The organism is Flavobacterium sp. (assembly GCF_050696275.1).
GTDB lineage: Bacteria > Bacteroidota > Bacteroidia > Flavobacteriales > Flavobacteriaceae > Flavobacterium.
Genome location: NZ_JBOGUT010000026.1, coordinates 1 through 57,671, shown reverse-complemented (window position 1 = coordinate 57,671; position 57,671 = coordinate 1). Strand labels below are relative to the sequence as shown.

The following is a 57,671-nucleotide window of genomic DNA, read 5'->3' as shown; positions in this document are numbered from 1 at the left end:
AATAAGATTTATTTCAGCAGAGCCTTTAATTGGAGAGTTGAATCTTGAAGATTATGCTGAAATTCTAAGCGAATATTTCCATTGGATTATCCTTGGTGGCGAAAGTGGTAATAAAACTGGGAAATACCTTTTCAGAGAATGCAAATTGGAATGGTTTACCAAACTGATTGATATTTCAAGGAAAACCAATTTGAAAGTATTTGTGAAACAATTAGGAACTCATTTGGCAAATACGCTTGATTTGAAAGACCGTCACGGTGGTAATATTGAGGAATGGGAAGAATCCTTACAGATTAGGGAGTTTCCTGAAAGCATTGAAAGGTATAAGGTTGCATAGTGCTTTTAAAATCAGTACAATAGAGAAAGTATTTCAAAATTAACTTGCAACCAATTGAAATTAATAGTAAGATTGCGTAGTTCAACAAAAAGGTAAAAACTGATGCTAGGTCAGCACTTTTTTTTGACTTACTCAAAATCCGCATGAGGACGACATGGCTGTTTAGGTGTATCATAATTTTCCACTTTGTTCTTAAAAAGTGGTTTCAGCAAATCAAATAGTATTATTTAAAAAGTGCTTTTCAGTTCTTACGGGCATTCTTATTTCGTTTTTGAACTGAAAAGTTGCTTTAATGCACTAATCATAGAAATTTTATGATTGGTTTTGGGTATGATGCACCCAACAAAATAATCTCCCGACTTAAAAAAATGAGAAAGTGCGGAAAATCTAATTATGTATGGTAATGGATTTGATGAGGAAAAAATAAGATTAACAAATAATGAGTTAAGAAAATTTAAAGAATTTGAAACGATTTCAGATTCAGAATGTGAAGAAATAATTGATAGCTTGGTAAAACTGGCAATAATAACATATAATTTAATAGATGATGAGATATGAGTTTAGATAGATTTAAAGTTTTTCAAAAAGAGAAAACTATTGAGGTTGCAAAGACAAAGAAAATTTGGGGATATACTAGAGTAAGTTCAAAGGAGCAGTATACAAACTTTAGTTTAGATGAGCAAAGAAATGAAATTACCGAATTTGCGCTAAAGAATAATTACGTACTGGAACAAATAGTTGGTGGTACGTATGAAAGTGCTAGCGGAGATTTAACTCGAAAAGAGTTTAACAGGCTTATGGATGAGGTAAAAAAGTCAAAAAACAGACCGTTTGCAATTGCCATTAAATTTATAAATCGATTTTCGAGAACTGGTGGCAATGCAATTGGGATTGTTCAAGAATTAATTGAGAAAATGGGAGTTCATTTAATCGAAACATCATCGGGACTATCAACTGAAAATGAGTTAGACAAGTTAGAGGTGTATCGAAAATTACTTGAAGCAAAAAAAGAAAATTTAGAAAGGTTACAGAAGACATTGCCAGGTATGAGGGCTTTGCTTGCTTCAGGCGGTTGGTTAGGAAAGCCACCAAGAGGTTATGAATTACGTGGTCGAAAAGTAAGTGATTTTTCCCGTATGCAAGCCAAACAAGAAATCTTAATAACCGAGGATGGAAAGCATTTAATTAATGCTTGGAAATGGAAGCTTGCAGGTGAAAGAGATTATTTGATAAGACAAAGGCTAATGAATTTGGGAGTTAATATTACTAAACAGGTTTTGTCGGATATGTGGAGAAGACCATTTTATTGTGGTGTTTCGGTTAATGCGTTACTAGATGAGCCAAGGAAAGGAAACTGGGAAGCTATGGTTTCTGAAGATGATTTTTGGAAGGTTCAAATTATGCTAAATGAAAATCTTCCTCAAAATAAAAAGGAGTTTTCAAAGTCGAAAATAAATCCAAATAGACCGCTTACGGGATTTGTCAAATGTGATTGCGGGTGCATGCTGACGGGTTATGAAGTAAAGAAAAAATCTTTACATTATTACAAATGCCAACAATGTAAAAACGCTAGTTTTAACGCGTTTACAACCAAAAAATCAGGCGAGGCGGGACTTAATGATTTGTTTGCTGATTTGTTGGTTAAATACTCGCTAAAGAGCGAACTTGTTGAGGTCTTCAAGTTGCAGTTAATGAAGATTTTTAATAGTTTGAATAGAAATGGTGTCGCTGAAGTTACTTCATTGCACAGCCGAAAAAAGGAAATTGAGCAAAAAATGACGAATTTGGAGTCAAGATATATCAATAATCCATCATTTCTAGATGAAACTTACAACAAATTCAAGGCTGAATTTAAAGTTGAATTGATGGAAAATAACGAAAAATTAGCGATAGCAGAACTTAAAATATCTAACCACGAAATATTCATAAATAAATCATTGAATGTGCTTGAAAACATGAGTAAATGCTGGAGAAACGGTGATGTGGAGAATAAGATTAGAATACAAAATTTGGTGTTTCCTGACGGGTTGTCCATTAAGCCTAAAAGTAGGGAATATCTAACCAAAAAAGTGAATGTTGTTTTTGCATTAATCCCAACAATAAAAGGGAGTTTGGAAGGTAGTAAAAATGAAAAAACCCATCAAAATGTTGATGGGTTTCTCTTAGTAGCGGGAAGCATTCAAATATCTAACCAGATTATCTTGGATTATTACAATATTTTAGCATGGGCATCTTAATTTTTCTCTGCTTTTTGTTTGTATAGCCACTCATATAAGTACCAAAAAGCATTAATCAAATTTAAAATCCTTTTGATGGTTTGTAGTGAAAAAATTATATATTTGAAAATAAATAATGTGTGAAATTTATCATACATATCTACCCAAATTTGGTTGACTTTGTGTGGTTCTGTCACACATATAAATAAGTTGGCAGTAATTTTACCGCAGAGAAAAAAATCGAATGAAAAACTACATACTTTTTGCAATTTTAATAACAACATTTATTTCGTGTGGAAAGACGAAAAAAAACAATTCTGAAAAAGTGGACAAGTCCGAAATAAAAGAATTTGTAAAAAATGATAAAATGGATAAAACTGAATTTTGGAAAATAATAGAATATTCAATAGCAAAATCCAATGAAAACAAATCAGAAAAGGAAAAAGTTATTATTGAAAAATTAGCAACATACAAACCTGAACAAATTATTGAATTTGAATTGATTTTTAGGCAATTAATTATTGAAGCGGATGATTATAAAATAATGGGAGCGCAAAAAATTATTGAAGGATATGTTTCAGATGATAGTTATTTATATTTCCGTTGTTGGCTAATTGGAAAAGGAGAAAAAATATATACTGAAACTCTAAAAAATCCCGAGTTTTTATCAGAAAACATAAATCAAGGCGAAGAAGCTTATTTTGAAGAGTTAATGTATGTTGCAACAAATGCATTTAAAATAAAAACGGGAAAGAAAGATGAAGATGAAAATTTTCCTAGAGATATTGCAATTGGCAAAGGTTTAGATTATGATTTTGGAGCACCTCCAACAAAAGGAGTTGATTGGAAAGAAGAAGAATTACCGAAAACTTATCCTAAACTATGGGCGAAATTCAACTAAATAAAAAAACTACTGCCAACAGCCGTTCCTATGTAAAGCATCGTTAAGTTATTCACAACTTTTAAGAGGGTTATATGTTGGTTATTTTTCGAGTATAAAATTCTTTTCCAATAGCTTGTTGAAAAAGTTGAACAATTTTTTGTCCGCCAAAGGCTTTGGACTGAAAAAGTTGTTCTGACTTTTTCAATAATGCTAAGAATCTAGATCCCTTTTATTTCATAGTATATCTTTTAAAAATCTTAAGGCTCACGCTCCTATATGTGGTCTGCTTTTGGCAGCCACCAGCATCGATATGATTGTAAGAATAAATAAATAAAATAGCTACCTGCTTGGCGATGTGGCTTCTTCTTTCAGAACCACCAACGGCTGTTTTGTAGTCTATTTTCCTTGTATGGTTGAGCTTTTTAAGATGGTTGTTTTTTGTTTTATTTTGCTTTCTAGACAGTCGTCGGAACTAAATTTCGATTAGTTTGATACACTGTTTCGGTTTTAATGACTGATAATATTCTTCTTGCCATTTTATGGGCTACTTTTATAATGATACTTTTTACGTTTTTCCCTTGATGTTTTCGATAATAATTCTGCATTTCTGCATCTTTTCTAATCGCTATCCAAGCAGCTTCTACTAAATAGCTTCGTAATTGTGAACGACTTCTTGGGGTTATTCCCAAACATTTTTCCGTTCCTCCACTATTGTAAATCCCAGGAACTAATCCAACGAAAGAACTGAATTGACTTTCATTATTAAATCGGCGTAAATCACCACATTCTGCCAAGATTACACTCGCCAAATAACCACCTATTCCTGGAATACTTTTCAAGAGATAATAATCTTTTTTATTACTTTTTCTGCAATACGCCCGCATTTGATTAGCAATTGTTAAATACTCTGATTTAATGAATTTGAACATTCGTATTTTGCCCTGTAAGGCAAAATCGCCACAAACTGTGCTGAATTTTAGTTCTTCTAACCATTCTATAAAACCCTTAGTCCAATTCGAATTATCGAACTCAGCGGGTACTTTTATACCGTGAAAGAGCAACATACTCTTGATATGCGTTTTGGTTTGTCGTAGTTTCTTGGTGACTTGAGTTCTATGACGTGCCAAAGTCATAAATTGTTCCTGCTCTTCAGTAGGAATATGAATTCCTTTGAGAACTCCTACTTTTAATTGGTTAGACAAGTTCTTCGAATCTAAAGCATCCGTTTTTTGATATCGCTCTTTGTCTCCTGTCTTTACATCGGCGGGATTCACAACCAAAACAGTCCAACCTAAATTTAAAAAATAACGAGCTACGGAAAACCCACAACAACCTGCCTCGTAAACTAAATCTACATCATAATCAGGAAATGTTCGTTCCACATACTGATACAAATCCTCTGCAATAGATGGCATAGAATAGGTTTTGTGAAAAAACAAATCTGTTTGAATAGAAACTGTCCAGCTTTTTTTGTGAATATCTAAACCAATGAATATCTTTGGTTTAATTAAGGCATCTTGTAATTGCATAATCTTCGTTTTTGGTAACTCTAAGTTATGCTTTTACATAGATGCTTGGCAAGATTGGGGTTTTAGGCTGAATTTAAAGTTGGTTTTGTATTTTGAAAATTTGTGTTTAACAGAAAAATCTCGCCTCTTTAATCCCCAACCAAGCGCCAGAACGTTATGGGCAAACTTGAAACAAAATGAGTGCAGAAAGAAATCAAATGATAAATTCATTAAATAAGCTTTTCGTCCCTGAGTTAAGAAAATTAAATTTCAAGGGAAGTTTTCCTCATTTTAGAAGAACCGAAAATGATATTACTAACTTGATAACCTTCCAATTTGATAGAGATGGAGGTGGATTTGTCATTGAACTTGCAAATCATAAAGGCAAAGAATATGTGGCCTCTTGGGGGGGAATTACAGAACTTAAAAAGTTAACTGCTCATCACCTAAATCAAAGAAAGAGAATATATCCAAATTCAGAAAATGAAGATAACGGCAAAGGAAGTTGGTTCAGATATGATAAAAAATCTTTTTTTAATTTCGGAAATATATACGATCGGAATGCAAAAAAAGCAACGGAAAGAATTCCGTTGATGGAAAAATATTGGAGCGAAGTAAAATGAAAAAGCCACTTCATACCAGTTACTACAACAGATTTGGGCAATAGGCTTAATGGAAAATGGTTTTGCATTTGGATGATTTTACAAATCCGAATAATGCGCTTAATTTAGTACCAAACCTGCTTTAGTACCAGAACGTTTTAGACTGGCTATGAGAAAAATGCGGTTAAAAGAAAATGCAAAAAATGAAGGTAATGTATCAGATGTGTTGGTGGTTAATTATTGCATCTAAAATTTATAGAAAATCAGATATTAATATCGCATAAAAATTAAAACAGCCCAAAGGCTGTTTTTTTTATTTTTTAATGCCTTAAATCGAAAAGGATGTGCAAACAAAAAGATGGCTAAGTTAGAACAAACTAATTTGTTTTTTACTCTACTTTTTGTTTATATATTCAGAATTATGTTGGACTAAACTAATAAAGTTTGACAATTAATATGCAGGTATTCTAAACTTCTGCAAGAAGCCTCTCTAAAAAGCATTTGTAAAGTGAGTACAATTGTTTGCCTCATACACTTATAAAAACATGAATTCTAATAATTATTTAAATGTTATTTTAGTAAGAATATGATTATATAGAAAACAGGTATAAATACCTGTTTTCTATATAAAAGAAGGGAAAATGTGGAAACACGTAAAGATAAAGGGGCTCAGTCCTATAGTTTTGCGCGCGCAAAAAAAATGCAACTATAGTGTTTATGAAAAAACGTTACCTGTTATTCTTATTTACGTTGCCCCTTTTTACCTATTCCCAAGACATTCTCTGGGAAAAATCATATGGCGGACAACATGCCGATTACCTGTTTGACGCCCAGCCCACGGCCGATTATGGCTTTATTCTGGCGGGCAGTTCCTTGTCTAACAAAACCGGAAATAAAGACGACGACAATCATGGGGATCTGGATTACTGGATCTGGAAAATGAGTGAAAAAGGAGATTTGGTCTGGCAGAAAAGCATTGGAGGAAGGGGGTTTGATTTGCTTCAGAGTATTAAAAACACCAGAGATGGCGGATTTATTCTTGCCGGGACTTCAAGTTCAGGAAGAGGCTTTCAAAAAAAGGAATACTGCAAAGGGATCACTGATTTTTGGGTGATAAAATTAGATGCTTCAGGTACTGAACAATGGCAAAGAACTATTGGAGGTGCAGGGAAAGATGAACTCTTATGTGCTTTTCAAACCAAAGATGGAGGTTATATGTTAGGAGGCTCATCGAGCTCAGATCCTTCGGGTAATGCACTTGCTGCACCAAACGGAATTTCCAAACCAACCACAAAAGTAGATCAGTTTAACAAATCAGAAAAAAGCCGTGGTAATATGGACTATTGGATTGTCAAACTGGACAAACAAGGTGATGTGGAATGGCAAAAGACCTATGGAGGAGTTTATGCTGACGTACTGAGAAGCATGGAACAAACCTCAGACAATGGCTATATTTTGGCGGGTTATTCTAACTCTCCGGTTTCAGGTGATAAAACAGAAAACAATAAAGGAGTAGGAGATTTTTGGATCATCAAAATAACAGATACCGGCGAAATCCAGTGGCAAAGTACTTATGGCGGTGAGGGTGACGATCAGCCTTATGTCATCCACCAAACTATCGATGGCGGTTATATCGCAGGAGGAAATTCCAATAGTAAAAATGCTTTAACTACTATGGGAGGAATTGTAAGCAATGGAACTGACTACTGGATTTTGAAACTCGATAAAGACGGAGGTGTTTTATGGAGTAAAACCTATGATTTTGGAAAAACGGACATCCTAACCTCATTGGTAGAAAACAAAGACCAAAGTTATTTGATCGGCGGTTATGCACAAAGCGAAAGCAGACGCCCAGGTGAAGGGATAGTAGCAAAAGCCGCGAACTTAGTCAGCAAAGAAAAAGAAGGTATCAACGACTATATCGCCATGAAAATAGACGACAAAGGAGAAGAAATCTGGAACAAAACTGTAGGTAGTGCCGGAGAAGATATCCTCAGAAAGTTAATCGAGACCAGAGACGGTGGTTATCTGATGGCCGGAACTTCTAACTCGGCTGCATCAAGAGACCGAAACGGCAGCATTGGAGGCAATGATTTCTGGGTAGTGAAACTAAAAGACAAAACAAAGGTTGAAAAAGTAAAAGCCAGTATTGAGGCTATTCCCAATCCTGCATCCACCTATACCAACATCATCATTGGTTATGATTTTAAGGAGGGTACCGCCTCTTTGATAGATATCAGCGGACGTACTTTGCTGGAGTTTGACATCAACAGCAGAACCGTACCGGTTAATCTGAGCAACTATTCTGAAGGAATCTATATCATTAAAGTCAGAACAGATGTCAAAACCGAGTCTGTAAAAGTGATTAAATCTGTTAAATAAACTATGAAGATGAAAAGTAAATTTTTGATACTATGCTTGTTGAATTGTATATGGTTATTGTCTCAAAATGCTAAGAACAATTTTTTCCCGCCAGCACCAGAGGCAAATTCACTAATCAAATATGTAGATGTTCCGGTTAATTATTCAACGGGAGTTACCAACTATTCGGTTCCGGTACATACTATAAAATTAAAGGACCTGACTATTCCGATCACATTAACCTATCAGTCTTCAGGGCTAAAACCTTCAGAAGTAGCGGGAAATACCGGTTTGGGCTGGGAATTAAACGCAGGAGGAAAGATCACACAAAATGTGGTGGGTCAAAATGACATCGATGTTCCGGGACCGGCAAATCCTGCGTGGAATTTACCCAATAACAGAGATTTCAAGCTCCCGTTGGGATCTAATAGTTTTGTCCCGGGTTCAAATCCATATAATCCAAGTCAATTAGACAGTATACATGGAGTGGGAACAGATTATACGCTATTCCGTAATATAGATGAAAACAATTTAGAAACACAACCCGATATATTTTATTATGCAACACCCAATAAGTCGGGTAAGTTTTTCTTCAGCAACAATTTCGAAACGAAGCAGATTCCTTTTGGAAAAGAAAAAATAGCCTTTAATAGCAGTACCAATAATTTTGAAATTACAGATACAGATGGTGTCAGGTATATTTATAATGTAAGAACAGAAAATTTAAACTTTGTAAATAGTATATGTTACGCATTTCAGGCTCTAGCGGGCAATTCCAGAAGCAATTCGTATACCTATTATTTAGTTCAGATTATTACTCCCAATAACGAAACAGTCGACTTTATTTATGATACAGTCCAATACAATCTGGAGAACGATAAAGACTACACCAGATATTATCATTGGATTTTTGGAGCGGGAGAAAAAATCACCTCCTATTATTCAGAAATCACTACTAAAGTTTTAACCAAAATCAAAGTCAATCAGGATTACGAGATCAATTTTTTATACAGTAAATATCGAAAAGATATAAAAGGCAAAGCTCAGACTACTGCTCCTAAGACACTCGATAAAATTACAGTTAATTATAAAAATGAAGTAGAAACTTACCAGTTTGATTATGGCTATTTTGGTATTGCTGATAATCAGTACAATCCGGATCTTTTTGAATCTATCATTTCAAATGAAAATACAACATACCGACTTAAACTAAAAAGTTTTCAGAAGACGGGGGAGAATCCATATGTTTTTTCTTATAACAATGAAATGGCTTTAGATCGAAATTCACCATGTATGGACCATTGGGGATATTATAGTGGTAACTGCTCAAGATATACCATGAATACCCTTTTTAATGACTTGGGAGGCTCAAAGGCTCCAAGTTTAGCATATACTCAGACCAATATCTTAAAAAATATAGTTCTTCCAACAAAAGGGGAAGTAGATTTCAATTATGAACTTAATACCTGTTCTGACAGCGGTATTTCTTATACAACCTATAATTGGGAACCTGTTTTAAAAACATATGCTAACTCTGAGAAGGCACCCACGGGCGAATGGATCACAGTGAGTGATACAATTACAATTTCTGAGAGAATGACGGGTATACCCTATGTTCAGTTTGATTTAATTAGTCCGGGGGAAGCTACAACTTCAAATTATGCAATAGCAGAGTTGCACGAATTGAGTAATGGTCAAGAGCGTCTTATGAATTTTGAGGCCATAGGTACAGTAGGAATAAATTTTAAACCCTATGTTGGTGAACCTTTGCAAAGAGGTAAAAAGTATAGACTTAGTTTAAAATGCTATGATACCATGGAAAATTCGAACAAGTTTATAACAATTAGTTATTTAATGGGGTCTACAGTTCAGGAACCAATAGCTTCAGTGGGAGGGCTGCGCATTAAAAGCATAGAAACAAAAGAGTCGGGGAATTTAGCTACTCGTCGTTTTTTTGATTACAGTATCGACGGCAAGTCTTCAGGAGTATTGTACGAAGTACCATCTTATTATGGAACCTATTCTTATTTTGCAGAAGTTACAAACCCGGAAGATAATAATATTAATAGAGGTTTGCAGGAATTTGCTGTTCAGTATTCCAGAATTCCCTCAGACATATTTGGATTCAATGGCTATCATATTTTCTATCAGAAAGTAACCGAAAAGAATACAGACAGTAAAGACATTTCCAAAGCGATTAAAGTTGAAAAATACTTTACTTTTTATGATGATTTGAGGTATGGTGAAGATTCCTATTTTGCTAAAATTTCGTACAACTGGAAACGTGGCTTGCCTTTGCTTATTAATGAGTTTAATAAAAACGATATCGCCAGAAAAACGACTTTTTCGTATCATTTTAACGAAACACCTCCCGGAAATAAAAGCTCGGTTAATGATCCTGGTTTTCCTTTAGTAAATGCTACAGCTCCAAATGAATTTTATAAAAGGAGTATCGCTCTGAGTACCTACAGACGCAATCCAATTTTTTATAACCTATATCAGTACACGAATTCTAGACTTATATCGGCTTGGTATTATATGGACAAAAAAACGACGGAAGAATATTTGAACGGAAAGGTTTTAAAAACAGAAGAAGAGTTTAAATATGATAATCCGGTAAGTGCACAATTGACCTCGCAGATTACCAAAAGTTCTGATGAAGAAACTATAGAAGTAAAATATTTTTATCCTGATGATTTGTTGAGTGAGCCTTTTATGGCTGAATTAAAAGCAGCTAACAGAATTAGCAGCCCGATAATTACGGAGAAATACAAATCAGGAACGCTTTTTTCAAAAGATAAGACAGTATTTGCCAAGGATGCCTTAACGACTAATTTGCTGTTGCCTAGAGAAATTTATGGGGCAAAATTTCCCAATTCTTTACCTTCACTGAGCAATATAGGAAATCTCGAAAAGAAAATTACCTATAACCAATACGATGAAAAAGCTAACGTTTTACAGTATACGGTCGAAAACGGAATTCCCGTTTCTATCATCTGGGGGTACAATAAAACACTGCCTATTGCCAAAATTGAAAATGTTGCTTACAACGTAATTCCGGCAGGAACTATTGCAAACCTGCAGAGTCTTTCAAATGACGACAATGATAACTGCATGTCAGGAAATTGTACGGAACAATTACTAAGAAATGATTTAAATGCATTTCGAGCTGCATTTCCAAATGCCTTTATTACCACTTATACCTATAATCCACTGGTTGGAGTTACAAGTATAACAGATCCAAAAGGAATACCTTCTTATTATGAATATGATTCCTCTGGCAGGTTAAAATTTGTAAAAGACTATGAATTAAATGTACTTCAAAAGTATTGTTACAACTATAAAGGGCAGCAGACTGATTGCAGCGATAATACTTCAACCAGTGAGTATATCTATAAGAGTGTAGCCAGAAGCGGATCGTTTACAAAGAATAATTGTCCAGCGGGAGGAACAGGTCAAAGTTTTAATTATAGTCAGGCGGCTGGGGCATATACTTCTACCATTTCTCAGGCTGATGCCGATTCAAAAGGATTGGCTTTATTTAATGCAAATGGTAGGGCCAATGCCAATGCAAATGGGTATTGCACATTTAAGAGTATAGCGCTAAGTGGTTCATTTACCAAAAATAATTGCGCCGCTGGAGGAGTAGGATCAAGTGTCCCTTTTAGTCAGGTTGCAGGTGCCGAGACTTCAAATGATTCACAGGCTGATGCCGATTCAAAAGGATTGACTTTATTCAATACAAATGGTCACGCCAATGCCAATAGCCAAGGAGAATGTACCTATAGCAGTATTGCTCTAAGTGGTTCATTTACTAAAAATAATTGTCCTGTTGGTGGTGTTGGTTCAAGTGTCCCTTTTAGTCAGCTGGCAGGAGCTAAGACTTCAACAGATTCGCAAGCTGATGCCGATGCAAAAGGATTGGCTTTATTTAATGCAAATGGTAGGGCCAATGCTAATACTAATGGGTATTGTACTTTTACCAATACTGAAAAAAGTGGTTCGTTTACTAAAAATAATTGTGCACCGGGTGGAGTAGGTTCAACGGAAGTCTATACCGTTCCCGCTGGAAGTCATTTCTCAAGAGAGTCGCAAGCAGCTGCAGATGATTTGGCGCAAAGAGATGTTAATAACAACGGTCTGGAAAATGCTAATTCAAAGGGGTATTGTACATTTTGGAATTTAGCAATTACTAGATCCTATACTAAAAATAATTGTCCTTCAGGCAGTGAAGGGTCTTCTTTAGATTATACAATACCGGCGAGAGAAGTTACATCGAGGGAGTCGCAATTTGATGCAGATGATCGGGCAGCCAAAAAGTGTGATGTATTTGGTCGGATCAATGTCAATACTAATGGGATTTGTCGCTTTTACAATACAGCCAAAAGCGGCATTTTTACAAAAAATAATTGTCCTGCGGGTCAATGGGGCGCACCTGTAACGTATACTGTTGCTGCCGGTATTCATTGGTCAGAATCATCACAGGCTGAAGCCGATATAAAAGCCCAGGAGGATGTTGCTCAAAACGGGCAGAATTACGCCAATGTAAGAGGGGAATGCGGATTCTACAATGCACAAACAAGTGAAGATTTTACCAGAGACAATTGTGGAATAGGATTTATTGGATCAACTGAGACGTATACGGTTCCCGCTCATATATATTTTTCTACACTTAGTCAAAAGGACGCTAATCTTAAGGCATTTAATGATTTAAGACAAAATGGGAAAAATTATGCTAATACTCATGGAACCTGTACGCATGATAATCACTAAGTATAAACTGAATTTAGATTTATTTTTAATCAGATAGGATAACGTAATGAAAAAATATATAACATTATTAATTTTATTGTTCTTTACAGTATCGGGCGCTAGAGCTCAGACTTTTAGCGATGATAACTTTGTATACACAGTTGCACCCAAAAAAAAGGTTAAGGCAGCAAATTTTAATACCCTGACTAAAGACGAAATGAGCCAGAATGTGACTTATTTTGACGGATTGGGTCGTCCGATACAAACCATTGCCATTGGTCAGGGAGGAACGGGACAGGATATTATAACTCCTATGGAGTATGACGGTTTTGGCCGACAAGCCATAGAATATTTACCTTATCCAGCTGCCAATGTAAGCAACAGTTATCCTAGAATTGACCCAAATACGGCCATAACTACTGCAAAAGGAATTTATAGTGCTGCAAAATATGACAATACTACAAATCCTTTCTCCGAGAAAGCATTTGAACAATCGCCTTTGAACCGTGTTTTAAAACAAGCAGCTCCGGGAGTTTCCTGGAAGATGAATAGTGGTCATGAAATCAAAATCGAGTATCAGACCAATATGGATGCCGATGCGGTAAAACTGTATAAAGCCAACGCTAATTGGGAAGTGGGTTTAGGACTGTATAAAATTAGTCTTCCGGAGCCGGGAAGTTATGCTGAAGGAAAGCTATACAAAACAGTAACCTACGATGAGAATTCGGGTGCAAACCCAAGTGAAAGTAACGGTTCTACAGTAGAATTTAAAAACAAAGAAGGACAAATTATCCTTAAAAGAACCTACGATTCGGGAGAGCGACATGATACCTATTACGTTTACGATCTGTACGGTAATCTCACCTATGTACTGCCGCCAAAGGTTGCAGGTGCGATTAATGATGAGGTTCTAAACGGTTTATGTTACCAGTACAAATACGATCTCCGCAATCGTTTGGTCGAGAAAAAACTGCCCGGAAAACAATGGGAATTTATTGTCTACGATAAACTCGATCGGGTGGTAGCTACCGGACCGGCTTTTTCGCCTTTTAAAAACGAGACAATCGAAGGCTGGCTCATTACCAAATATGATGCTTTTGGCAGACCTGTTTATACCGGCTGGAGCGGTCAAGCCTCAAATTCGGTCGCTAGAAAAACATTGCAGGATGCTCAGAATGTCTCTTCTGCTTTATTTGAAACAAAAGTAAACTCAGGAATCATAGATGATATCCCGGTATATTATAGCAATAGTACTATTACTCCTGCAAATTTTAAACTTTTAACCGTTACCTATTTCGATGATTATGCTTTTCCCAATGCAGAAGGTCTACCAACCACAATTGAAGGCCAGGCAGTTTCAGTCAATGTTAAAGGACTGGTAACCGGAAGCTGGACAAGAGCGATTACCACTGCATCGGCAACATTAGGAGAAAACGCTACTACTTTTTACGATACCAGATCTCGCGTTGTGGGCATCCGAACTCAAAACCATTTGGGCGGGTATACCAATACGGACAGTATTTTAGACTTCACTGGAAAGTCGATCTCTACCGTTACTAAACATAAACGTACCTCGGGAGATACAGAGCTAACGATAAAAGAAGATTATCTCTATTCGGCACAAGACCGTTTGTTGACCCATATCCACCGAGTTAATGGTGGTGCAGCAGAGGTTTTGGCTGATAATACTTATGATGATTTGGGGCAATTGAGTACAAAAAGTGTAGGGAATAGTGCAGGAGCTCCCCTTCAAAAAGTACAATATAAGTACAACGTTAGAGGCTGGTTAACTGGGATCAACAATGTTAAAAACTTGCAACAAGACACAGATCCGATTGATTTGTTTGCCTTTAAAATCAATTATGACAAAGTAGAAGCAAATGCAAATTATGCAAAAGCACTTTACAATGGAAATATTGCTGAAACTTCATGGATTACAAATTCAGATGTTACAGGTGCAATTCGAACATATGGGTATCAGTACGATCAATTGAATCGTTTGCAGGAGGCAACCTATCAGACTCCAAATCTTACTGATAATAAAAATTACTTCGGCGAGAACATGGATTATGATAAAAATGGAAATATTACAAGGTTACAACGACAGTATATTGCTGGTTTGTCGGCCAACCCTTATGTTGGAGATATGGATAATCTCGGGTATTTTTACACTGCCAATTCCAACCAATTAACGAAGGTAACAGATACCTCTAACCAACCGCAAGGATTTAAAGACGATAGTAACGGTTATAATGATTCGGCAGATGATTATACCTATGATTTAAATGGAAATTTAATCAAAGACGAAAATAAAAACATTACTGAAATACTGTACAATCAACTTAATTTACCCAAGAAAATTACATTTGGAACAAATGGCACGATTGAGTATATTTACAATGCAACAGGACAGAAACTGGAGAAAATTGTAAAAGAGGCAAGTGGTGCTACTTATACGGAGTATTTGGGAGGTTTTCAGTACAGTTATGTTATTACTGATGGCCCTGCGCCGGATGATCCGGGAGATACTGACCCTCCTATCGATGGTGAGGATCCTGCTCCAACCGATCCTCCAGTGGAAGCTAATCGTTTTGGTACGTTGGCAAGTCAGCAGGTTCCATCTAGACCAACGTTACAATTTTTCCCTACAGCAGAAGGGTATTATGATAACATAGGTAAAAAGTATGTCTATCAGTATAAGGATCATCTGGGTAACATTAGATTGAGTTATGCTAAAAATCCGGTTACACAGGTTCTTGAAATTATTGAAGAGAATAATTATTATCCTTTTGGATTGAAACATGAAGGATATAATGATTATGGGGTTTCTAACAATAAGCATAAATACAACGGCAAGGAACTGCAAGACGAGCTGGGGCTTAACTTCTACGACTATGGTGCAAGGAATTATGACCCAGCACTTGGTCGCTGGATGAACATAGACCCGTTAGCAGAACAATCTAGAAGGTTTACCCCTTATGCCTACGCGTTAAACAATCCCGTGTTCTTTATTGATCCAGACGGGATGAAAGCACAAGCTGGGCAATCTGGAAGTTATTTTGACTGGGATGAAGGCGGATATAGAACTGCGGACGGGAAAGAAACAACTTTTGAGTCTACCCTAGCCAGTCACGCCAACGATGATGATTCAGGAATCTCTCCATTTTCAACGGGAGATTTATTTGCACTAGCATCTAGTCATGGTGTTACAGATAAAATGAAAGCAGGTCTGGCTTTTGAAAGAGCCACTTTAGATTATCTAAACCTTCCAAGTAACGAAAAAAAATTTGGGAGTTCACATAGGAAACGACTAACAAGTGGGCAATACAGTAATGTAATACCGGATGCTGTATCTGATATTAGCGTCTTTTCTCTATTTGGTGAGGCAATAAATAAAGATAGCCATTTTCATGAAGTAAAAGCAGTTACAGGTTGGTTAAACTTGGAATCAGGATCCTCTCCGTATCAAATGTTAGGATTAATAGATGCAGCTGCAAACTCAACTGAAGGAGGAGTACATGGACGATCAATTGTAACTTTGTATACTACTAGTAATACATTAATTTCGCCAGATTTAATTAAGTACGCAAATGATAAAAAAGTTACTCTTAAATGGTCGGTATCGTATGTTAATAATGGCTTGTTGTATTTCACACCTCCAACAACATTATCATATTCCGCACAACGAGCAACTGTGAAATTTCCAATTGGCCTTCCTCAGCTTCAAGGCGTAGAAATAAAATTTTAACTATGGACAAATTTCTTAAAAATATAGTACTTACATTTATTTTAAGTTCTAATTTAATATACTCCCAAAACGAAAAAACAACAGATAATATGGAAACTAAAAATTTATCTTATAAAGAAGGAAGAGCACTAATCATTAAAAATAATTTTAAAGAAATAAATTTCGATCCAAATGATAATGAGCTTACATTTTACATAAGTGATAACAAGCAGTTTCTTGTTTATAATAAATTCATTAAAATTTTTACATTATGGCCATCATTAGATTATTATATAGAAGTAATGAATAAAACCTCTGACGACATTTATCCGGTAGTCGATTTTGATAATTTTCAAGATAAGATTGAGGAAAGAATATCTTTTTTAAACAATCTTCTAGGCACAAATATATCTAGCCTTGATAAGCAACGTGATGTAGAGGCTTTTGACAAAGCTATTAAAGGTTTTGGTATTAAAAAGATTGATTTTAATTCTTTATTCATGAACTTCTTTTCCTATTATTATGTAGTTCTACGCAATGAATTAAATTACCAGAATATAGAAATCCAATCTAAAGATGGTCGTTATGATTTTTTTATATTTTCAAATAAAAAAAATAAGACGGAAATATTAAGTAGTTTTTACAGAATGATTATCGATCCAGATGATGTGATAAATTTTAATTTACGGGTTGATATTGTTACCAATCCCTTTATTATCCCAATTGGTAAATCAAATTTGAAGACTAATTAAATAAAAATATTTTAAGGATGAGCATTTGGTGTTCGTCCTTTATTTTTAGAGTAGATACTTGGACTGTAATCCAAAATAAGAAAAAGATATGTCTGTTGAAGGTAAAAATAAAATCGATGCAATTAGTACTAATAAAGTGTACGTCTTCAAACTAATTTGGACTTTTCCTAAGAGAGTGTTCTGTTAATTATTTCAAAGATAAATGTTTTTCTTTGTTAGTTGAATTTTTAAATTTTTGATACTCTTTTCTTCGGTTTACAATCGATATTTTCTTTAATCGTTCTCTTTCTTTTAAAATTTGGTCACCTCTTCCGTAATACACATCAGCAGGGGTTAAGTTGTTTAATGATTCATGGTATCTTTCATTATTGTATCTATAAACAAACTTTTTCAGAGCGTTTTCCAATTCTTCGGGAGCAAAGTAATTATCGAGTTTCACCACGTTTTTCATGGTTCTGTGATAACGTTCAATCTTTCCCTGTGTTTGTGGATGATTTGGTCTGCCGTGCACTTGCTGCATCTGATAATTGTCTTTCAGATAGGATTCCAATTCCGAAGCAATATAGCACGAACCATTGTCAGACAACAATCTAGGTTTTGGCTTTGTAATTAGTCTTGCTTTTACAATCGCCCTGTCCACGGTTCTTTTGACATCCTCGGCTTTCATGGTAGAACAAAGCTCCCAGTGCACTATATAACGGCTGTAATCATCTAAAATGGTACTCAAGTAATACCAGCCCCAACCCAGGATTTTAAAGTAGGTAAAATCAGTCTGCCACATCTGATGCACAAAGCCTGTTTTGCTGGTAAATTCATCAGCTGCGCTCAGGAAAATATGGGCTGGAGCCGTAATGAGGCCTCTTGCCTTTAAAATTCGGTATACACTGGATTCGGAAATGAATACTTGCTGCTCATCGGTTATTTTATAAGCCAGTTCTCTTGAAGATAGCTCTGGGTTGTCCAATGCAATATCTATCACCAGATTCTTCTGTTCTTCGGGGATGCTGTTCCATTGCCTGTTTGATACTCGTTTGTTTGGCATTAGTCCTTCAACACCGTGTTTACTATAAGCATGGTACCAGTTGTAAAAGGTGCTTTTATTGAGCCCAATTTCCTGAAGCGTCCTGTTTACGCCAATCTCGGAACGTACAACCATGTGGATGATTTCCTGTTTCTCGGATACGGTAAGTCGCATATACTTTTTGAATTTACCCGTTACTCCAAAATGTCCAATGTTTTTTTTACGATGTCGTATCGCAAAACCAAATCGGCAACAATCTCTTTTAAACGTTGGTTTTCTTTACGAAGTGCTGCTACTTCATCACTGGTGGCTTCTCTTGTGGTATCGCCTGATAAACGTTTCTTACCCGCTTCCAAGAACTCTTTGTTCCATTTGTAAAACTGGGATTCCTGAATGGAGTACTTCCTGCATAACTCAGCTACGGACATTTCTGCACGCAAGGCTTCCATAACAATCTGTATTTTTTGTTCGGAAGTAAAGATTCTTCGGGTTTTCTACGAATCTCTTTGATGTAGTTTTCAGCTGTTTGTTTCTTTGGTGTTTTCATACTTATTTCAAATTTAAAGATTTTGAAAACACTCTCTTAGTTTTTCTCTAAATCAGTCCACTTTTTGCTGACGATTTACAAAGACGTTTCATAACTTTCTTTTGGAGTTAATAACCAAACTGCCACATTCATTAAAAAGATTTCATTTTTAAATCCTTCCCAATAGAGGCAGTTGTTCTGATCTTACATTCATTTCTTGTCTCTCATTACTTCCCCTTCATTTTTAAATTCAATAACCAGTATACTTTTGTCTCATTTCAGCAGCAAAGGTATTTCCGTGTCCTTAACGCAATAGCAAGGCCAGGCCCTTCAGGTTTGACAAAAAATCTCCACCCATCCGGGTTGTATTTTTTGTCAAAGCCTTGCTATTGCTAAACACTAACCTTTTTATGCTCCCGAAACGAAACATAGCATACTCCGGCTCTTTAGACGAATAAAAAAAATGTCAGCAATGAAAAGTAAAATATTAAAAATGGATTTGATGAAACAAAACAGCACCTCCTCTCATTGCCGAATAAAATTTCAAAAAAAAATTAATCACTAAAAAATCTTAGAAATTATGAACATCATCGGAAGAGTGACAAAAGATGCGGAAGTACGCACATTGTCAAATGAAAAACAAGTAGTAAAATTTTCAGTAGCAACCAACGACAGCTACCGAAATAAAGCGGGCGAACGCATAGAGCAGACAACGTATTTCGATTGTGCCTATTGGATTAGCCCAAAGGTAGCGGAGATACTCACTAAAGGTTCACTTGTGGAACTCACAGGCAGGGTAAGTGCAAGAGCATGGACAGGTAATGACGGGGAAACACACACAGGGCTGAATTTCAATACCTCAAATATCAAACTGCACTTAGGGGGCAAAAAATCCCAAACGGCACAAGCTACTACAGGAAACAGCAACGACAAGGAAAAGGACGACCTCCCATTTTAACAACGAGCATCTAAACAATTTTTAAACTTTTTAAATCATTTTATCATGGCACATAATATCAATTTTAACAGTGAAACAGGACGTTACTCATTCTTTAGCGTAAAGGAAAAAGCGTGGCACGGACTAGGGCAAATTGTAGAGCAATATCCAACTAGCGAGGAAGCTATAAAGCATGCAGGCTTGGACTATGAGGTAGCCAAAAAACCTGCCCTTATCAAGGGCGCAGGATTATTAATTGGAAACAATGGAGAAATTATCGAGGGACAGGATATAATAATACCTAACCGCTTTGGCACATACCGCACTGACACAAACCAACCATTCGATGTTGTGGGAAAAGATTATCATATCGTGCAGAATCGTGAAGCGTTTAATTTCTTCGATGCCATTGTAGGCAGTGGCGAGGGAATACTATATGAAACCGCAGGAGCTTTGGGACAGGGAGAACGCATCTTTATCACAGCAAAACTGCCTGGCTATATCAGAGTAGGCAATGGGGATGACGTTACCGAAAAGTATATTTTCCTGACCACCTCGCACGATGGAAGCGGAAGTATCACAGCCGCATTTACTCCTATCCGTATCGTGTGCCAAAATACCCTTAATGCTTCGCTTCGTTCGATGAGCAACGTGGTGCGCATCAAACATACTTCAGGGGCAAAACAGCGTTTGGAGGATGCCCACAAGGTTATGGGTTTGGCAAATACCTTAAGCAGTCAGTTGGAGGGAATATTCAACAATTGGGCAAAAGTAAAAGTAACAGACCGAGAAGTGAGAAAGCTAATCCAATTGGCGCTATGCCCCAACAAGGAAACTTTTGATTTACTCAAAAAAGGTGCAGAGGATGAAGTTTCCACCTTGTACAGGAACACGGTAGACGATGCCTTTGCGTATGCTATGACAAGCGATACACAGCAGATGGACACCACTAAAGGCACATTGTTCGGGGCATACAATGCCGTGACAGGCTACTATCAGAATGTACGCAGTTACAAAGATAATGAAGCCAAGTTACAGAGTATTGTAATGGGTGGAACGGCACAAATGAAAGGACAAAAGGCTTTTGAACTGTGTACTGCCTTTGCAACAGATGGAGCAGAAATCTTAAACCTTAACTAATTAACCACAGGCTACCGTCTTAATCGGTGGTAGCCTTTAAAAATAACAGCTATGAATATCGGAATTATAACCTACAAAAATTACGAAGAACGACTACTGTTGAATTGGAATTTCAACTTATTGGAACTGTTCAGCATTATATTGAATGACAAAGATTTTGTCCGCTTTGAAATCTTGGACAGAAATAATAACCTTTTACTCTCAACACATTATCCCGATGTAGAACAAAAGGGAGTATATATCGAAGTTGTCAAAATTAAAAAAGAGACTGAAATTACTGGAATTACTTATGATGCATTCAGAACGTCATCGACTATCCGCAGAATGAAGGTGCGTTGGAACGTAAACGGCAGAAGATTCCGAACAAAGAAAAGAGCTATTGAGTATGTCTATTGGCAAAACAGAAGGGCAAGCTTGCAAATTGAGGGGTTCGTTGACCGCAGGTAGTCTGAAAAAGAACGATTAATAAACATTTTAAAATTTTAAGACGATGAACACAAATTTTTTCAATCAGATAGCACAGATGGACATACAAGGAGATTTGCACCTTACCATCGCTAAGGGAGCAGAAAACAACCTTATCGTATCGGTTATGCTCCAAAACGAACAATGCGGAGATAACGCAAAGAACATCATACCGCCCCTTACTCTTCGGGGAACAGCCGAAGAACTTGACAACGGTTTTTTTGAGAAGATAACCACGCCTATACAGACCGCTTCGGGCTTAATGGTGGATATGGAAGGATTTATGAAGCAGGTAGAAGAAGCCAAAAAGAATTCGGCAATGGAGAAAGAGAAAGGCGAAAAACAGAAAAAAGAACTGGAAGCCAAAGACAAAAAGTATAAAGATGCAATGGCAAAGGCTGATGAATTGGCAAAGGAAGGCAAATTCCGTGATGCGTGGATGAAAGTACCTGAGACAACAGAGTTCCCCGAAAAGGCTGACGAGATACGCAGACGCAAAACGGAACTATCCGACAAGTTTTCTACCCCAAGCCTTTTTGGGGCAATGGAAGAAGAAAAACCCGAACCATCCAAAGAAGTACTTTTCCCCAACTATGCTACCGATGAAGTGGAAGAAGAAATGTCGTTTGAGGATGAGGAAGAAAACGAATAATAACCTTTAAAATGTAACGACATGTTATTAGCAACACAATTAGAACGAGTATTTATACTCAAGGATAAAGGACAGGATATCAGACTGACTGACCCCGAACCACGTTGGAGCGTGGAAGCGGTATTGAATTTTTACGCCAACAGTTATCCAATTTTGACCACCGCCAAAATATCTGCCCCCGCCATCAGGGACGATGCGGTCGAATACCGATTTGAGAGTGTAATGGGGACTAAAGGTTAAACCTAAATTTTAAAGCGATGAATTATGTACAAGCACATTATATCGGGAACAATCAGCCCGCCCGAACAAAAAAGACAAAAGCAGTTGTACCAACAGCTCAGCGAGTTCACCCATTGGATGCAAAAACCCAAAGATGCAAACGAGGTTCAGAAAGACAAACGCAAGTCAGTACCAACACAAATGTTGCCAATGGTTTTCTAAAGATTTCTTTCCTGCCTAAATTCAAAGAAACGAAAACGGTACAGGCTTGTGAGGAAAAAGCAAAAATGCAGAGGGATTTTTATAGCTCCCTTTCTAAACTTTCGGAACATTATAAGATTGATCCAATGCAGACGAGCCAATTTGACTATCCTTACAATATGGCATTGGCGATATGGGATATGGAGGAAAAACTAAAACAGCGTGTTTTGAACTGGCAGGAAATACGTTTGCTACAGGACAGTAAGAAAACTTATTTTATCAGTGAGGAAAAATACAACACAGGTACAACCTTGTATTATATACCAATTGAACCGTTGTATCAGATGCTACACGACCCCAAGCGAAAAAAAAATGCACAACTGCTTATTTCCGTTTGTTCTTACCTGTACCACATTGCGGACATCCCTTATTTCAGACAGGAAGACAGCTATCTGTACTGGATGTACGAAATGCACAAAGACTGGGTGGAACAGGATGATGAAACAGACGAAGCAGAAATGTATCAACTTGAATTTAGTAAAGCGGAATTGATTGGGGACTGCATAGAGCAAAAGATTTTTAATCCTATCAATTTACGGGTTTTTGAACAGCGTTTAAATGCTTTTAAAAACCGTGATACCTTCGACCACGAATGTTGGCAGGCGGCTTGTACTGCCTTGGCTTTATACACGGAGTATCCACGGGAAAGCATTTTCCGAAACTCACCCATAAAGGATGACCCTGAAAACGAAGCTGACGAAAACGAAACCATCGGCATGGAAAAGTACATTTCCTTTATATCGCATACAAAAGGATGGCTATACGAGAACCTTGCCGAGAGCATCAACAACGAGTTTAACGAGTATGGAGAAATGCAGGAACCGACCATTTGCAAATGCTTTGACGGCAAAGACGCAACGAATACCAGTCTTGATTTTGAGAACAGATTATTTGCCCTATTGGACGATATATGCAGTCTATTGTATAACTATGAAACGACACGAAAATGAAAAACACAAACGATATAACCGCAAGTTTCGGGACTTTATACCACCCTAAATCTGCCTTGGTTTTCTATGAAGCCAATGGAACGGATAACGATGTATATGTGGAGCATTTTGATATGGACAAAAACGGCAGTCCTATTAATGCCCATCCACTTACAGAAAGAGAAGCCAATGCATTGGCAAAGTCATTGCAGACGGAAAAGAACAAGGATAAAGCTTTTTTAAAATCCAATGGGATATTGCCGACCAATATCCTGCACATCAATCCCAATACCGATAAAGGGGCAGTCTTATGGTACACCAAAGCGAAAAGGCGACAACTGCATTTCGTAAACAGTTTGCACATTCCGAGCGGTATGGCGTATGTACCACCAATGGTTTGGTATGCCAGTAAAAACAGTCTTTGGGTATTTGCACTTACAAGCGACAGAAGACCTACAGAGAAAACGCTTTTGTATGATGCCCCTTTTTTCAACATCTATGAAGACGGCAGGGTATGCATGGGTTCAGTCAATATCAACATCAAAAACTCCGCTTCGGTAGAGGAATTTACAGGGGCTTGGGAAGACTATTTTTTCAATAGCTATTTCAGCCATTTATTGGGGCAAAACAGTCCGATAATTGATAATTGCGTACATTTTTGGAAAGACCTTATCAAAACAGGGAAACCCTTTCCTAAAGAAGTATTGAAAAAGAAAAACAAAACACTTAAAAATCTATTGTGATGAATACAGAGAAAACAAAAATACATTTTACGGATAACTATCTGATAAATCCCACTAACCCCATTACCGTAAACCTAATCGGTGCGGGTGGTACAGGCTCAAAAGTATTGACCGCCTTGATGGAAATGAACCATAGCCTAATTGAACTCGGACACGCAGGGTTATCCGTTCGCCTTTGGGATGATGATGTTATAATGACTGCCAATTTGGGCAGACAGCGTTTTGGACAGTGTGAAATAGGATTGCCCAAATCCGTTGCCCTTGTAAATCGTGCAAACCGTTTTATGGGAACGAATTGGAAAGCGGAAACCGTGAAATTTGAAAAAGATACTTTGGGAAGATTGCCCAAAAGTGCCGAAGCAACGCTTTATATTTCCTGTGTAGACAGCGTACAGTCCCGCTTTGCTATTGCAGATATTTTAAACCAAAACAACGGCAGATACCATAGGGATACACCAAAATATTGGCTGGACTTTGGGAACAGCCAGTATACAGGACAGGTTATACTATCTACTATTGGAGCTATAAAACAGCCTAATTCCGAAAAGTACGAAACGGTGGCAAGCCTCCCATTTGTTACCGAAGAATTTGGAGAATTATTAAAGCAGTCCGAAGAGCAGGACGATACGCCCAGTTGCTCATTAGCGGAAGCATTGGAAAAACAAGATTTGTTTATTAATTCGGCATTGGCACAAATGGGATGTTCTTTGTTATGGACTTTGTTCCGTAACGGAATGACGGAGAACAGGGGGTTTTTTCTCAATCTGAAAGATTTCCGTTCACAGCCCATTCCAGTCGCCTGACCCGAAAAGTCGGGCGGCAAAAAGACAGCCCCTTCCGAAGGTCGGGACAGTCTTTTTGCAAAGCGGAACAACCACATTGGCAAAAATATATGCCGATTCCTAAACTCTTCGCTCATATTTTACCAAAGAGGTTGTACAGTTTTCGTTAGGGATACACATCCCTAATAAATAAATACTACGGACTTCTTTTCTTTCTTCTGTCAGGCGACCAAAGAAAAGAAGCAAAAGAAGGTCGCCTTGGAGATACCATTCTTTTATTTTTTTAACTCAATCTTTGCTTTACTTCATTAATATCATTGCTGATTCTTTGGAACATTTGTCCCACGCTTAAAGCCGAAGGGGCTTCCTGTTTACTATCATCCCTGCCAATATGGGCTACATATTCCCAAATCTCCAAAATGTCAGAGAGTTTGATATCATAAGGACTGTAAATAACATTGTCCGGTTCTACAGTAATAGAGTCCGGATTTTTTTTGCTCAATCGTTTATAGGTAATCCCCTCGCTAACCGTAATTAGAATATAGGTTTTATCAATTCTTATTTCGCCCAAGTTCTCTATATATTTCCCTACCACAAAAGTGGTATTGTTATGCGGTGGCATAGAATCACCGTCAATGGGAAAAGCCCTAAATTTACCGATACCCAAAAAAGGCAATGTCAGCTGTTGCAGGCTTTCCATAAACTCAGCATCGGCATAACCGGTCAGATAACCCGCCTGAGCTTTATGAGGCACAATTTCTATTAAGTTATTTCCCTCATGGTCCACAACAATAGGCAACACAATCCTGTTATCTTCCAGCTGCAATAAATTTTCGATTGATATTTTTCTTAAATCAACGGTCAGCAGTAAATCAATACTGATATAATAATACCGTGAAATCACCAATAGCGTTTCCGCTGGGGGCGTGTTCTTTCCATATTCATATTTCTTGTAACGGTCAACAGGTAAATGCATTCCGTCCGCTACTTCCTGCTGGGATAGATTCCGCTTGTTTCTCAGCCATTTAAGATTGTCAGAAATATACAACATACGTTAAAGTGATTTTAAATCACTACAAATATAATCATTCAAGGGATTTAACGTCCTAATTTTGTAAAAAGATATTTCAACATAAAATATTCAGGATAACATGACACGCGCCATCGTACATATGGATTTGGATACATTTTTTGTCTCCTGCGCACGACTTCAAAACCCCCAATTAAATGGTATCCCTTTGATTGTTGGCGGTGGCGAAAGAGGTGTTGTAGCGTCATGTTCCTATGAGGCAAGGTATTTTGGTGTCCGTTCAGCAATGCCCATCCGAATGGCAATGCAGCTTTGCCCGCAGGCAAAAATCATCAAGGGCGACATGGAATTGTTCTCCAACAAATCCCATGAGGTCACACAGATTATTGAAGAGAATGCACCACTGGTTGAAAAAGCAAGTATTGATGAATTCTATCTGGACATTTCAGGCATGGATAAATTCTATGGCTGTTATAAATGGACAAACGAGCTTTCCCAAAGCATTACCAAAGAAACCGGTCTGCCCATAAGTTTTGCTTTATCGGTAAACAAAACGGTTTCCAAAATTGCTACAGGTGAAGGAAAACCAAAAGGGAATCTGGAAATTTCCCAAAATATGGTACAGCCCTTTCTGAACCCTTTATCCATCCGTAAAATTCCCATGGTAGGAGAAGTTACTTTTAACCTGCTTTCAAGATTAGGCATACGGAATATTGAGAAACTATCCGAAATGCCACCCGAGGTACTGCAAAGTATGATAGGAAAAAATGGGCTGGAATTATGGAAAAGAGCTAATGGCATAGACCATTCGCCAGTTGAACCGTATAGGGAAAGGAAATCCCTTTCAACGGAACATACCTATCTTCAGGACACTATTGACATATATCAGGTGAAAGCATTGATTTTGGGAATGGTGGAGAAATTAGCGTATCAGGCACGGTGTGAAGGGTGGCTAGTTTCCACAGTGTCTGTAAAAATACGATATGCCAATTTTGATACCGAAAACCAGCAAAGAAAAATAGCCTACACCTCCTGCGATCATGTTTTGGCAAACAGCGTACTTGAGCTGTTCCATAAACTGTACAACCGACGTATGAGAATCAGGCTGGTCGGGATAACATTTACCGGTTTGGTACGGGGTACCTATCAGATTAATATGTTTGAGGATACCGAAGAAATGATGGCATTATACCAGACGATGGATAAAATCAAAAACCGGTTTGGCTTTGATGCTGTTACCAGATGCGGGGGAAGAATCCTTAAATCAAAAACAGGAAATATCATTTCAAACCCACAAGGATTTATTAACCCTAACAACACCCAATAATGTATTTGAACTGTCATTCTTTCCATTCACTCCGTTACGGAACTATTCCATTAAATGAACTGGTGGAGCAGGCTGCGCAGTTTGGTGTAACGGCAATGGCATTGACGGACATTAATACGGTAACAGGAATTTATGAATTTATAAAAGCCTGCGAAGTTTTGAATATAAAACCTTTGGTTGGGATTGATTTCCGTAACGGCTCCAAACAGCTTTATGTGGGTCTGGCAAAAAACAGTGAAGGAATATCCGAGATGAACCGACTGCTGACCAAACACAATTTTGAAGAAAGGATGCTCCCTATTCAGGCACCTGATTTTGAAAATACCTTTATCATCTATCCCTTCGAGAATGTTCCTGACAAGCTGCAGGAAAATGAATTTATCGGTATTACGGCAGAACAGCTGTCCAGACTATACAATCCTGCATGGAAAAACAGAATCGATAAAATGGTGGTACTGCAAAGCGTTACCTATAGAACCAAAGAGGAATTAAATTTGCATAAGATACTCAGGGCAATCGATTTGAATATTATTGGCACCAAGTTAACTGAGGGAGATCATTGCAAAATTTCTGAAGTCATGCTGCCGCAAGAAAATCTTATTGCCAAATTTAACGATTATCCGGTTATTATTGAAAACACTGAAAAATTAATAGCCCAATGTGATTTCCAATACGACTTCGGTACTCCAAAAAATAAAAAACATTACACCGCAAACAAACAGGGTGATATCGAATTGCTTACCAAACTGGCTTATGAAGGAATGGTCCGCCGGTATGGCGCTGACAATAAGGAGGCATTGGAACGGGTTGAAAAAGAGCTCAGGGTAATTGATGAACTGGAATTCAGCGGTTATTTTCTCATCACATGGGATATTGTACAATACAGCATCAGTCAGGTTTTTTTACACATCGGACGAGGAAGTGGTGCCAATAGTATTATTGCATATTGCCTTGATATTACGGATATATGCCCGCTGGAACTGGATTTGTATTTCGAACGTTTTCTCAACCTGAACCGCAAAACGCCACCCGATTTTGATATTGACTGGTCGTGGCGGGAACGTGACATCATTTTGCAATACATATTCACTAAATACGGGGCTGACCACGTGGCTTTTTGCGGTACAAACGTTGAGTTCAAGTACCGTTCCATTTTCCGTGAAGTGGGCAAAGTTTTTGGTTTGCCAAAGGAGGAATTGGACGAATTGGCAAAGAACCCGATGAAGCAGCATCAGAAAAATGAAGTGGTGAAAATGGTACAGTATTATGGCATGATGCTTGAAAAATATCCTAACCAACGCAGCATGCATTCCTGTGGCATTATCATTTCGGAAAAGCCGATCACCAATTATTCCGCTTTGGAAATGCCCCCTAAAGGGTTTCCCATTGTACAGTTTGATATGCATGTGGCAGAGGAAATTGGCTTTGACAAATTCGATATTTTAAGCCAGCGGGGTATTGGACATATCGACGATGCCGTAAAACTGATTAAAAAAAACCGGAACATCGATGTCAATATCCGGGACACTACTATCTCTAAAGATGAGGTAAAATGTAATGAATTTCTAAGCCGGGGTAAAACCATCGGGTGTTTTTATATTGAAAGTCCGGCCATGCGGGGTTTGCTCCGAAGGCTTAACTGCGACAATTACAAAGTACTGGTGGCTGCTTCCTCCATTATCCGCCCGGGAGTTGCTCAATCAGGCATGATGAAGGAATATATTTTCAGGCACAATAATCCTGATCGTTTTGAATATTTTCATGATGTATTCAAGGAACAATTGGGGGAAACCTATGGCATAATGGTTTACCAAGAGGATGTTATTAAAATTGCACTGCATTATGGCGGGTTGCCTGCTGCCGATGGCGATATCCTCCGGCGTGCCATGAGTGGTAAAGGGCGTTCAAAAACAGCCCTCCAAAAAGTAAAGGACAACTTTTTTGCTTCCTGCGCCGAGCAAGGGCATCCATTAGAATTAAGCCAGGAAATTTACAGGCAGATTGAATCCTTTGCCGGATATTCCTTTTGCAAGGCACACTCGGCATCCTACGCAGTGGAAAGTTACCAAAGCCTCTATTTGAAAGTCCATTACCCGATTGAATTCATGACGGCGGTAATCAATAATTTTGGTGGTTTTTACCGCACAGAAGTTTATGTACACGAAGCAAGAATGTCCGGTGCAAAAATCCATAATCCATGTGTCAATAAAAGTGATGTGCAGACCAATGTATCTGGAACCCATATCTACCTCGGATTTCAGCATTTGAAAAGCTTGCAATCTCAGACTTCAGAATTGATTGTAAGTGAAAGGGAGGAGAATGGACCCTATCAATCACTTGAGGATTTTATCAACCGTGTTTCTATTGGAATTGAAGGAATCCAGACTCTGATTTTCATTAATGCCTTTCGATTTACCGGCAAACAGAAAAACGAATTGCTGATTATTGCACGATTAATTTTAATCAATTTCAAGCCTGAGAACCGCAATCTCCTGTTGATTCAGGAACCTGTAAAGGATTATAAGTTGCCGGTACTGGAACGTTCCCCGTTTGAGGATGCTTTTGATGAGATTGAGTTGCTTGATTTTCCTGTTTCCGTTACACCGTTTAATTTATTGAAGACTTCTTTCCGTGGGGACGTCATGGCAAAGGATTTAACCAAACACCATAAGAAAACGGTCAGGATGCTTGCGTATCTGATTTCAAGGAAACATGTTCCTACCAAACGGGGTGACATGTTTTTTGGAACCTGGATTGATAAAGAAGGGGAATTTTTTGACACGGCCCATTTTGCCGATTGCCTGCGTGACTATCCTTTTCAGGGGGGAGGATGTTACCTGCTGCAGGGCAAGGTAGAAGTGGATTATCATTTTCCAACCATTACCATATCCAAAATGGCAAAGATGCCCTTTATTGCGGATCCCCGTTATTCGGCTACAGACGAAAGAAGATTCCATACACAACAGCAGATCCGTGAAGATGTGAGCATGACCCATCGGGAACCTTATCCACAGGAACAAGAATACCATATGCCGCGGTACAAAATGGCCCAATAGTAAAAAAAATAAAGAACATGAAAAAGCAAATAACAATGATGACACTCTTTAACGACACCGAAATTTTCGCATCAGGCACAGATGGCAAAAGAATTTTTGACGTTCCCAACGCTGACTTACTGTTAATCGATAATTTTTTCACCAAGGAAGAGTCCGATCAGTATTACAATATTTTACTCTATCAAACCAAATGGCATGAATATGATATGCCGATGTATGACAAAGTGGTTACGGCGCCCAGAATGGTTTCCTGGTATGGTGATACGAACCGGAGTTCCCGAAAATCGAATCCCAACTGGCCTGTAGAACTACTGACCATCAGGGAAAGGGTCGAAAATGAAACACAGATGAAATTCAATGCAGTATTGCTTAATCTCTATAGGAATGGCAATGATGGCGTGTCCTGGCATAGTGATAAAACCGCCAGCAGTAATAAAGATATGAATATAGCCTCGGTAACATTTGGTGAAACACGTTTATTCCGCCTGCGTCATAAATTTTTAAAGCATATTCCACAGATAGAAATCCCTTTGCATCATGGTACATTCTTACTCATGGCAGGAAATACAAATACATATTGGGAGCATCAGATACCTAAAACTGCACGGGATGTATTGCCAAGAATAAATTTAACTTTTCGTCAGGTTAGTCTCCAGCAATAATATTGTACAATTATATTCTTTAGTCTTTCTTTTCTAATTGCTTTTCTTCGGCTACCTGTAATCAAAAATATAACTCATATATTATATTGTTTGTTTTGTAAGTTTTTATTTGTGAAAAATCCGTATAAATACGTAGTGCCAGAAAAAAAATCCTTTTTAATTTAGAAGAAAATATTTTGATTGGAAATGAGAACTATTTTTTTTAGGAGAACATTAAATCAGTAAAAAATAAAACTTGAATCTTATGAAAAAACTATTACTTTTTTTATTTATTTTAGGCTATAGTGCTACATATTCACAATCGGTAAAAGAAAAACCATTAAAGAATAAAGATAGTATTGTATTGCAAAAAACAGACAAAGCTTTATCTAATAAAGATTTCAACGCAATAATTCAAACGAGTTTTTCAAAATTAATTACTGGACAAACAGCAAATAACGTCGGTAGTTATGCAGGTGTGGATATTGAGAAAACTGAAGTGACTTTCAGTCCTACATTTATTCTCGAAAATGGTAATATCATTACTGGTAAAATGATGGGAGGAATATCTGACGGAACCTATGCTATTTTTAACAACTCAAAGTTAAATACAAATATCAGTTTGGAAGTTCAGTATCATTTTTTATATAAAAAGACTCCAAGAACAATATATTATTATCAAAGTGACTATGATAAATACCTAGAAGATAGCACTAAAATCGTAAAAGACCATTCCGCGGCTAAAGCTAAAATCTTAAAGTCTTTTGAAAACAATGAACGTATAATTGAAAACGATAAATTAAATACGGAAAATAAAACACTTGATGCCGATATCGCAACGCTCAATCAAAAGTTGAATACTCCACTCACAGCTGATGAAAAAGAATTATTCACTGCCCAAGTTGATAATAAAATTTTCAAAAAGAATCAAAATGCAGCTAAAATTGCTGAGAATAAATTGCTCAATAAGGATTACAATAAATTAAAAGAACTGCTCAAGATTAATAATACCAGAGCTGACAAATTAAACGAAAATGATATTTCAAAGTTAAAAGTAGCAGGCTACCAATTCTCATGGTTTTCGTTGGCGTATAAACTTAAAAATGATGAATTTAGATTATTAGACCCAAAGGAAATTTATGAGAATCAAATCACCAAAGACAATTACATTAGTCATGAGTTTAAAACACAATATTCTTATGTCAATTTAAATCAAACAAATTACAAAACAACCTACTTTACATCTTCTTTAACAATGAAATATAAAAGTAATTTTAATGATTTAAAGAAAGTGGAAGTAACCCAAACCAGTACTATTGGAACAAGTTCAAATCAAATAAGGGAAATCTCTGATAAATTCTTTGCTTATTCAGGAACCTATAAAACCGGTGTAACTGAATTAAATGTTGATGTTGATTTTTATCATTTTCCTTTTAGCAGAAGCGCTATAGGATTTCATATTTTTCCAAAAAGTAAATATACCCAAAACATAAAACCAGTTTACAACGCAGGATTTGGTGTAGTATTTCCATTCATTGATAAAAAGAAAGATAAATCAACTATCAATGCAGAACTGTATTATAATTTTACTAATATTTTTAATTCTAACGACGTAGATTATACATTAATTGAAAGAAACAACATTGGTATACGTTTAGTTTTCCCGATAAATTTTAACCCTAACTAATTAACATCATGGCAAAAAATAACATTTTAAAAAGTGATTCCTTTACATTAGTACGTAAATTCAAAGCAGTTTGTAAGGAAAAAGATCTTCATAAGGATTGGAGAAACACAGAGGATGAGGCAATCCTGGATGCTTTAGAACATCAGGATACCAATATTTCCCATAGAGTAGATATAATGGTGCAAGAAAAGCAACAGTATGTCCTAACTATTGGACAAGATAAAATTGATAGAGCAATTAGATTAAAGTAGTTTTGAATTATCTATTTTTTATCATGCAATTGCTTTTAGTTTATATATTTTTAATGGAGAAAGTAAATTATAAAAATTGACCGGCCGTATTTCGGCAGGTCAATTTACTTTATAGCAATCGCTACCGATTTTATCTATTTAAGCTATTTAGCTGAAAATTCAACTGTTTTTCATTCCCAAAATTATCAGAAATCCAGATAGTGAAAGAATGTGTCACATAGGCCTGTGACGTATAATACAACCGAAATTGTTCTGCTGGTATGGGATATAAATTATTGGGAACAAAAGCATGCTGTTGGTCGTATCGCAGCAGACCCAGACCGTCATATTGAAAATAGCGGATAAAATACTGCGTGCCGCTATATTGATCGGTTCTTTGAATCATAAGCCTTATCTCAATGGTCTGACCGTTGGCGATTGCCTGGGGGACCGGCATTACACTAACTTCAAATGGTATACCTTTTTGGATTTCCAAATCTTCCTTTTCACATGAAGAAAGAAGGCTCGTGCTTAGCATTATAGCAAAAAATAACCATAGATATTTGAACTGTACTGTAAAACCGATGTTTTTATAATTGAATACTGATTTCATAATTATTGTTTTTAAAAGTTATATCGTAAACCCACACCTGCAGACGCTCGAAGCTGTTCCAGGGATGTTCCCCAAAATACTTTTGTCTTTGCCTGAACCAGCAATACAAAATGATCGGATAAATAGGTTTCCAGGGACAATTTTCCTCCCGCGCCGTAGATGAAGTTCTCTTCATTAAGAATCTTTGCACCATCATATAGGATGTTATTTCCACGATTAATAGTTTCATAACCGATAATCCCGGTGATGGCTGTATTGAGGGAAATATTTTTAGCGGGATCTCCTAACAGGTAAAAACTACAGCCACCTTCCATGCTGTATGTTTCCTGTGGTATTCTCAGCTCTTTGTATTTTGAATACTGATGGGTATATTCCAATGCCCATAACCGATAGTTCCCGTTTCTGCCATTTACAGTCAGCCCTATACTGAGGTAATAATTCCTGTCGGAATTATAACGGGATAAGGTTCCTGCATTAATTTCCAGCCCTTTTTGTTTAGGCAGCATTCGCTGTGCCTGCATCATGATGCTGCTTGTTATTACAAACAGCGTAGCCAATAGATACTTTTTCATTTATTGTTTTTTTACTGAGGTTACTATATTTTCAGGTGCATATCCTTTATCAGTCGGGCTCTTATCAAATCCGAATTTTCCACCTGAAGTGTCTGGTGCCTGCCGCCGTTCTTTTCAAAAATCTCAATGAGCAGTACCTTGTCATCGGCAATGGTAAACTGGTCCAGCAGGAATACATTTTGTTCGACTGATTTTCCTCCAATCTCATCCAGTGGCTTGTAAGTACGAAGCGGAATCATGGGTCTTTCCTGTACTACGGTACGTTTTGCTAACTTTTTGTCCGCTACCTTGAAATTGATAAAATCAATCTGGAAAGGAACATTAGTGCGGTTGGCAAGTTTCGTGTGGAAATAGTATTTGCCATTATGGATGTAAATACCTTTCAGTAAAAACTGAATGCCAAAACTTTTAGCCCCGATATGCTTTACAAAACGTTTGTCTTTTTTGTAGATGGTTTCCATTAACAGGCCTGCTAGTGATGGTGAGTTGTTTCCCAACTCTTCAAAAAGCACATCGTCTCCACTGGACTTGTCCACAGTCTTTTGCATCGTTAACAGATCGTAACTCAATGTTTCAGGACAGGAACTGTAATACACATTGAAGCTGTAAAATCGGCCGTCGTTGGTAATTACCGAGAAATTAGTTTCCGGTTCAAACTCCTTTACAGAGGCTTTTATACGCAGTACATTTTCGGCATCATCAGCCTTTCCTGCAATCAGGTATTCGCTTCCGAGATCCACATAACGGATAGCAGTTGGAAAAATCAGGTGGGAAGTCTTGTCGTAAGTAACTTCCATTTGGTACGGTTCTATACTGCCCAAAGCAAGTGGCGATTTTACAGTATCCTGTGCCATAGCCGGTATGATGGAGCCGATCATCAGGGCATAATCCCAAAAGGTTTTAAATTGTTTTTTCATTATTTAATTGATTTTAAGTTTACTATTAATTCTTATTTTTTAGAGACCAGAAACAGTTGATGGCCTGCCTTTAGGGTAACTTTCGGTGTCCTTACTTTTTTGGAGAAGTAACCCGAAATTCCCTGAACTACTCCTTTGCTCATTTCTGCAGCTATTTGCTGTCCTGCTGATTGGGTCAGCATGAGGCTTGTTCCTGATTGCTGGCTCATATTGCCGGCCATTTCAGTAAGGGCATTCATTTCCGGTGAATATGGCACGGACAAGCCTTGCTGACCATCAAGATCATAAATGGTGATGTCTACAGGTATAATATTACCGTCCAGTTCAATGGAAGTAACTTTTAACTGTAGACGTCCTGCCTGAATCTTAGTAGAAGCGGTTATGACTGTACCCTTCGGAATGATACGGCTAGGTGTTTTAGCAGGCTCCAATAAACGCAGCTGCACCATGCTTTCGCCGATAATGGTCTGTGTTTCCTGAACACAGGCTTTGATACTGTTCTTTGGCTGTACCACTTGCTGCGCCGAACCTGCAGTATAAAAGCTGCGGTTTCTGGTTGCGCTCCATTCGGCCAAAAAGGTACTGTCGCTGGGTTCACGGTACAGGGATGATACAGTACTTTTTTTTGCAGGGGCGAATGCGGCAAAATATTCCTTCTGTGTAGTACCAGAAGTACCAGTACCAGTACTGTTGCTGTTTGGCCCCTGATTGGTATTGGTTCCTGAAGGAAGGTACTTGGCAGCCATTTGATAGGATTTTTCCATGAGCGCCAGTTGGTCATTTGCCGTTATACCTGCAGGTACCTCTTTTTCAGCCAGCTTTTCCCTGAGTTCGTCCACTTGTTTGCGGAGCTCCTGTGTCTGGTCATTATCGCCCTGATAGAAAGAACTCAGCGTGCTTTGTGCATTGCGATAGCTGTTTAGTGCCAGGTTGCCGGATCTTCCAGAGCTACCGGCAGTTCCATTACTTGAGTCTTCTTCATCAGTTGCTGCGGCTGTCGCATCATCGGATGAACTGTCCTCATTCCAATAGTCGGACAGTGTGGTAAGGGCGTTGCGTTTTTCCTGCTCCTTTTGTTCCAGCATGTCCTGTTCGTATGCCTTTTGTTTGTCTGCCTGCATTCCGGCATCGCTCGCCTCCGGAACGGCATCGTTGAGTCCGATATTTTCGATTTCCTTTTTCTCTGAAGAAGGTTTAAATATCAGGTACATACAGCCCAAAAACACGATGCCCATTAAAACGAATATCAGCGGCTTTTTAAGCCGTTCCTGCTTCCCTTTTTTGTCATCGGGCAGATTGGATGTTTTGTTTTGGCCGCCTTCCTCAACAAGAATGCTGACCTTTTTTTCATTTTCCTTCATAAATCTTATTTTTTAGAATTGTTATCAAAGTGTCCTGTATCGTGGCAGGACTTTCTTCCTTTTTTAGGACAGGATTATCAATATGCTTGATCTCCATGTCATTATCGGACCTTGCTGTATCGAGCCACACTTTAAAAATGACCGCCAAGGTTAGCAGTACATAGCCTGTAAAAAAGTAAAGCGTATAGCGGTGTTGTTTCCTTACAGGCAATGCCTGCCAGCGCTCATCCAGCCTGTCAAACCACTCGCTCATATTTGTTCTTAAATTTTTCATACCACACTTTTTTAGCGTTCAATGACCTCTATATCCTTGTTCTCTGTCACGGCGAACTTTTCGATATTGAAGCCTTGCGGGTTATTATCCGAACGAACGGAGTTTACCAGAAAACAAGACGTAACCAGGTTACGTTTTGTCACGTTGCTCGAACGGATGATGAACTGTTTGGCATAGGTCCGTACGGCATAGGGATAGGTCTCGAAGTTGCAGGCCACACTGTCTACTTCGATGCGCTGCTGCACATTACCCGATATGATGCGGTTGAAATACCCTTTTTCCGAAAGGTCTTTGTAATAATCGAAGGCGCTTTTATCGGCGAGATTGAACGCGCGTTTCATATTGCTTTCAATGGCGTTCTTGTCGGGAGCGAGCGTAAAGAACAGTTCGTGAAAACGTCTTACGTGTTCACGGGCTTCCACCGGACGGTTGATGGAGGCATCCTGCGCGAATGCCAGCATCAATGATTTCCCATTGTCCAGGACATAGATTTTCTGTCGCTGCTGTTCCGCAAAGCGATAGGAATGCCATACGGCATAGCCTGTGATCCCTGTACAGAGTACAGCAAACACAATAGCGTACAATCTGATCTGCCTGAAACTGTTTTCTATATTTCTTAGCGTTTTAAATTCCATTTTCCTCAGTGATTAATTGTTTACTTATTGATTAACCTGCCACCGATATTTCCAACTGCTGAACCGGTTCCGGCTCCCGCTATATTTCCAGATTTCATTGCGGTCTGGTTGACATTACGGGTAAAGTTCCCTGCACCGCCAGCCTGAATAATCCAACCTGTCACTGTCGGAATGGTAAAGTAGCCCACAATACCTATAATCATAAAGATGATATACACGGTGTTTGAAGTATCAGGGATGAATGTTGGATCGGCAAGCATTTCAATATCCCGTTCAATAATCAGGGACTGTATCTTGGCAAGCATTGAGCTGAACAGGTCTGCTACCGGAAGCCATAAATACACACTGACATATCGGGTGAGCCACTGTGTAAGTGTGGATTGAAAGCCGTCCCATACCGATATGGCAAATGCTATCGGACCGAGTATTGACAGGACTATCAGAAAAAAAGTCCGTATGGTATCAATGACCAATGCCGCTGCCTGAAAAAGAATTTCCAGCAAATTGTGAAACCATTCTTTTATGGCTTTCTCGATCTTGTAAGCCTGTCTGTCCATATACATTCCTGCCATTGTGCCGACATCGGCAGGTGACCAGCCCAGTTCTTCCAGTTTTTTGTCAAATTCTTCGTTCGATACCAGATAGGCAGTTTCAGGGTCGCGAAGCATCGCTTCCCGATCCAGCTGGTCTTTTTTTGCCTGTAAATCGTTCAGGTCAAGCACCTGGTTTTCAAGGATGGAATGGGTTCCTGTAACCACTGGGCTTAAGATTGCATTAATGGTTCCCAGTACTATGGTCGGGAAAAACATGATGCAAAATCCTAATGCAAATGGACGCAGCAAAGGGTACATATCAATCGGTTCTGCCCGGCTGAGTGCCTGCCATACCTTGATGGCTACATAGAACAAAGCTCCCAGACCAGCCAGTCCTTTGGACACTGCCGCCATATCGGCGGACAGTGGCAGCATCTCATCATATAGGGAGCGTAGGACTTCGTGAAGGTTATTAAATTCCATAGCTTACCAGTATTTTTGGTTTGAAGGTCCATAGAGTTCCAGCACTCTTTTTGTATTGTTCTGCTTTTTTGCCCTTAGAATGCTTATGGAGATATTCTTGTTGGTATAGTAGCGTACAAGGCTGTGGTATTCTTTTACTTCTTTGTACACACGGTCAATAATATCCATGCGTTCTTTGTCATTCAGGGATAGGCTTGAGGAGTTCACAATCTGTTTGAGTTCCTTCAGTAGCTCGGTACTCTCACCCAGCAGTGCTGAATAGCCATTGGCAATAGCTGCCAATTCGCGGGCAGAAAAGTTGGGATCGTTCATCATTTTTCCAAAGTTCTGCACATACATTTCAGACACGTCGCCGACTAGCAAAACCGTCTGTTGTACTTTGCGTGCATCTTTCACCAGATTGTTTACCGCCTGTAGCTTGTCGTAATATTCTTTGCCCTGTTTGTATACCTTTTCAACTTCCTTGAAATTTTTAATCACATTCGATACCGTGGAGGATGTCTGTACAATTTCATTGGCACTGTTCAGAATACCTGAAGCCAGGTTGGTAGGGTCTGTAACTACCCACTGGGCTTTTACAGAAGGTGCAGCAGTAAGGAATAGCGCTGTATACACCATAAACATTAATTTTTTCATTGTTCTTCAATTTTTAAGTTGTTAATGATTATTTGATTATTAATCTGCTTTATCACGCCGCCTAATGGCAATGTGCTTGATGGCGAGTTCTACATTGCCGTCCAGTTCTGAGGCAAGCTGCATGACTTCCATTTTCTCGGTTTCTTCGGTGGTATAGGCGAGATATTCCTCCAAACTAACTTCCGTGGCATATACCGCAGAGTGCGTACCGCCCAAACCTATCCACACCTCCTTGTAAAGCCTTGAGGCATCATTATTCATATTGATGGAAAGTACCTGTGCCTTTTCTTTATCAGTCAATCCGAGCATTGCCTGTATATCATCAAATTTGTTCATGTACTTGCGCTGGTCGAGCAGGATTTTACAATCGGAGTTATTGATGATGCTTTCTTTTACAATGGGCGACTGGATGATGTCATCTACTTCCTGCGTTACCACAATGGCTTCACCAAAAAATTTACGGACAGTTTTGAAAAGGTACTTGATGTATTCCGCCATTCCTTCTTTGGCGATGGCCTTCCAGGCTTCTTCAATCAGGATAAGTTTGCGGATACCTTTCAATCTTCTCATCTTGTTGATGAACACCTCCATAATAATGATGGTCACAATTGGAAAGAGGATTTTGTGGTCTTTGATGGCATCAATCTCAAACACGATAAATCGCTTGGAAAGCAGGTCTAACTGTTTATCGGAATTGAGCAGGTAATCATACTCGCCGCCTTTGTAATACGGTTCGAGTACATTGAGGAAATTGGCAATATCAAAGTCTTTTTCCCTTACCTGTTTTTCTTCCAGCACCTTGCGATAATCACCCTGAACATATTCGTAGAAACCATTGAAAGAAGGATACACATCGCTTTGTTTGATACGCTCGATATAACCGCTTACAGCATTGGACAATGCCACTTCTTCTGAACGGGTTGGCGGTTCATCATCGCGTTTCCAAAGTGTCAGTATCAGGGTTTTGACACTTTCCCTTTTTTCAATATCGAACACACCATCATCGGTATAGAATGGATTAAAGGCAATGGGATTGTCTTCGGTATACGTAAAATACACCCCGTCTTCCCCTTTGGTTTTTCCTTTGATGAGTTCACACAAACCTTGATAACTGTTTCCGGTATCCACCAAAAGCACATGGGCTCCCTGCTCATAATACTGTCTGACCATATGATTGGTAAAGAAGGATTTTCCGCTGCCCGAAGGACCCAATATAAACTTGTTCCGATTAGTGATGATACCTCGTTTCATGGGCAGGTCTGAAATATCCAGATGGATGGGTTTGCCTGTGAGCCTGTCTGCCATCTTGATGCCAAAAGGCGATGGTGAATTGTGGTAGTTGGTTTCTTCAGTAAAGAAGCATAAAGCTGGCTCAATGAACGTGTAAAAACTTTCTTCACTTGGAAAATCTGCCGCATTGCCGGGCATTGCTGCCCAATACAGCGTAGCTGTATCGGTAGTGTTGTGGCGAGGTTTGCATTCCATCAGTGCCAGTGCGCTCCCGCTGTCATTCTTTATCTGCTTGAGTTCGCCGGGATCTTCCGACCAGGCCATGATATTGAAGTGCGCCCTTATGGACGACAGGCCAAAAGAATGGGCTTCGTTCAGGTAGCGCTCAATCCATTCCTTGTTGATCTGGTTGGCACGGCTGTAACGAGCCAGTGAATGCATGTTTCGTGCGGATTTTTCAAACTTTTGCAGGCTCTCATCGCTGTTATCCAAAAACAGGTATTGGTTGTAAATATGATTGCAGCTGAGCAGCAATCCCACGGGGGCAGCAAAAGACAAACGGCAGTCACTGCGGTCGGTGGACAGTTTTTCGTAGCGTGTATCTGCCGATACCGTTCCGGGCAAATCATCTGTATCGGATAAGGTGTGCAGGCACAGCCTTTTGTTGCCAATGCGTACTTCTTCACCTCCGAGTGCGATATCCTGCATTGGTGTTCGGGCTTCTCGTGACAGCGTCAGGTACTGTTCCAGTAATCCCTGTTTTCCTTCCGAACCGATAATATCCTCTTCGCTCAGGCGCTGCAGTTTGATAAATCCGCAGTCGTTGATGATACGCTCAAACTGAGCAACTGCCTCCATAAAGCGATGGATTGCTTCCTTGTCCCTGATTTCCTTTGGTATCAATGTTCCTTTGCAGAGCGATGAAAAATTGCTCTGCATCCGCATTCTTTCCTTAGTGGTTTTGGTCAGGAACAGATAGCAGTAATGATTCAGGAACGGACGCTCATTGAAATGGCGTTGGTATGACTTTGCTAAAAAACTTTGGTTGTCTTCTGCCATATCGGGTGCGTAGCCCTCTTTAATGTACCAGTCCTGTTTGTGAACGACCGTAAAATCAGGCAGGGTCTTGATCGCTTTATGCCAGGCGGAATGAATGGCTTCGTATTCGGCGGAAGCTACCGTGAACAGTTCCGGTAAATGCACCTGAAAGCAGGCAGTAATGTCAGCGTCTTTTGACAAGATACAGTTGTTCTCTACTGCCAGTAACGGGAACTTGCTTTCCAGTGTTGTGGCTTTTGCTCCATTTCTCATATGGCACTGGATTTAGGGGTGAACTTCAGGTAGCGGTGTACGGGTTTGCGGCAGATGATGTATTGGGGATGCCTTTTTCTTGCACCTATTTTCATCAGTCCGTGTTCTCCATACTTTCTGTTCAGGGAGAAGGTTTGCCATACAATCAGCGAAGCGCCTCCGGTTCCTAGAAACAGGCAGGCATAGGAATTGACCCCAGCCATGTAAAGTATCATGACCAGAATAAGGGTTCCGAGCAATCCGCCAGCGAAGATGAACAGATATTGCGCCTTGAGGCCCTTAAATTCTACTGTTCTTCCGATACCTTTATTGATATTGTAATTGTTCATATATCAATTTTTAAAGGAAGAAGGAACGCAGAATGGTAGCCGCTACAATCAGGAAAATACACGCACCAAACCAGCTTGCTGCGGTTTTACTGGTATCGGGATCTCCGCTGCTGAATTTGTTATAAACTTTAACGCCACCGATTAATCCTACCACAGCTCCGATGGCATAAATAAGCTGCGTGGCGGGATCGAAATAGGATGTTACCATTTGGGTGGCTTCGTTGATTCCGGCCGTGCCGTTGCCTTGTGCGAAGGCTCCGAAAACAGACAATAGGATAATCCCTGCCAGCACTTGTTTTGTTGTTTTTTTCTCCATGATAGTATGAGTTAGATTTGTACTTTTTTCTGCCTGATGCAGATTTTTAAGCAAATCTATTGGAGAACTGAAGGCAACTTAATAAGCTGTCTTAAAGTGGAATTGTTTGGCTTTAAAAGACTGATAAAAGTGAAAATGTAGTATATTAGCTTACTTTATTAATTTCATCTGTTTTTATATTTTTGGGAAATAGTATAACATATTTAGATCATAACTCTACTACACCAGTTGATAAGAGAGTTATTGAGGTAATTACTCCTTATTTTAGTCATCTTTATGGAAATCCTTCAAGTCTTTATTCCTTTGGGAATATGGCGAAAATGGCTGTCAATAAGGCGAAAACCAGTAATGCTGATTTACTGGGGACTGAACCAAATGAAATTTATTTTAATTCCGGTGCCACAGAAGGATTGAATTTTGCCCTGAAAGGTTTAGCATTACATTCAGGTAATTCAAAAAAACATATCATTACTTGCACTACAGAGCATAAGGCAGTACTAGAAACTTGCCATTATTTGGAAAGTATTGGTTACGAGATCGATTATCTTCCTGTAAATAAAAATGGTGAAATAGATTTAGGGCTATTAAAAAACACCATAAGAATTGATACTTTATTGGTATGCCTGATGTGGGTAAATAATGAAACAGGCGTAATACATCCGATTAATGAAATTGGAAATATTACAAAAGAGGCAGGCGTATATTTTGTATGTGACGGAACACAGGGGATTGGAAAATTACCTATAAATGTTGTCGATTGCAATATTGACATATTTTGTTTTTCTGGACATAAAATTTACGGTCCAAAAGGTATTGGCGGAATTTACATAAATCAATCTATAACGAATAAGAATAAAATACAACCTCTAATTCATGGAGGTGGGCAGGAAGATGGTCTGAGAAGCGGTACATATAACCTTCCTTTAATTGCAGGATTGGAAAAAGCTTTTAGTATTGCTCAGGAAGAAATGGATCTTAATAAGAAACATATTGAACAGTTGCAGGACTTTTTAAAAAGGGAATTGTTACAGATTAAAGGTGCGACTATTAATGGTGAATTAGCTCCGAGAATATATAATACTGTAAACGTGTGTATTCCTGGTTTTGATACTGAAATTTTTATAGGTATGAATAGCGATATTGCCGTTAGCAACGGTTCGGCCTGCACGTCAGCACTGATTCAGCCTTCCCATGTTTTGCTAGCCATGCATTTAAATAACAATGATGCAATGAACAGTCTTCGCATCTCTTTGGGAAAGGATAATACAAAAGAGGATATTCAATTACTTATACAACGAATTAAAAACTTTATTAGCAATCAATAAATCTAAACGCTTATGTTGGAAACTCTATTTCAATCATTATATTACTGTAAAACAGAAACGGATATTGATAAGCTGATTTCAGAAGATTCTAATTTATCCAACAACATAAATTGGTTTCCAATTGGAAAAAATGAATCAAATTTCAGCATTATTGAGAATCAACAATCTAATCCGATAGCAGCACTGGTTGAAAAAGTTACCAATTCCATAGATGCAATCTTAATGAGAAAGTGTTTGGAGCAAGGGTTAGATCCTAAAGGCAAGGAAACACCTAAATCTATGGATGAGGCTGTGGACTTGTTTTTTCCTGACAATAAAAAATGGGACCTGAACACTTTCAGAAGAAATCAGGCTGAAGAAATACAAATCCTTGCAGATGGACCAACCAAGCAAAGTACTGTGATTATTTATGACAATGGAGAGGGACAGCATCCTAAGGACTTTGAGAATACATTTCTTTCACTAATGAGAGGGAATAAAAATGAAATCCATTTTGTTCAGGGAAAATACAACATGGGCGGTAGCGGAGCTATTGTTTTTTGTGGTACTAAGGGATATCAGCTCATTGGTTCAAAAAGATATGATGGTTCAGGCCAATTTGGTTTTACATTGGTTAGAGAGCATCCTTTGTCTAAAGACGAATTAGAGACTAAAAAAAATACGTGGTACGAATATTTAAAAATTGATGAAGAGATTCCTGCTTTTGATATATCAGAATTAGATTTAAAACTGCTTAACAGGAAGTTCAAAACCGGGTCAATCATAAAAATGTATTCTTACCAAATGAAAGGAATTTCAGGATTTGCACAGGATTTGAATCAAAGTTTCAATGAGTTTCTGTTTAAACCGGTGTTGCCAATATTTACAATTGATAATAAGGAGCGGTATCCAAACAACAAAGTTTTGGAAACTACCGTATATGGTCTTCAAAGACGTTTAGAAGAAGAAAAAGATTATGTTGAAGACTGGTTTTCTGAGGAGTATGAAGATACTCTTTTCGGGAAGATGAAAGTAACATGTTATATTTTTAAAGCAAAGCAAGACGGTAAAACTGTTAAGGAAACCAAAGCAGACATACAGCGTCGCTATTTTAAAAATAATATGTCTGCTTTATTTTCAATGAACGGTCAGGTACATGGACATTATACTTCTGAATTTATTACAAGAGGTTTAAAGTTTAATCTGCTGAAAGATTATCTTTTGATCAATGTCGATTGTACAAAGATGAAGTACGAATTTAGAAAAGATCTTTTCATGGCTTCGCGTGACCGTTTAAAGAATGGGACAAAAGCTGAGGAGTTACGGGATTACTTAAAAAAGAAATTGGTAAAATCAAAGCTTGATGATATTAATAAACGTAGAAAAGATTCTATTGGATTAGAAAGTGAAGATACATCTGAACTTATAAAGAGTTTTGCAAAAAACCTCTCTAAAGACAGTGACCTTTTTAAATTATTACAAAACACACTCAAACTGGAGGAAAAGGCTAAAGAAAAACCAGAGAAAAAAGAATCCAAAGGCAAGCCTGAAAGAGAAGAAAAGCCATTTAAGCCGGAACGTTTTCCAAGTTTTTTTAAATTACAGCATAAAGCTAATAACCCGATTCCGGTACCAATTGGTGGTGAAAAAACATTACGGTTTGAGACCGATGTTGAAGATCATTATTTTGACCGTACCGACGAACCTGGGGATTTGCAAGTCAGTATTTTAAAAGTGAAACGTACAGATAGCAAAGGGGGTAATCAGCAGGGAAATGAAAAAGAACCTGGAGAATTATTAAATATTATTAAATCGAGCCCGGATAGAGGTAGCATAAAAATCACCTTTAATCCTGATACTGAATTAAGGCAAGGGGATGAAATCGAAATAGAAGCTTCATTAAAAGGAGCGGGAGATCAATATTTTTCAGAAATTCTTTTCTTGAAAATTGTTGATCAGGAGCAAAAAAAGGGAACTGTACCAAAAGAGGAGGAAGATTATAGTAATATTGGATTGCCTGAATTGGTAAAAGTTTCAAAAGAGCAATGGGACGAACTGGAATTAAATGGTGTTTCCATGAATTATGATACAGTAATGAATCCGATGGCTTCGGGAGATATCTTAGAAAAAATTTATATAAATGTAGACAGTAATGTTTATCTTAATTATCGAAAAAAACTCAAAAATGAGGAACAAATTATCGTAGCTCAAAAAAGGTATATTGCTTCTGTTTATTTTCATTCTTTGTTTTTATACATGATTACTAAAAAGAAAAACTATAAGCTTTCTTTTGGAACAGAAAATAACGAAGAAGAAATAACTATCGATGAGTACATTCGTGATGTATTCGATAGTTATTACTCCGATTTTTTATTGAATTTTGGGATGGAACAGCTAATGGGAAGCTTGGAGGATTAGTATGTAAAAATTATTATCAAATACCAAAGTAGTCATTTCTCTTAATCTACTGAAGAATTATTATTTGCAGATATTAGATATCCTATGAAATGGTATTTAGGTAAACCCTACTATCGATAAATTAAGAAAATATTTGGATAAAATAGGAAAAATAAAATTTAACCGTGTTTTTTTTTTAGGATATTCAGTGGTCTTTTTCGCTTTTAAATTAATGATGTCCAACAAGATTAATATAAGGTAAGTTGTCTATCTTATGATCATTATTCCATTTCGATGAAAAAGCCTTACTATAAGGTTGCCAATATCTTGATTTTGCATTTTCTACAATTTCCAGATATTTTGGGTGCAGCGTAATCTTTTGGTGATTGCTTTTGGTGTAAAAATTTCTTATAATAAAATCACAGCTTAGAATTATATCCATCGGCGGATGTAATATTCTTGGCGAGGAAAGAAGCAGAAGATTTCCAAATATATCACCTTGCTTAACCATGTGACTTCCTCCAAAATTCATGTGGTACTCCGGATGAGAAAATAAAGCGTTTTCTGGACTTCCTTTGTCAAGATGCCATGAACAGTTTGCTTCCTTAATATCTTCTCCATTATTATAAAAAGCATTAACGGTTATATTAACTCCTAAAGATTTAATCGGATCTTGTTTGTAATCATCTTTTTTACTTTCACAACAAAACAAAGATAAATTAACTTCAACATCAATATCGCTGTTAGGTAGTTTTTCAATACCAACAGGCAAGCAATGCCTATCTAAATCAATTCTTGAAAAAGTGAGTGGTTCACTAGTTAATATTGAATATTTTAAATCATTATTATTTGAGTTGTCTATAACACCAATACTTTGGAGTATATTGGGGTTTTTTACAAATTTACCCCAACCCGAAAGAAGTCCCGATAATGCACGAAGGTCTTTCCGAATGTCATCCTTTTTCATCTTTTTCTCACTTTGGTATATAAATCTTTTAGCTTTTTAAGTCGTTCACGTTCTAATGGGTGAACTTTTGAAGTTTCAAGCTCTAATGCTGCACTAATTGAATAATATTCATCTTCTTCCCAAGGAGATTGGTCTATCGGTACTATGGCTAGAATTCCATCTGCTAATGCAATTGGAGTATGTAAAACTTTACATATAGTCCAAAAATAATCACTTTTGCTTTCTTGAAGTTTTTCGGCCGGTTTTAATGATAAAGTAAAATTTTTATTAATTCGTTCTACTCGTTCACTAGCGGATAATGATCCTAATGGCAAGTCAAAATTTTCGTTCCACCATTCTGAAAGTAATTCCATCCACCACCGATCAAAATATGATGAAAAGACTCCTTCGTAAGAGCAACAATTAAGTATACCTAACAATTTAATAATTTCTGGATCATCAACATTACTAATATCTATACCTAAGCGAGAAGCCAATAAATACTTATCAATTAACAGTCCTGAGGGTCTAATTATTTTAGTTAAGATAAAGCGTGAGATTTCATGAACGGGTTTTTTTTCGTTCACAAAAGAAGTAAGATATTCAACAACTCTATAATCTACGTGAGCTAAATCATCTATCTTTAATAAAGATTTTAAAATAGTTTCAGTATCTTCTTGAATTATAATTTCATTAACGACTTTATATGATTTGGCTAGATCAACCATCTCATTTATTACATTTATACGATTTTCATGAAAAAAATCTTTTTCATATATAACATCAAACAAATCATGACTAGACAAAAGCTTATCGTAAGTTTTACTAAAATTAAATTGTGCTGAACAAAGAATTATTGGAAAATCCTTTAATTTACGATCTACGGAAAGTCTTCTTAATTGTTGTGTAAGTGCCTCGACATCGAAACCTGCAATATCTCCATCAGTGTTTTTTCTGTTCAATCCCCAATCTATCAACAGCCCGTCATAATTTGTTTGGTTTACAGAAAGAAATTCAATAATTTCCTCCCATTTTTTATGCTGAAAAGGTATTATTTCCAAATTCTCGGGGTTAACACTTAGTCCTTTAGCAGTTTCCTGAATTGTAGATAACGGGTCGTCATCTATATAATAGTATTTAATAGCCATATTTTTGTAATTGATCCTCAGACGCCTGAGGTAATTCTATTCGAAAATTCGTTATGTATTCCTGTTCAGGTGCAATTAAATCTATTGTGCCTGAATATGCTGATATAATATCTTTTACAATCTTAAGTCCTAATCCTGTACCAGTGGCCATTTCATTTTGAGAAGCATCTATACCGGATGGTGCTGAAGTGGTGAAAAATGCATCAAAAATTCGATTTTTATTCTTCTCAGGGATACCATCCCCATTATCAAGAAACTCGATATAAATTATTCCATCATCTTTGCCACAGATAATTTGAATTTTCCCGTCATTCCTATTTACTCTTTTAATCGCTTTTTTTGCATTTGTATATAGATTATACAATATTGAGGTTAATTCTGAAGGATGCATAGAATACGTATAAAGATCATAACCATAATATTCTTCTGTGAGCAAAATATTTTCAGCTTGTAAATCTTTTAATACAATTTCATGAAACGATCTGACAGCTGACCTCAAATCAATTGGTCTTTTTTCTCTATTAGAGTTTTGCGTAATCGTATGATCAATATAAGAAGTATAACTCTTAAAGCGATTAAAGTTATCCTGTAGATTTAATAACGAGGACCTAATATTTTCGTCAAAATCTTGTTCTATAAGATAATTTATACTTCCATTAAAAGATGGTACAAACTGTCTTATTTCATGGGTGAATTCGGCTATATTAAGTCCTATTCCGGCTAACACGCGAAGCATCTCAATCTCTTCAAGTTTCGATATCGCCTCGTCAATTATGGAATTTGTATCGGGATCATCTTTTTTTAAACTTTCAAGCTTCTCTTTCGTGCTTTGGCCAGTCCGATCCGATGTATTACCTGAGCTAGAATTACTTTCCGAATTAGAGCTACTTCCATTATTTTGATTAGAACTATTTTTTTCTTGAAGTCTGGCAGAATTTATTCTCATTGCCGCTTGACGTAGAGCTTTATATACGAAGTCAGTAAGTTGAGAGAAAGCTTCATTTTCTATCAAACCTTCTCTACTTGATGTTTCTTCAAAATTTTCTCCGGAAGAATCAATAACTTCTACAAACCCAAAGAAGTTATGATTATTAAAGGGGACATAAGCATTATTTTGAGCCTTAACAGAATTTTTATCAATGTTTATCCAATCATTACCCCGTTCCCCATAAGGAAGTACACGAAAGCCATTTCTATATAATTTAATTCCTCCATTGTTTGCCCCTAAATCAGCAATTTTGTTGTAATCCATTTTAGGAATGTATCCGTCATACCAGTCAAATTTATATATGAAATAGTAGCTTTTGAAATGAATATTCTCTAAAAGGGAGAAATCCCCAGGAATGTCAATTGTGTCATTGACATTGAATCGGTTACTAACAACTTCGGTAATTCCATGATTATTCTCTATATATCCCTCGATAATGCCAATTGCATGATCAAAAATCATACTATCAACATCAGCAATAATATGGTTTACACCGTCATTAGATTTAATAAATTTTGTAACAAATGATTCATTTGAATTCTCAGATGCTATATTTAGATTTAAACTTTTTTTTGATAAAAATGTCGGCTGAAGTAAATCTGATATATATCTAAAAACGCGCTTTATAGGTGTTTCCCACCAAGCTTCCCGAAGGTCTGAAATAATTAATTTTGTACCAGAGCTAAAGTCAAGTTGTAATTCTGATATTGGGTTTTGAATTGAACTTAAATCGTTATCAATTTCGTATCTATTCCAATCAACTTCAAGTTTCAGTCCAGTACTCGAATTCTCAGCCTTAGTAAGTATTGTTAGTTTACGTCCTAGGCGCTGTGTAGCAAAACGTCCTATACCTTTTTTACCAGCTCTAACTCTATTAAACTTAGGAGATACAGGATTATGAAATTTGTCTGAAGATGATAATCTCATAAACCCATTTATCAACTGTTCGCGAGTCATACCATTTCCATTGTCAAAAATTTCTAAGGTACCACCAACAGCATCGGTATTTACGAAAAGTAGTTCAACACTAGTCGCATCAGCATCATATGCATTTTTAACAAGTTCTGAAACTGCAGTTTCAGCTCGACCAACTAGTTCTTTTCCAAGTCGATTGATAATTCCGGCATCAACACTGAAGCTCACCGTATCCTGAGCTAATAGATTATCTTGATTTTCTCCCATTATTTGTTATATAAAACAGCTTGCACATCCTTCCCCTTCAGCATCTTCTAGAATGTCTAAAAGATAGGGGGATTGTACTTTTGATTTTGTTCTTTCTTTACGTTTAATATACTCTTCTTTGATTCTCTCAATTCGATCTGGATGAACTAGTTCCGCCAAAGATTCGTCCTGAATCCAGGTATAACCATCTTTTTCATATTCCATAGCTTTTAAAAATAAATCAGGATGTTGCTCATATAGCCATATCCATTCAATTTTTTGCTGGTAAAAACAAAAGAAGCAACCTGAACGACTTCGTGCGTAGGTAGATTTTTTACCATTGACTTCAAACTCTATGGCTTTATAATAAGCTGGGACACCAACACCGGATTCTTCAAGAATTTTAAAAATATTATCCCTTACCAATATATCCTCATTCTCAATTAATGGAAAATGATCTTCTTGGGATAATGGATAGTCTGTGGTTTTTAAAAACTGAAATACCACATTATTGTATTCTTTTATCCCTAAATCTAAAAGATTGTTCAGCTTTTGCGTTTGATTAAAATTTATTGATATGGGATCATTTATGATTTCAAAAATACGTTCTGATTTTTCTCCTAAATCTAATGTTTTGTAAAATTTCAAAACGTTATCAATATTATTATTGGAGAGAAATTTTGATGTTACATCTTCGCTAAAGATGTTTTTCCTAAATGGGAAAATAGATTGAATATTAGATTTCTTTGAGATATAACCTTCTCTGTCTTCATCCCCGCGAATACCTACATAAGATATTACTAAATCATCTCCTACAAATTTTTCAAAAGGTTCTAATTTCAATTTTTTTGTACACCATCTTGATATAGTTCCAGGTAAAAATCCATTATACATTTTGATAAAATGGTCAAATGGGTTTAATGTATCATCTGAAAGAACAGGTAATTTTATAATCTCTTTGCCCAGGAAATTTTCTAAACTTTCAATTAAATTGTAAGTGTCCTGAAGTTCCTTTCCGGTATCTGATGTATAGTACTCAATATCTAATTCAGGATAATTTTGTTTCATATATATAGCTAAAGCAGCACTGTCCTTGCCTCCTGATATCCCTAACACATGTCTGACTTTATTCATTATAACAAATCTTTTAAAACAGCTGTTATAGCTGCTAAATCAATACTTTTATCTTTTGATAATAACTCTTTTATTTTTTCTTCCAGGTTTTTTACCTCTTTACTTTTTCCTTTTGGTAAACGAATCACTCTGTTTGTCATTCCTTCCTCAAAGGAGCTAATTTGCACATTTAAAGCTATTTCTTTTTCTTCATCAAGTTTAACTTTAGAAATTTCATTTAAACTATCCAAATTTAAAATCATATCCGTGAACTTATCATAAAGTAAAAGTTCGTCTTCATCTTTGAATTTTTCTAATGATTTACCAGTTAATGATTGTGCTAATGAGCTTAACCATGCTTTTTTATCCTCTATTTGAGAATCTATACGTAGCACGAATGATTTCTGAGCGTTTAACAATAAATGGCGATGCAAACTTGAATATCTTTTTTGAAATTTTGCCTTATATTCTTCAAATTCTATAGGCTTATCAAAATATTTATCAAGCAGAAAAGATTCAAAACGATTCACCAATTCATCAAAACAATTACGGATTTCCTTAATAGAGTCTTGTAACTGCACAATAAAATGCTGTAATTCGGCCCTGTCTCTTTGTATTTTTGCTACAGAATACCCTAGAGCCGCAGGGAAATCTTCAAAGAACGATTGTTCAGGGTCCTTCGAATTAGCTATCGCTTCCCGAATAGACATACTTTCTCTAGACATTCGTTTCGTTTCTTTAGAATAGTCCGGTAAGCCTCTGTAAAATACTAAAAAAGGTTTAATAGTTTCAATAAAAGTTTGTGCATTACTACTTTTATTTGATTCAATGTTTAAAAATTTACGATAGCTATTAAAAATATCAAGTTTAACTCCTTCTAAAACAAATGATTTTACTTCAAAGTCTTTAGGTATTTTTGCAATAAGTTCTAAAATATCCTCATTGACTGTTGGGGTATAGATACTTCCATTAAATAGTGCATATTCATCCCTTTTAATGAATAAAAAAGTTGGTACCCAAAAATCAATAAATCCTTGTTTTAGTTTAAAAGGTTTGTTGCTTAATATTTCGATGAATTCAGTAATATTTCTTTTGGTAAGTTTAGCACTATTTAAAAACTCAATGGAGGTCATCCATAAATTATGGAAACCATTTTCATTATGAGGTTCAATTATATTGGATGAGCTGTCGTCACATATTTTAATGCCATTGTTCTCTAACAGCGAAAGATAAATTGTTTTTTCTGGTGGAAATTTATCTTTTGGGAAGCCAAGCTGAGGCACATCCCAATCATTAGCCAAAGCTCTAAAATAGTTTCTCTTAGCGGTATGGATGGACGCAGATATTTTGTGTTTGTTTACGAGCTCATTGTTAAAGTAAGGGGTTTTATAATATACTGTCTGGCAAATTTCTGAAAGAAAAGAATTGAATTCTTTTTGTGATTTTAATTCTTTCTGTTGACCATTAAAGATCCATATAACCGACGAATTATCCCCAAAAAAACTGTTTAGTATTTTATGATTTAATAAATTTCTTTGATGCAATACAATGTTTTTTAGCTCTGCAATCGCAACCTTATCATCTGGATTTTCTTCTATTACCTTTCTTGTCTTTTCGATTTCAAATAAGAGGTCTTTTATCTCCTTTGATTTTAAATAATAACAATATAAGATAGCCTCTTGGTTTTCTGAAGATGTTTTTATAATATCTGACAGAATATTTCTTTCATTGAAAATTAAATTGATAATCCCATCAACATCTCCTTGTGGTTTTGTAGAAATAGATTGGGATGATATTTTGTATTCAAATAGACGTGGCGTTCCGGTTTCAAACATTGCTCTTTTGGCAAGTACTGGGGGAAGCGAGTAATTTTTATTAAGTAATGTTACAACATCGGTAATATCATCAATCTTGTTGCCGGCCTCATATAATGCTGTTGGAATATCAAGATCGGTTCCTTCAAAAAGAATATATCTATTATTATAGTTTCTGTACAGGATTACTTTTCTTACCTCTAAATCTTCAATTAATTTATCAGGGTTCTTAATATCTAAGCTCTGCAATGCATAATTTACTAAAAACTCACGATTTATAAACGAGCCTGCTTGTGCATTGATGGATAGTAAACCGATAGTTTTAATTATCTTTTCATAGTCAGTAAGATTTTTATCAAATAAAGATTCTACTTTTTCTAAAGAAGATCTTATAGCTTTCCATGCAGTAAAATCCGGATTATATCTGGAATTAATAAAAGAAAAATAATTGTATATCAAATAATCGTATACTTCCGCTGTCGAATAAAAACTATCACGCAATATACTGTGTTGATATAAACCTGTGTGGTCCGTCGATTCTAAAAAAGAAAATAATGAACGTTCATTTTGACCGTATTTTTGTAATGACAAAGTCAGTACGTAAGCAGATATTGGGTCTAAGGGGTATAGTTTTTTTGCTATTCCCTTTATATAGTCTTCATTTGTATTAAAAGCCTTTGAGAATGTTAGTATTTCTACTAATTCATTTATTGTATTTTCTTTTTTAATAGTTGACTGCTTCTCTTCCATATGTTCAGAAGCGAGAAACAACAATTGTTCTACCGGTTCGTTAAAAGTAACTTCTTTAAATCGCCCTTTTACTTTTGTCCATTCTTGTCTTTGTGATGATTCTAAATGGATAGCATATGCATCAAAATTTTGATGCACGGTTGTTAACAAGATTATGTTATTGTCTGAATTGTTAACAAATTCAACTAATTGCTGTATAAAATACAATTCTTTCTCAGGTTCATTTTTTGAAGCATATTCCAAAAATTTACCGAACTCATCAATAATAATAAAAAGAAGGGGATTCTTTTTATCTAAATCATAATATCGGTTATATATCTCAGAGAAAATATTTCCAGCAACGTTTTTATCTTTCTTTATTTCAAATAAATCAGCCAGCATTTCTTTCAAGGATTGAAATTCACCTACTATTTTAATAAAATCGATTTTTGCATTGGGTAGGATATTCAATCCGAAATAGGATTTATGACCTTTTAATGTCTGTTCTATGGCCCAGAGAAATGAACTTTTTCCAGTTCCATATGATCCAATTATATTAAATGATCTTATTCCTTGTTTAAAATCATTACTTATTTGGTTACTTATACGAATGGCATTAGGAGTTGGTATGTATTTCAACTGCCTGTCCGTATCACGAAGAATATTCGTTGATGTAGAAAATTTATTTGCCATAATAATTATTTAGCACATCAAACTTATCCGGCTTAGATGTAAATTGTAATTCTTTTATGCCAGCATGATCGCTTAATGTGATTCCATATTTTTGATACTTCGCATTGCTGGCGAGGAATTCCATTTTTTCCATTAATGAATTTTTTGTAATAGCAAAAACAGACCCTGCCTGATTTCTATCTTGAAATAAGACATTTAAGCTGACGGAGTTTTGAAAATTATTTTTATCTAAAATAGTGTATAAAATTATTTCTTCAGGAAGATTATTACGATTATCATTTGGTATGGAGTAAAAAGAACTAATTTTTGCTTCCTCTTGTATAAGATTTAAGTCTGTTAGTAATCCGGAAAATGTGTCTTCTTTATCTTTTACTTGTTCTGCCGTTCTGATATACATTTTTGTTAATACATCAAAATCTGTACTAACAGTCTTCTTATTAAACTGGGTAAAACGTATTTCATTCGCTTTTCTTTCTGCAAATGCTAGAAAATTATCCTTTGTAAACTCTATTTTTTCTTTCCTCAAATCATTAAAAATTAAATCATAAGTTGAAGCGAGTCCTTTACTTACCAAGTTGTAATGGAGTAACCATAATGTCGCTTCATCTTCTAAATAAGGATCTTTACCATTTAAAGAAAAAATGTAGTCTGCAAAATCAGTCGTATTTCCTTCTTTGTCGAGTAGCCCAAAAGCTTTCATCCAAAAAAAGATTGCTGAAACCATATTTTTACCCACACCTAATAAAACTACAGCCTCACTATCTGTGAATTTATTTCCTTTCTTAACAAAATCATATCCTTTCTTTAACCACAGTTGTCTGCAATGGAAAGTGTCATGACCAGAAAAGGTGAGTTTGGTTATTGGAATAGTCAGTGTTTCAGACATATATATAATTCTTAATGTTTGGTACAAAGTAACAAAATATAACTAGAAAAGAATTGTTCCCGGACTTAAATAATGAGTTTTATCTTAAGTTATATTTTTATTCCACAAACTCCCCCAAATCATTTTTCCGCAAAATGGAAGAACCGGCACCTGTTTCAGTAGAAAGGCTCCCGTCTAATAGCTCAGCTATCTTACGGGAGGCGCTTTCCATGGAATTTTCCAGCAGGTTAAATAATTCGGTTCCCTGTATTTTCTGAACAATAGCGACCGCTGTTTCCTTTTGAGATGGCTCCAATTTTTCTTTTTGCAGCAGTATCCCCACGGAGCTAAGTTCTTCAAAGGTAACCCCTTGGGCAAAACCGTAATCCTCACCGGATATTCCGTACCTGTTCCATTCTTCTTCCTCTTCCTCAAAATCGGGCATATTTCTGAAAATATCGTCCAGTTCTTCCTGCGGAATTTCTATATCAAAATCGTTTTCTTCGATTTCTGATTCAAAATTATCAATCTCCTTTACCGGCTCTTCGTTTAGGCTTTTGGAGGTCCTATTTGGCACCAAAAGGCTTCCAGTTGGTTTGGGAATGCCCATTATTTCGGGTAGGATGGGATTTACAAATGGTAGCCGCTCTTGTTTTGAAACAACCTTTTTTATGATGATTTTGTCTTTTGATAAAAGGACTATTACAATCAACAGGCATATAACAATTATTATTTCCATGGCTAAAAAATTGGTTTATATTTATCATTAAAACTGTCAGTAATAGCTTTCTCGAACAACTCAAAGTGATGTTCGAGAATTTTGTCCAGATAAGCATATAGCGGTATTTTGTCTTCACCGATTACCTGTACGATACGGGACAACCTTTCGTGGTATTCCTGACTTACATAGATGCTTTTATCGCTCCTGCGAACTAACGCATGGTTCTTGAGAAAACGTTCGCTATAAATTATACTGTCTGTCTTTTTCTGCTTGATTTTTTCTTTTGCCGGAGGTTTTTCATTAGTTGGTTCTTTTGCCGCATCTAATTGGTTTTCCTGCTCCCGGCCCTTGGACATGGCAGACATTAAAAATGCCTCGTCAACCTCCCGGTTTTGTTTTTTTTCATTTTCCATATTGCTTACAATTTTATAGTTCTTAGAAACTCTTCAATGAACAAATCCAGTCTGCAGGCTTTTATCAACTTTTCATCAGGAGGAAGCAAAGTAGAACGGAAAACGGTTTTTGCAGTAGCTTCACTTTCCTTACGGAAGCGCTTGCTATCTGTTACCTGAGTTTGCATTAATGTCAGACCCAGATCGGCAATTACTTTTTCATACGAGTTGTATAAGGATGATTTTTCCCTGCCATCCACCTGATTCCAGAACAGCCGGATGGTTTCAATAGAGGTTTCTCCCTGTTTCATAAGTATATTGGTCAGTACATGAGTAAAGCTTAAAGTACTTTCGATTACGATACGGTCAGCTGTGATAGGTGAAAAAATATGCTGCATCCCGGCAAGTATCGTCAAAAGACCGGGTGTATTAACCGTTCCCGGCAAGTCAAAAAATACCACATTAATAGGTATAGGTGAAGACCTCAAAAAAGCTTCTGCCTGTTCCAGAGCATTGTCTGCTTTGCATTGTTGTACAGGATAGGCTTTTTTGTTTATGGTGGAAAATTGTCGGTATGCCAGTTTTTTAAATATTTCATTCTGCATGATGGCCTTCAGGTCCCTTTCCCGCATCTGTGAAAGGCTGTACTGCGGATAGTCACAGTCAAAGACTGCGACATTATACCCCAGACGATAATGGAGCGTGCTAGCAATGATTGAGGTAAATGTACTTTTTCCAACGCCTCCTTTTTGGCTTGAGAAAGCAACAAATAATGTTTTGTTTTTTGTTTCCATTTTATTTGATTTTTAAGTTTTACTTCCTGATTGCCTTCTTGTCTGAGGTGCTTCGGGCCTTTACTATTACTGGATTGCCAGACAGCTAGCCAGACGGATAGGCGTGTTTCAGATTCGCACCCGGTATTATTTGACTGACAGCAATCTGGCTATATTGCGGTACTGCCTGACGACAGGTTTTCAGTCCCTATTTCAATAGGTAGAACTTTCAGTTTTGCCATCCTTCCGGCAGTGGATATCCATTTCTGGCAAGCACTATAGCTTGTCTTCCTTCCTGCAAATGATCCTGACGGTTATCCGGCAATCAAACGTTCTGACTCTCCTGAAGGCCAGTCGGATTGACTTCCAGATGGTTAGTCTGACGGATTGCCAGGACAAAGGAGCAATGTTTTTTTACATCCTATAGCAGTATGGCTATCATTGGCATTTACTGGCAGTACTTGGCATTATGATGTATACCAATGCTTTCATAATTCAGATTTTACTTTGCAAAAGGGATTTATCGACTGGGTTTATGAAAACACATGCCAACAAATCTGGCAGTATGCAGGACGGTGTCAAGCCGTTTTTCCCTGCTAACATTAATCCGCCTGGAAGGGCGGATTTTCCGGC

At 37.1% G+C, this 57,671-nt stretch carries 46 protein-coding genes and 1 pseudogene (1 of these 47 running past the window's edge); 24 read left to right on the top strand and 23 right to left on the bottom strand.

Annotated features, from left to right (window positions below; translation table 11 throughout):
- The 4 genes from ACRDEC_RS13115 to ACRDEC_RS13100 all read left to right on the top strand — a co-directional run.
- Positions 1 to 337, top strand: the end of a protein-coding gene (locus tag ACRDEC_RS13115) for a DUF5131 family protein (RefSeq protein WP_431498811.1). The gene continues 458 nt to the left of window position 1, outside the view; 337 of the gene's 795 nt are visible here — the last part of the coding sequence; the start codon falls outside the window, past its left edge; the stop codon is at positions 335 to 337.
- Positions 338 to 730: 393 nt separating this feature from the next.
- Positions 731 to 895: a hypothetical protein gene (locus tag ACRDEC_RS13110; protein WP_431498810.1), complete on the top strand. Its 165-nt coding sequence runs from the start codon at positions 731 to 733 to the stop codon at positions 893 to 895.
- Entirely contained in the window at positions 892 to 2,574 is a 1,683-nt protein-coding gene (locus ACRDEC_RS13105) for a recombinase family protein (RefSeq protein WP_431498809.1), read from the top strand. The genes ACRDEC_RS13110 and ACRDEC_RS13105 overlap by 4 nt, the downstream gene beginning before the upstream one ends.
- Positions 2,575 to 2,797: 223 nt before the next feature.
- Entirely contained in the window at positions 2,798 to 3,454 is a 657-nt protein-coding gene (locus tag ACRDEC_RS13100; RefSeq protein ID WP_431498808.1) for a DUF4240 domain-containing protein, read from the top strand.
- 437 nt (positions 3,455 to 3,891) lie between these two features.
- Here ACRDEC_RS13100 and ACRDEC_RS13095 read toward each other — a convergent pair whose 3' ends face one another.
- Positions 3,892 to 4,965, bottom strand: a complete 1,074-nt coding sequence (locus ACRDEC_RS13095; protein ID WP_431498807.1) for an IS110 family transposase — start codon at positions 4,963 to 4,965, stop codon at positions 3,892 to 3,894.
- Positions 4,966 to 5,141: 176 nt separating this feature from the next.
- Between ACRDEC_RS13095 and ACRDEC_RS13090 the strand changes: the two genes are divergently transcribed.
- From ACRDEC_RS13090 to ACRDEC_RS13070, 5 genes are all read left to right on the top strand, one after another.
- Positions 5,142 to 5,567, top strand: coding sequence for a DUF4304 domain-containing protein (locus tag ACRDEC_RS13090; protein ID WP_431498806.1), 426 nt, complete (start codon positions 5,142 to 5,144; stop codon positions 5,565 to 5,567).
- A gap of 696 nt (positions 5,568 to 6,263) precedes the next feature.
- Positions 6,264 to 7,928, top strand: a complete 1,665-nt coding sequence (locus ACRDEC_RS13085; protein ID WP_431498805.1) for a T9SS type A sorting domain-containing protein — start codon at positions 6,264 to 6,266, stop codon at positions 7,926 to 7,928.
- Positions 7,929 to 7,937: 9 nt separating this feature from the next.
- Positions 7,938 to 12,680, top strand: coding sequence for a DUF5977 domain-containing protein (locus ACRDEC_RS13080; protein WP_431498804.1), 4,743 nt, complete (start codon positions 7,938 to 7,940; stop codon positions 12,678 to 12,680).
- Between the two features lie 46 nt (positions 12,681 to 12,726).
- Positions 12,727 to 16,407, top strand: a complete 3,681-nt coding sequence (locus ACRDEC_RS13075; protein WP_431498803.1) for a DUF6443 domain-containing protein — start codon at positions 12,727 to 12,729, stop codon at positions 16,405 to 16,407.
- A 2-nt stretch (positions 16,408 to 16,409) separates the two neighbouring features.
- The gene (locus tag ACRDEC_RS13070) at positions 16,410 to 17,138 is read left to right on the top strand and encodes a hypothetical protein (RefSeq protein ID WP_431498802.1); all 729 of its coding nucleotides are present in this window, start codon (positions 16,410 to 16,412) and stop codon (positions 17,136 to 17,138) included.
- A gap of 187 nt (positions 17,139 to 17,325) precedes the next feature.
- Here ACRDEC_RS13070 and ACRDEC_RS13065 read toward each other — a convergent pair.
- Positions 17,326 to 18,706: pseudogene (locus tag ACRDEC_RS13065) on the bottom strand (IS3 family transposase).
- A gap of 559 nt (positions 18,707 to 19,265) precedes the next feature.
- Between ACRDEC_RS13065 and ACRDEC_RS13060 the strand changes: the two are divergent.
- The 8 genes from ACRDEC_RS13060 to ACRDEC_RS13025 are packed head-to-tail and all read left to right on the top strand — an operon-like array spanning position 19,266 to position 24,834.
- Positions 19,266 to 19,643: a single-stranded DNA-binding protein gene (locus ACRDEC_RS13060; protein WP_431498801.1), complete on the top strand. Its 378-nt coding sequence runs from the start codon at positions 19,266 to 19,268 to the stop codon at positions 19,641 to 19,643.
- A 45-nt stretch (positions 19,644 to 19,688) separates the two neighbouring features.
- Positions 19,689 to 20,762 (top strand): DUF932 domain-containing protein, encoded by a 1,074-nt coding sequence (locus ACRDEC_RS13055; protein ID WP_431498800.1) that lies wholly within the window; start codon positions 19,689 to 19,691, stop codon positions 20,760 to 20,762.
- 51 nt (positions 20,763 to 20,813) lie between these two features.
- On the top strand, positions 20,814 to 21,209 hold the full coding sequence (locus ACRDEC_RS13050) for a hypothetical protein (RefSeq protein ID WP_431498799.1): 396 nt from the start codon (positions 20,814 to 20,816) through the stop codon (positions 21,207 to 21,209).
- Between the two features lie 43 nt (positions 21,210 to 21,252).
- Positions 21,253 to 21,879, top strand: a complete 627-nt coding sequence (locus ACRDEC_RS13045) for a PRTRC system protein E (protein ID WP_431498798.1) — start codon at positions 21,253 to 21,255, stop codon at positions 21,877 to 21,879.
- Positions 21,880 to 21,900: 21 nt separating this feature from the next.
- Complete coding sequence (locus ACRDEC_RS13040) at positions 21,901 to 22,119, top strand: PRTRC system protein C (protein ID WP_431498797.1); 219 nt, start codon at positions 21,901 to 21,903, stop codon at positions 22,117 to 22,119.
- A 17-nt stretch (positions 22,120 to 22,136) separates the two neighbouring features.
- A complete protein-coding gene (locus ACRDEC_RS13035) occupies positions 22,137 to 23,309 on the top strand; it encodes a hypothetical protein (protein ID WP_431498796.1) in 1,173 nt (390 codons plus the stop codon).
- Positions 23,306 to 24,031, top strand: coding sequence for a PRTRC system protein B (locus ACRDEC_RS13030; protein ID WP_431498795.1), 726 nt, complete (start codon positions 23,306 to 23,308; stop codon positions 24,029 to 24,031). The genes ACRDEC_RS13035 and ACRDEC_RS13030 overlap by 4 nt, the downstream gene beginning before the upstream one ends.
- Positions 24,031 to 24,834 (top strand): PRTRC system ThiF family protein, encoded by an 804-nt coding sequence (locus ACRDEC_RS13025; RefSeq protein WP_431498794.1) that lies wholly within the window; start codon positions 24,031 to 24,033, stop codon positions 24,832 to 24,834. The genes ACRDEC_RS13030 and ACRDEC_RS13025 overlap by 1 nt, the downstream gene beginning before the upstream one ends.
- A gap of 262 nt (positions 24,835 to 25,096) precedes the next feature.
- Here the strand turns inward: ACRDEC_RS13025 and ACRDEC_RS13020 are convergent, their stop codons facing one another.
- Positions 25,097 to 25,864, bottom strand: coding sequence for an XRE family transcriptional regulator (locus ACRDEC_RS13020; protein WP_431498793.1), 768 nt, complete (start codon positions 25,862 to 25,864; stop codon positions 25,097 to 25,099).
- Positions 25,865 to 25,964: 100 nt separating this feature from the next.
- Here ACRDEC_RS13020 and dinB point away from each other — a divergent pair, with 100 nt between their 5' ends.
- The 5 genes from dinB to ACRDEC_RS12995 all read left to right on the top strand — a co-directional run bounded on the left by dinB (position 25,965) and on the right by ACRDEC_RS12995 (position 32,805).
- Positions 25,965 to 27,170: a DNA polymerase IV gene (gene dinB, locus ACRDEC_RS13015; RefSeq protein ID WP_431498792.1), complete on the top strand. Its 1,206-nt coding sequence runs from the start codon at positions 25,965 to 25,967 to the stop codon at positions 27,168 to 27,170.
- Positions 27,170 to 30,226, top strand: coding sequence for a DNA polymerase III subunit alpha (locus ACRDEC_RS13010; protein ID WP_431498791.1), 3,057 nt, complete (start codon positions 27,170 to 27,172; stop codon positions 30,224 to 30,226). The genes dinB and ACRDEC_RS13010 overlap by 1 nt, the downstream gene beginning before the upstream one ends.
- A gap of 35 nt (positions 30,227 to 30,261) precedes the next feature.
- The gene (locus tag ACRDEC_RS13005; RefSeq protein WP_431498790.1) at positions 30,262 to 30,888 is read left to right on the top strand and encodes an alpha-ketoglutarate-dependent dioxygenase AlkB family protein; all 627 of its coding nucleotides are present in this window, start codon (positions 30,262 to 30,264) and stop codon (positions 30,886 to 30,888) included.
- Between the two features lie 244 nt (positions 30,889 to 31,132).
- The gene (locus ACRDEC_RS13000) at positions 31,133 to 32,554 is read left to right on the top strand and encodes a hypothetical protein (protein WP_431498789.1); all 1,422 of its coding nucleotides are present in this window, start codon (positions 31,133 to 31,135) and stop codon (positions 32,552 to 32,554) included.
- 8 nt (positions 32,555 to 32,562) lie between these two features.
- The gene (locus ACRDEC_RS12995) at positions 32,563 to 32,805 is read left to right on the top strand and encodes a hypothetical protein (RefSeq protein ID WP_431498788.1); all 243 of its coding nucleotides are present in this window, start codon (positions 32,563 to 32,565) and stop codon (positions 32,803 to 32,805) included.
- A gap of 130 nt (positions 32,806 to 32,935) precedes the next feature.
- Here ACRDEC_RS12995 and ACRDEC_RS12990 read toward each other — a convergent pair whose 3' ends face one another.
- Genes ACRDEC_RS12990 through ACRDEC_RS12940 form a run of 11 tightly spaced genes read right to left on the bottom strand, consistent with a single transcriptional unit; the run spans position 32,936 to position 41,994 of the window.
- A complete protein-coding gene (locus ACRDEC_RS12990; protein WP_431498787.1) occupies positions 32,936 to 33,397 on the bottom strand; it encodes a DUF3872 domain-containing protein in 462 nt (153 codons plus the stop codon).
- An 11-nt stretch (positions 33,398 to 33,408) separates the two neighbouring features.
- On the bottom strand, positions 33,409 to 33,969 hold the full coding sequence (locus tag ACRDEC_RS12985) for a conjugal transfer protein TraO (protein ID WP_431498786.1): 561 nt from the start codon (positions 33,967 to 33,969) through the stop codon (positions 33,409 to 33,411).
- Positions 33,970 to 33,992: 23 nt separating this feature from the next.
- The gene (gene traN / locus ACRDEC_RS12980) at positions 33,993 to 34,886 is read right to left on the bottom strand and encodes a conjugative transposon protein TraN (RefSeq protein WP_431498785.1); all 894 of its coding nucleotides are present in this window, start codon (positions 34,884 to 34,886) and stop codon (positions 33,993 to 33,995) included.
- A gap of 32 nt (positions 34,887 to 34,918) precedes the next feature.
- On the bottom strand, positions 34,919 to 36,247 hold the full coding sequence (gene traM / locus ACRDEC_RS12975) for a conjugative transposon protein TraM (protein WP_431498784.1): 1,329 nt from the start codon (positions 36,245 to 36,247) through the stop codon (positions 34,919 to 34,921).
- Positions 36,234 to 36,521: a nitrogen regulatory IIA protein gene (locus ACRDEC_RS12970; protein WP_431498783.1), complete on the bottom strand. Its 288-nt coding sequence runs from the start codon at positions 36,519 to 36,521 to the stop codon at positions 36,234 to 36,236. Before ACRDEC_RS12970 ends, traM begins: the two co-directional genes overlap by 14 nt.
- An 11-nt stretch (positions 36,522 to 36,532) precedes the next feature.
- Positions 36,533 to 37,156 carry a conjugative transposon protein TraK gene (gene traK, locus ACRDEC_RS12965; RefSeq protein ID WP_431498782.1) on the bottom strand — a complete coding sequence of 208 codons (624 nt, stop codon included), beginning with the start codon at positions 37,154 to 37,156 and terminating at the stop codon, positions 36,533 to 36,535.
- Positions 37,157 to 37,176: 20 nt separating this feature from the next.
- Positions 37,177 to 38,172, bottom strand: coding sequence for a conjugative transposon protein TraJ (gene traJ / locus ACRDEC_RS12960; RefSeq protein WP_431498781.1), 996 nt, complete (start codon positions 38,170 to 38,172; stop codon positions 37,177 to 37,179).
- Between the two features lie 3 nt (positions 38,173 to 38,175).
- Entirely contained in the window at positions 38,176 to 38,808 is a 633-nt protein-coding gene (locus ACRDEC_RS12955) for a DUF4141 domain-containing protein (protein ID WP_431498780.1), read from the bottom strand.
- Positions 38,809 to 38,847: 39 nt separating this feature from the next.
- On the bottom strand, positions 38,848 to 41,349 hold the full coding sequence (locus tag ACRDEC_RS12950) for a TraG family conjugative transposon ATPase (RefSeq protein WP_431498779.1): 2,502 nt from the start codon (positions 41,347 to 41,349) through the stop codon (positions 38,848 to 38,850).
- Complete coding sequence (locus ACRDEC_RS12945; protein WP_431498778.1) at positions 41,346 to 41,678, bottom strand: DUF4133 domain-containing protein; 333 nt, start codon at positions 41,676 to 41,678, stop codon at positions 41,346 to 41,348. The genes ACRDEC_RS12950 and ACRDEC_RS12945 overlap by 4 nt, the downstream gene beginning before the upstream one ends.
- A gap of 10 nt (positions 41,679 to 41,688) precedes the next feature.
- Positions 41,689 to 41,994: a DUF4134 domain-containing protein gene (locus ACRDEC_RS12940; protein ID WP_431498777.1), complete on the bottom strand. Its 306-nt coding sequence runs from the start codon at positions 41,992 to 41,994 to the stop codon at positions 41,689 to 41,691.
- Between the two features lie 182 nt (positions 41,995 to 42,176).
- Here ACRDEC_RS12940 and ACRDEC_RS12935 point away from each other — a divergent pair, with 182 nt between their 5' ends.
- Both ACRDEC_RS12935 and ACRDEC_RS12930 read left to right on the top strand, forming a co-directional pair.
- Complete coding sequence (locus ACRDEC_RS12935; protein ID WP_431498776.1) at positions 42,177 to 43,319, top strand: cysteine desulfurase family protein; 1,143 nt, start codon at positions 42,177 to 42,179, stop codon at positions 43,317 to 43,319.
- 12 nt (positions 43,320 to 43,331) lie between these two features.
- Positions 43,332 to 45,716, top strand: coding sequence for a hypothetical protein (locus tag ACRDEC_RS12930; RefSeq protein ID WP_431498775.1), 2,385 nt, complete (start codon positions 43,332 to 43,334; stop codon positions 45,714 to 45,716).
- A 208-nt stretch (positions 45,717 to 45,924) separates the two neighbouring features.
- Here ACRDEC_RS12930 and ACRDEC_RS12925 read toward each other — a convergent pair whose 3' ends face one another.
- The 9 genes from ACRDEC_RS12925 to ACRDEC_RS12885 all read right to left on the bottom strand — a co-directional run bounded on the left by ACRDEC_RS12925 (position 45,925) and on the right by ACRDEC_RS12885 (position 57,059).
- Complete coding sequence (locus tag ACRDEC_RS12925; RefSeq protein WP_431498774.1) at positions 45,925 to 46,662, bottom strand: hypothetical protein; 738 nt, start codon at positions 46,660 to 46,662, stop codon at positions 45,925 to 45,927.
- Positions 46,659 to 47,789 carry a hypothetical protein gene (locus tag ACRDEC_RS12920; RefSeq protein WP_431498773.1) on the bottom strand — a complete coding sequence of 377 codons (1,131 nt, stop codon included), beginning with the start codon at positions 47,787 to 47,789 and terminating at the stop codon, positions 46,659 to 46,661. The genes ACRDEC_RS12925 and ACRDEC_RS12920 overlap by 4 nt, the downstream gene beginning before the upstream one ends.
- A complete protein-coding gene (locus ACRDEC_RS12915) occupies positions 47,779 to 49,959 on the bottom strand; it encodes a sensor histidine kinase (RefSeq protein ID WP_431498772.1) in 2,181 nt (726 codons plus the stop codon). Before ACRDEC_RS12915 ends, ACRDEC_RS12920 begins: the two co-directional genes overlap by 11 nt.
- A gap of 6 nt (positions 49,960 to 49,965) precedes the next feature.
- Positions 49,966 to 51,072 carry a phosphoadenosine phosphosulfate reductase family protein gene (locus tag ACRDEC_RS12910; protein WP_431498771.1) on the bottom strand — a complete coding sequence of 369 codons (1,107 nt, stop codon included), beginning with the start codon at positions 51,070 to 51,072 and terminating at the stop codon, positions 49,966 to 49,968.
- Positions 51,072 to 54,287 carry a hypothetical protein gene (locus ACRDEC_RS12905; RefSeq protein WP_431498770.1) on the bottom strand — a complete coding sequence of 1,072 codons (3,216 nt, stop codon included), beginning with the start codon at positions 54,285 to 54,287 and terminating at the stop codon, positions 51,072 to 51,074. The genes ACRDEC_RS12910 and ACRDEC_RS12905 overlap by 1 nt, the downstream gene beginning before the upstream one ends.
- Positions 54,277 to 55,173 (bottom strand): DUF4007 family protein, encoded by an 897-nt coding sequence (locus ACRDEC_RS12900; RefSeq protein ID WP_431498769.1) that lies wholly within the window; start codon positions 55,171 to 55,173, stop codon positions 54,277 to 54,279. Before ACRDEC_RS12900 ends, ACRDEC_RS12905 begins: the two co-directional genes overlap by 11 nt.
- A gap of 97 nt (positions 55,174 to 55,270) precedes the next feature.
- The gene (locus ACRDEC_RS12895; RefSeq protein WP_431498768.1) at positions 55,271 to 55,891 is read right to left on the bottom strand and encodes a conjugal transfer protein TraD; all 621 of its coding nucleotides are present in this window, start codon (positions 55,889 to 55,891) and stop codon (positions 55,271 to 55,273) included.
- A 2-nt stretch (positions 55,892 to 55,893) separates the two neighbouring features.
- Positions 55,894 to 56,286 (bottom strand): DUF3408 domain-containing protein, encoded by a 393-nt coding sequence (locus tag ACRDEC_RS12890; RefSeq protein ID WP_431498767.1) that lies wholly within the window; start codon positions 56,284 to 56,286, stop codon positions 55,894 to 55,896.
- 5 nt (positions 56,287 to 56,291) lie between these two features.
- Positions 56,292 to 57,059, bottom strand: a complete 768-nt coding sequence (locus ACRDEC_RS12885) for a ParA family protein (RefSeq protein ID WP_431498766.1) — start codon at positions 57,057 to 57,059, stop codon at positions 56,292 to 56,294.
- Positions 57,060 to 57,671: the final 612 nt, after the last annotated feature.

Coding starts and splice junctions, on each gene's coding strand:
- ACRDEC_RS13110 (WP_431498810.1), top strand. CDS start 731: ATGTATGGTAATGGATTTGATGAGGAAAAAATAAGATTAACAAATAAT.
- ACRDEC_RS13105 (WP_431498809.1), top strand. CDS start 892: ATGAGTTTAGATAGATTTAAAGTTTTTCAAAAAGAGAAAACTATTGAG.
- ACRDEC_RS13100 (WP_431498808.1), top strand. CDS start 2,798: ATGAAAAACTACATACTTTTTGCAATTTTAATAACAACATTTATTTCG.
- ACRDEC_RS13095 (WP_431498807.1), bottom strand. CDS start 4,965: ATGCAATTACAAGATGCCTTAATTAAACCAAAGATATTCATTGGTTTA.
- ACRDEC_RS13090 (WP_431498806.1), top strand. CDS start 5,142: ATGAGTGCAGAAAGAAATCAAATGATAAATTCATTAAATAAGCTTTTC.
- ACRDEC_RS13085 (WP_431498805.1), top strand. CDS start 6,264: ATGAAAAAACGTTACCTGTTATTCTTATTTACGTTGCCCCTTTTTACC.
- ACRDEC_RS13080 (WP_431498804.1), top strand. CDS start 7,938: ATGAAAAGTAAATTTTTGATACTATGCTTGTTGAATTGTATATGGTTA.
- ACRDEC_RS13075 (WP_431498803.1), top strand. CDS start 12,727: ATGAAAAAATATATAACATTATTAATTTTATTGTTCTTTACAGTATCG.
- ACRDEC_RS13070 (WP_431498802.1), top strand. CDS start 16,410: ATGGACAAATTTCTTAAAAATATAGTACTTACATTTATTTTAAGTTCT.
- ACRDEC_RS13060 (WP_431498801.1), top strand. CDS start 19,266: ATGAACATCATCGGAAGAGTGACAAAAGATGCGGAAGTACGCACATTG.
- ACRDEC_RS13055 (WP_431498800.1), top strand. CDS start 19,689: ATGGCACATAATATCAATTTTAACAGTGAAACAGGACGTTACTCATTC.
- ACRDEC_RS13050 (WP_431498799.1), top strand. CDS start 20,814: ATGAATATCGGAATTATAACCTACAAAAATTACGAAGAACGACTACTG.
- ACRDEC_RS13045 (WP_431498798.1), top strand. CDS start 21,253: ATGAACACAAATTTTTTCAATCAGATAGCACAGATGGACATACAAGGA.
- ACRDEC_RS13040 (WP_431498797.1), top strand. CDS start 21,901: ATGTTATTAGCAACACAATTAGAACGAGTATTTATACTCAAGGATAAA.
- ACRDEC_RS13035 (WP_431498796.1), top strand. CDS start 22,137: ATGAATTATGTACAAGCACATTATATCGGGAACAATCAGCCCGCCCGA.
- ACRDEC_RS13030 (WP_431498795.1), top strand. CDS start 23,306: ATGAAAAACACAAACGATATAACCGCAAGTTTCGGGACTTTATACCAC.
- ACRDEC_RS13025 (WP_431498794.1), top strand. CDS start 24,031: ATGAATACAGAGAAAACAAAAATACATTTTACGGATAACTATCTGATA.
- ACRDEC_RS13020 (WP_431498793.1), bottom strand. CDS start 25,864: ATGTTGTATATTTCTGACAATCTTAAATGGCTGAGAAACAAGCGGAAT.
- dinB (WP_431498792.1), top strand. CDS start 25,965: ATGACACGCGCCATCGTACATATGGATTTGGATACATTTTTTGTCTCC.
- ACRDEC_RS13010 (WP_431498791.1), top strand. CDS start 27,170: ATGTATTTGAACTGTCATTCTTTCCATTCACTCCGTTACGGAACTATT.
- ACRDEC_RS13005 (WP_431498790.1), top strand. CDS start 30,262: ATGATGACACTCTTTAACGACACCGAAATTTTCGCATCAGGCACAGAT.
- ACRDEC_RS13000 (WP_431498789.1), top strand. CDS start 31,133: ATGAAAAAACTATTACTTTTTTTATTTATTTTAGGCTATAGTGCTACA.
- ACRDEC_RS12995 (WP_431498788.1), top strand. CDS start 32,563: ATGGCAAAAAATAACATTTTAAAAAGTGATTCCTTTACATTAGTACGT.
- ACRDEC_RS12990 (WP_431498787.1), bottom strand. CDS start 33,397: ATGAAATCAGTATTCAATTATAAAAACATCGGTTTTACAGTACAGTTC.
- ACRDEC_RS12985 (WP_431498786.1), bottom strand. CDS start 33,969: ATGAAAAAGTATCTATTGGCTACGCTGTTTGTAATAACAAGCAGCATC.
- traN (WP_431498785.1), bottom strand. CDS start 34,886: ATGAAAAAACAATTTAAAACCTTTTGGGATTATGCCCTGATGATCGGC.
- traM (WP_431498784.1), bottom strand. CDS start 36,247: ATGAAGGAAAATGAAAAAAAGGTCAGCATTCTTGTTGAGGAAGGCGGC.
- ACRDEC_RS12970 (WP_431498783.1), bottom strand. CDS start 36,521: ATGAAAAATTTAAGAACAAATATGAGCGAGTGGTTTGACAGGCTGGAT.
- traK (WP_431498782.1), bottom strand. CDS start 37,156: ATGGAATTTAAAACGCTAAGAAATATAGAAAACAGTTTCAGGCAGATC.
- traJ (WP_431498781.1), bottom strand. CDS start 38,172: ATGGAATTTAATAACCTTCACGAAGTCCTACGCTCCCTATATGATGAG.
- ACRDEC_RS12955 (WP_431498780.1), bottom strand. CDS start 38,808: ATGAAAAAATTAATGTTTATGGTGTATACAGCGCTATTCCTTACTGCT.
- ACRDEC_RS12950 (WP_431498779.1), bottom strand. CDS start 41,349: ATGAGAAATGGAGCAAAAGCCACAACACTGGAAAGCAAGTTCCCGTTA.
- ACRDEC_RS12945 (WP_431498778.1), bottom strand. CDS start 41,678: ATGAACAATTACAATATCAATAAAGGTATCGGAAGAACAGTAGAATTT.
- ACRDEC_RS12940 (WP_431498777.1), bottom strand. CDS start 41,994: ATGGAGAAAAAAACAACAAAACAAGTGCTGGCAGGGATTATCCTATTG.
- ACRDEC_RS12930 (WP_431498775.1), top strand. CDS start 43,332: ATGTTGGAAACTCTATTTCAATCATTATATTACTGTAAAACAGAAACG.
- ACRDEC_RS12925 (WP_431498774.1), bottom strand. CDS start 46,662: ATGAAAAAGGATGACATTCGGAAAGACCTTCGTGCATTATCGGGACTT.
- ACRDEC_RS12920 (WP_431498773.1), bottom strand. CDS start 47,789: ATGGCTATTAAATACTATTATATAGATGACGACCCGTTATCTACAATT.
- ACRDEC_RS12915 (WP_431498772.1), bottom strand. CDS start 49,959: ATGGGAGAAAATCAAGATAATCTATTAGCTCAGGATACGGTGAGCTTC.
- ACRDEC_RS12910 (WP_431498771.1), bottom strand. CDS start 51,072: ATGAATAAAGTCAGACATGTGTTAGGGATATCAGGAGGCAAGGACAGT.
- ACRDEC_RS12905 (WP_431498770.1), bottom strand. CDS start 54,287: ATGGCAAATAAATTTTCTACATCAACGAATATTCTTCGTGATACGGAC.
- ACRDEC_RS12900 (WP_431498769.1), bottom strand. CDS start 55,173: ATGTCTGAAACACTGACTATTCCAATAACCAAACTCACCTTTTCTGGT.
- ACRDEC_RS12895 (WP_431498768.1), bottom strand. CDS start 55,891: ATGGAAATAATAATTGTTATATGCCTGTTGATTGTAATAGTCCTTTTA.
- ACRDEC_RS12890 (WP_431498767.1), bottom strand. CDS start 56,286: ATGGAAAATGAAAAAAAACAAAACCGGGAGGTTGACGAGGCATTTTTA.
- ACRDEC_RS12885 (WP_431498766.1), bottom strand. CDS start 57,059: ATGGAAACAAAAAACAAAACATTATTTGTTGCTTTCTCAAGCCAAAAA.